Raw genomic sequence first — 55,315 nt, 5'->3', positions numbered from 1 at the left:
GAACGTATTCATCCCATGATCACTGCGCACAAACACATCGCCGCCATGCATCAACGCAATCGCTTTCACAATCGCCAAGCCGAGGCCATGGTTATTCCCGCTGTTGCTGCGTGACGCATCCACCCGATAAAACCGCTCGAACAACCGTGGCAAATGCTCACTGGCAATCGGTGACCCAGGATTGGCCACGCCGATGCTCACCTGATGCTCCTCAACCTCAATCCGCACCTCGATCACCTGCCCAGGCTCGGTGTGCTGCACTGCGTTGCTGAGCAAATTGATCAACGCCCGACGCAGATGCGCAATCTCGATCCGCACCTGCGCATCACCGCTGACCTGCACCCGGACCTGGGCATCTTCCAGAATGAAATCGAGATATTCGAGCGTCGTGGCCACTTCATCGGCCAGGGACGTGGAGGTCAGTTTGGTCGCTTTGCTGCCCTGGTCGGCGCTGGCCAGGAACAACATGTCATTGATGATCGAACGCAGTCGTTCCAGCTCTTCAAGGTTCGATTGCAGCACTTCGAAATAATGTTCCGCCGAACGGCCACGGGTCAGCGCCACTTGGGTCTGGCCAATCAGGTTGGTCAGCGGCGAGCGCAGTTCATGGGCGACGTCGGCGTTGAACGACTCCAGCCGCGAATAGGCTTGCTCGACCCGCTCCAGCGTCGAGTTAAAGGAGCTGACAAACTGATCCAGTTCCGGCGGCAACGGCGACAGGCGCAAACGTCCCGAACGCAGCGGCGGCGCCAGGCGCTGGGCTTCCTGGGACAACTTGATCAACGGCTTGAGGCCGATTCGCGCCACCCAGTAACCCAGGGCCGAGGCCAGCAGCACACCGATAATCGCCAGGCTGATCAGGGCGATCAATAAGGAATGCTGGGTCTGCAAAAATGTATCGGTATCGATACCGATCATGAAGCGCAGCGGCGGGCGCTGGTCCTTGGCCGGGAACTGGCTGACCAACACTTTCAGCGGGTAGTCATGATCTGGCAGCAGCAAATCCCGTCGGCCCAGCGGCCCTTCAGCGAAGGCGCGGATCTGCGGAGTCATGTTGCCGTACTCGTACTGCGGATTACCGCTGATGATCCAGAAGCTGATGCGCTTGTCTTCCTCGCCGAGCAATTTGAGCTTGTTGTTGATCTTCACCCAATGCTCGGGCGTGCCGTAACGGCCGACGGTGGATTCGAGCACGCTGTAACGCGCATCCAGTTCGGCTTCGGGCAACAGGCCCAGACCTTTGTCGACCTGCTGGTACAAGGCCCAGCCGATCAACAGAAACACCAGCAGCGCCACCAGCGTGAACATTCCGCTCAAGCGCAGGGCGATGGAATTACTGGACACCGCGGCTCTCCAGCACATAACCCATGCCACGAATGGTGTGCAGCAGTTTCTCGTCGAACGGCCCGTCGAGCTTGGCCCGCAAGCGTTTGATCGCGACTTCGACGACGTTGGCGTCGCTGTCGAAGTTTATGTCCCAGACCATCTCGGCAATCGCCGTTTTGGAGAGGATTTCACCCTGGCGCCGCGCCAATACGCTGAGCAGCGAAAATTCTTTGGCGGTCAGGTCCAGGCGCGTGCCAGCGCGGGTGGCCTTGCGGCTGATCAAATCGATCCACAGGTCGGCGATGCTGACTTGCACCGGTTCATGGCCGCCGCTGCGCCGGGTCAGCGCTTGCAGGCGTGCCACCAGCTCCAGGAAGGAAAACGGTTTGCCGAGGTAATCGTCGGCGCCATCGCGCAGGCCTTTGATCCGGTCTTCGACGCGCTCGCGGGCGGTGAGCATGATCACCGGGGTTTGCTTGCGTGCGCGCAACGCACGCAGTACGCCGAAGCCGTCGAGGCCCGGCAGCATGACATCGAGGATGATCACCGCGTAGTCGCTTTCCAGCGCCAGGTGCAGGCCTTCGACGCCGTCCCGCGCCAAGTCCACGGTGTAACCCTGTTCCGTCAGGCCGCGGTGCAGATAATCCGCGGTTTTTTCTTCATCTTCGATAATCAGAACGCGCATGACCCCGCCTCAGTCTGTAGTCGCCAGTGCCGGCAGTGGCTCTGGCGCTGGTTTGGGCCGATGGAAAAGCCGCTCAAGCCACAAGTATATGACCGGAGTGGTAAACAGCGTCAGCGCCTGGCTCACCAGCAAGCCGCCGACCACCGCAATACCCAATGGCTGGCGCAGTTCGGCGCCGGTGCCGTAGCCGAGCATCAGCGGCAAGGCGCCGAGCAGGGCGGCGAGGGTAGTCATGATGATCGGCCGGAACCGCGTGATACAGGCTTGGAAAATCGCCTCTTCCGGCGGCAAGCCACCCTTGCGCTGGGCTTCGAGGGCGAAGTCGATCATCAGGATGCCGTTTTTCTTCACGATGCCGATCAGCAGCACCAGGCCGATCAACGCCATGATCGAAAAGTCCTGGCCCCAGATCCACAGCATGATCACCGCACCGAGCCCCGCCGACGGCAGGGTCGAGATGATGGTCAGCGGATGCACGAAGCTCTCATAGAGCACGCCGAGAATGATGTACACCGCCACCAGCGCCGCGAGGATCAGCCACGGCTGACTGGCCAGCGAACTCTGGAACGCCTGGGCCGCGCCCTGGAAGTTGCCGCTGATCGCCGCCGGCATGCCGATTTCGGCCTTGGCCTGGTTGAGCAGAATCACCGCATCACCCAACGCGACGCCGGGCGCCAGGTTGAACGACAGGTTGGCCGCCGGGAACATCCCGTCGTGGGCGATGGACAGTGGGCCAATGGTCGGCGCGTCGAACTTCGCCAAGGCCGACAGCGGCACCATCTCACCGCTCAACGGCGAGCGCAGGTAGAAATAATTCAGGCTTTCAGCCTTGCCGCGCTGCTTGGTGTCGAGTTCCAGGATCACGTTGTACTGGTTGATCTGGGTCTGGAATTCGTTGATCTGCCGCTGGCCGAAGGCGTCGTACAGCGCTTCGTCGACATCGCTGGCGGTCAGGCCGAAACGCGCGGCGGCACTGCGGTCGATGCTGATGTGGGTAATGCTGCCGCCCAGTTGCAAGTCGTTGGAAATGTCGCGGAACGCCGGGTTGGTCCGCAGCTTTTCCGTCAGGCGCTGGGTCCAGGTGCTGAGCGTCGGGCCGTCGTTGCTCTTGAGTACGTATTGATACTGCGCACGGCTTGGGCCGGAACTGAGGTTGATGTCCTGACCGGCGCGCAGGTACAGCACGATGCCAGGGACTTTCATCAGTTGCGGGCGAATCCGGTCGATGAATTGGCTGGCCGTGACATCACGGTCGCCGCGTTTTTTCAGGGCGATCCAGAACCGGCCGTTGGCGATGGTCTGGTTGCTGCCGGACACGCCGACCGAGTGGGAAAACGCCTGAACCGCCGGGTCTGCCGCGACAATTTCCGCCATCGCCAGGTGTTTTTTCACCATGTCGCCGTAGGAAATATCCGCAGCCGCTTCGGTGGTGCCAAGGACGAAACCGGTGTCCTGAACCGGGAAGAAGCCTTTGGGGATGAAGATGTAACCGGCGATGGCCAGGCACAACGACAGGCAGAACACGCCGATCATGGTTTTCTGATGGGCGAGGGCGCGACGCAGGTATTTTTCATAACCGGCCAGCAAGCGATCACCAAAGGTCTTTTTGCTGTGGGCGTGATGCACTGGCGCACGCATGAACAGCGCGGCCAGGGTTGGTGCGAGGGTCAGGGACACCACCACCGAAATCATGATGGTCGAGGTGGCAGTCAGGGCGAATTCTTTAAACAGCCGCCCAACCACACCGCCCATGAACAGCAGCGGGATAAACGCGGCGACCAGCGAGAAACTGATCGAGACCACGGTGAAACCGATCTCGCCGGCGCCTTTGATCGCCGCCTCGCGCATGCCGTCGCCGGCCTCCAAATGGCGGTGAATGTTCTCCACCACCACGATCGCATCGTCCACCACAAACCCCACGGCCACCACGATGGCCACCAGGGTCAGGTTATTCAGGCTGAAGCCCATGATGTACATCAGGGCGAAACTGGCGGTCAGCGATACACCGAGCACCGCGGACACAATCATGGTCGCCGACCACTGGCGCAGGAACAGCGCCATCACCGCCACCACCAACATGATCGCGATCAGCAGGGTGATTTCCACTTCGTGCAAGGAGGCGCGAATGGTCTGGGTGCGGTCAATCAACACCTTGACCTGGACCGAGGCCGGCAACATCGCTTCAAGGCCCGGCAGGGCGGCCTGGATGCGGTCCACCGTCTCGACGATGTTCGCCCCCGGTTGCCGGGAGATCACCAGGTTCACACCGGGTTGATCGCCGGCCCACGCCTGGACGTAGGCATCTTCCGAACCGTTGACGACTTTCGCCACATCTTTCAGGTGAACTGGTGCACCGTCCTTGTAGGAAACAATGAGTTGGCTGTATTCGTCGGGGTGGAACAACTGGTCGTTGGTGGACAGAGTGGAAATGCTCGACTCGCCATACAACGCACCTTTGGCCAGGTTGAGGCTGGTCTGCTGGATCGCCAGGCGAATGTCCGCCAGGGTCAGGCCGATGGCGGCGAGTTTGTCGGCCGAGGCCTGGACGCGGATCGCCGGACGTTGCTGACCGGTAATGTTGATTTGGCCTACACCGTCGATCTGACTGATCTGACGGGAAAGAAGGGTTTCCACCAGGTCGCTGAGTTCGGTGCCGGGCATTTGCGTCGAGCTGACGCTGAGGATCAGCACCGGGCTGTCGGCCGGGTTGACCTTCTTCCAGGTCGGCAGGGTCGGCATGTCCTTCGGCAACTTGCCGGCGGCGGTGTTGATCGCGGCCTGGACTTCCTGGGCAGCGGTGTCGATGCTTTTATCGAGGGTGAATTGCAGGGTCAGCAGGCTTGAGCCCAAGGCACTGCTTGAGGTCATCTGCGTCATGCCGGGAATGGCGCTGAATTGCACTTCCAGCGGCGTGGCCACCGACGAGGCCATGGTGTCGGGGCTGGCGCCGGGCAGTTGCGCGTTCACCTGAATGGTCGGGAATTCCGCTTCCGGCAACGGCGCGATGGGCAGTCGCGGGAAGGCGATCACACCCAGCAACACCAGAGCAAAGGTCAGCAGGATGGTGGCGACCGGGTGGTCGATGCACCACGCGGATGGGCCTCTCATTGTTTAGGCTCCGCTTGCACCACTTGCGGCGGCTCCGTCAGTACTTGCACCGTCGAACCGGGTTTGAGTCGCGACTGGCCATCGCTGACCAGCACGTCGCCGGGTTTGACCCCGGTGATGATGTCCTGGCCGCTGCCTTGGTAAACCATCTGCACTTGCACGGTTTCGACCTTGTCGCCGTTGATCCGGTACACGAAATGTTGATCGAGGCCCCGTTGTACGACAGTTGGCGGTACGACCAGCGCATCTTTATCCAGCGCTGTCTGAATCTTTACCGTCACCAGCAGGCCTGGCCAGAGCTTCTGGTTCGGGTTGTTGAATTCGGCCTTGGCGCGGATGGTCCCGGTGTTGGCGTTAATCTGGTTGTCGATCAGGGTCAGGTGACCTTCGCCCAGCAGGTTGCCGGTTTCGCCGTCGGTGTCGGCGCCGATGTAGGCCTTGACCTGGGCGCGCTGCGGGTCGCCGATCAGGCCTTGCAGGGTCGGCAGCATTTGCTGCGGCAGGGAAAATTCCACGGCGATCGGGTCGATCTGCGTCACCGTGAACAGGCCTTGGGCGTCGGTCATGCGCAGGAAGTTGCCTTCGTCCACCGTACGAATCCCGACGCGACCGGTAACCGGGGAGCGTATTTGGGTGTAGGAAAGCTGTACTTGGGCGGCGTCGATGGACGCCTGATTGCCTTGGGCGGTGGCCTTGAGTTGGTTGACCAGGGCTTGTTGCTGATCGTAGGTCTGCTTGGACACGCCATCATCGACGCTCAGCAGTTTGTAGCGCTTGAGGTTGACCAGCGCCACTTGCAACTGCGCCTGACTTTCGCCGAGTTGGGCGCGGGCCTGATCGAGGCTGGCGCGGATCGAGCGGTCGTCGATGGTGGCGAGCAAATCCCCGGCCTTGACCAGTTGCCCTTCCTTGACCAGCAACTTGGTGAGGATGCCGTCGATTTGCGGACGCACTACCACGCTGTGCAGGGACAACACCGAACCGATGCCGCTGACAAAGCGCGGAACATCTTTTGCGCTGACCGCGACCACCCGCACCGGAATGGCTGTCGGGGCGGCGAGTTTTGCCGTGGCCGGTTTGGTGGCGTACCACAGACCCAGCGCTGCCAGGACAATCAGAGGGGCTGCGATCAACGCGGATTTTTTCTGAATTCGCATGCGAGTGGGGCGCCGGGCTAGAGGGACGGGAATAAGGTCAGATTTTATACCTCCCCTTATAGCCCTGTTACCCGGTCAGCAAGGTGACTGCTAACTGACGGGGCTGTCAGTTTGGGATCAGCAGTTGTGCAGATAAACCGCGTTATCGTTCTTCGCGGGCAAGCCCGCTCCCACAGGGACGGTGTAGTACCTGTGGGAGCGGGCTTACCCGCGAAGGCGTCAGTCCGGTCACCACAACACTTACAGACCGGCTACTTGTCGCTCGAATCTCGCCGCTTGCAGCTTGCCGCCCCCGACACGGGTATACTGCCGCCTTTCGCGGTCCACCCACCGGGCCCGACTCTTTGTGCACCACCCGGAGCTTTCATGACTTCCCCGACACAACCGCCGGTCGCCGACGCTTTGAGCGACGACCAGGCAGACCTGCCAGACAGCGTCGACTCCAGCGCAGACAGCGAAACCAAAGCCGCAATCCCGGCGTTCAAGTTTCCGTTCAAACCGGGCGAACTGGCCGCGGCCAAGAACGCCAGCCAGCCGTGGTACAAGAACGGCGCCAAGAACGGTCACACCAAGACTCCTGGCGCAGCGCCACCGGGGACTCGTCGTTCGATGGGCAAGCGCTGATCGTTAGCGCGTAGAAAAAAGCCTTTCTGATTTAGAGATTGTTCCCACAAGGATGAGCGATTCGTCCTCTGGGAACATCGGTGGGCCTTCGTCGAAGATTCATGTCCGTGAATTCTCGACGAAGGCCATCGAAATGCCCTTGCTAAAAATCCTCTCTTTTCTGTCGCTGGTGGCCCTGACCACCGGGGCGCCTTTGTCTTTGGCCGATCAACAGATCCGCTTCGGGGTCGAAGCCCTGGTTCCTCCGTTCGAGAGCCGTAACGAGAACGGAGAGCTGGTCGGGTTGAACATTGAGCTGGGCAATGCATTGTGTGCCGAACTCAAAGCCAGCTGTGTCTGGGTTGACCAGGACTACGCCACCCATATCGACGCCCTTGAAGCCGGGCGTTTCGACGTGATCATGCCGATGACCCCCACCCCGGCGCGGCGCGAGCGGATCGATTTCACCGAGAATCTGTATCCGCTGAACAGCCGCTTGGTGGCGCGTGAGGGTTCGGGCCTGCAACCGACGGCGGAGTCACTCAAGGGCAAGCACATCGGCGTGCTCGCGGGCACCAGTCGCGAGGCATTCGCGAAGGCCCGGTGGGCAGCGAAAGGTGTGACGGTGAGCAGTTTCAAACTCAACGATCAATTGATTGCCAGCCTGCAGGCGGGTGAAATTGACGCAACTTTGCAAGACTCCACTGAAATAACCCATGCGCTGCTGGGGCAGCCCTATGGTCGGGATTTCGCTTTCGCCGGCCCGATCATCGACGATCCAATGCTCGGCAGTGGTGTGGCCATGGGGGTGCGGCAAAGCGACACTGCGCTGCGCTACAAACTGAACGCGGCATTGGATCGACTCAAGCAGAACGGGCAGTACGCGTTGATTACCCAGCGCTATTTGCCAGCAGTTGCCGTCAACTCGCCTCACTATTTCCCTAACGACGAAGGCCTGCCTTTTTCTGATGCCGTGCAGTTTGGCGAGACCATTTATCTGTCCGGTGTGCTCGGTCTGGGGTCGGATGGCGAATTGGTGAAGGGCGGTATCGTCCCGCAGATGACCCAGACCATGGAGAACCTGCGCAGTGCCTTGCAACGCAGCGGCTCGTCCCTGGCCCATGTGGCCAAGTGCACGGTCATCCTGGCGGATATCAAGGATTTCAGTGCGATGAATACGGTGTATCAACGCTACTTCCCGGCAGGTCGATTACCGGCACGCACGTCGTTCGTCGCCAAGGCATTGGTGCTGGATGCACGGGTAGAAGTCGAATGCCTGGCGGTCGCCGCTCGCTGATTCGGAATCTGCGTTGTCTGTGCCGGCTTCTTCGCGAGCAAGCCCGCTCCCACAGGGGAACGCAATTTAATGTGGGAGCGGGCTTGTTCGCGAAGGGGTCATCACAGGCAACGCATCCCTTGGATCAAGCCGCCCGCAACGAAATAAACGCGTAGTTCAGCGCCGCCTCAGTCGCCACTTCAGCCCCAGCCGCCAGTACTTGCCCGGCAATGTCCTCGCCCGAGACATGAAACAGCCATTCACCGCCCGGCGCACCCAATGGCTGCGCCACAACCTGATCGATCACCGAGGCAAACGCGCTCATCTCCGGCAGATAAGCGGTAAAACCGTCGCCCTTCAGCGCGGTGGTGCGAATCCCCAGCAACCCGCAAATCGCATCCTTGGTCTGAACCTCATCACGATCCGCCTGGCGCGAGCGCTGGATCAGCGTGACCAGTTCCTGATCAACCAGCTCGCCCCCCACAATCAGGTCCGGCCCTTGTTCCCACGATTCGGGCGGGCATTCTTTTACCGCCGGGTTCAGGGGAATGTGCGGATTGATTTCCATCGGGTAGATGCGGCACACCAGCGGCCGACGTTCGTAGATGCGGCAGAGGTTGTCTTCGTCAAGATTCCGGCAGGGCCCGACGTTGTAGGCGGCGAAAGTGATAGCCACGTAGGCCTCGGTCGCGCCGCTACGAACCATCACCGACCGGCGCTCGGCGTGTTCCCGTTGCAAGAGCGGCAAGCCCAGGCCGTTGCCCAGGAAGCCTTCCACCAGCACGATCACCTGACCGCCATCGTTCGCCCACATGCGGGCTTCCGTCAGGGTCAGGGGTACGTGGTGGTCGTTGCAGCATTTGCCGCAACCTACGCAGGAAAACGTCGTGTTCATTGTTCGACCGGTCGCATGTGAGGGCATGGATGGGCGACAGAAAGCCACCGCACAGACCAGCGTCGAAGCAAGTTATGCGCCACTCACGGCTTTTTGGCGGTGGGCCGGATGGAGTCCCATTCAGTGACGTAGGCGGTTTTGCTCTTCTTGTTGTAGAGGCAAAGCTCGGTACCTTGCTGGCCCTTCATGTGTTTTTGCGGGTATTGACCTTGCAGCAGCAGGGCGGTGTAGCCGACCCGGTCGTCAAATTGCGCGGCGGTGCCGATGGGTTTGGCATCCTTCAGGCCGCTGGCCTTGGTGCAACTGGTGAGGACGGCTTTGTCGTAGGCGGCCCAGGCGTCGGGGCTGGAGGCGTGGGCCTGGGTGGCGAGGGCGGCGAGGCTGAGGACGAGCAGGGTGGTGGCTTTCATGGGGAAGGCATCCTTGGGCTAGTGTTGGCCAGGGAGCGAGTATGCCTGATGGTTGTGTGTTGTTTGCGCGGGCCTCTTCGCGAGCAAGCCCGCTTCCACATTGGAGTGCGGCCCCTGTGGGAGCGAGCTTGCTCGCGATGGCGATCTCAGGCCGGCACCGGCTCCCGGCGAACCACCCGCATTCCGGCACTTTCATACAATCGCTGTGCCCGAAGGTTGTTTTCCAGCACCTTCAAATCGACGAACCCTTCGCGTCTTTGCTGAAACGCTTTGAAAGCATTTAGCAGCAAGGCGCGGCCGAGTCCGAGGCCTTGGGCGCGGGGATGCACCACCAGGTTCTTGATGTAGGCGCTGGTCCAGCATTGGCATACGCCGACAATGCCTTCGGCATCCAGGGCGATGAAACACAGGCTCGGATCGTATTCAGGGTCAGTTTCAAAGCGCCGCTGCCAGACATCCAGCGCCGGCACACGACCGCCGCCTTCGCGATAACCCAGCCCCATCAGCCGATGCACGTCTTCGGCAAGCTCAGGGCGGTACTGGCACAGTTTGATGCCGCTTGGCCAAGTGATGGCCGGCACCGCCTCAGCGAGGTTGCGCCGCATCAGAAAGCAAAAGTCCTCGGCCAAACTCAGTGACCTTGCTCGGCGACGGCCCTGGCGGCTTCGATCAGGCACTTGGTCAGTTCTGGCGAGGAGAACTTGGTCAGTACCCCGTTGGCCCCGGCCAAGCGGGCTTTTTCGCTGTTCATCGCGCTGTCCAGCGAGGTGTGCAGCAGCACGTAGAGGTGCGAGAAATCCGGGGTTTCGCGCAAGGTGCGGGTGAAGGCGTAGCCGTCCATCTCCGACATTTCGATGTCCGACACAATCAGGTTGATTTGCTGCGCGGTGCCTTGCAGGTCCAGCAGGCAGTCGATGGCTTCCTTGGCGCTGCGGGCGGTGTGGCATTGCAGGCCGAGGTTGCGCAGCGTGTGCACCGATTGTTGCAGCGCGGTCTGGCTGTCATCGACCACCAGGATCCGTGCGTTGCCCAAGACTTCGGCGTCTTCCATGCTCAGTTCGGTCGGGGCCATTTCGATCTGCGCCGGGGCGATGCCGTGGATGACCTTTTCGATGTCCAGCACTTGCACCAGCACGCCATCGACCGAGGTCACGCCAGTGATGTACGACCGCACGCCGCCGGAACCGAAGGGCGGCGGACGGATGTCGGTGGTCAGGCAGTGCACGATCTTGCTCACGGCCTGAACGTGCAGGCCCTGTTTGGAGCGGCTGACGTCGGTGACGATCAGGCAGCCACCGTTGGGATCTTCCAGCGGCCGCTCGCCGATGGCGCGGCTCAGGTCGATCACCGACAACGAGGCGCCGCGCAGGGTGGCGATGCCTTTGACGTGGGGATGCGACTCCGGCAGCTTGGTCAGCGGTGGGCAGGGGATGATTTCACTGACTTTCAGCAGGTTGATCGCCATCAGCTTGCCGCTGCGCAGGGTAAACAGAAGAAGCGAAAGTGAATCTGCGCGGGCTTTGGTGGAGGACATAAAAACCTTCTTTGGAGAAAGGTGATGGGCGAGTAAAAAGTCGCCAAAAGCAATTGATGCCGGGTTATCGACTTGTTGGGGGCAGGCTTTAGAAATTCGGGTGAATGGTATGACGACTTCGCGAGCAAGCCCGCTCCCACCATGGAATGCATTCCCAATGTGGGAGCGGGCTTGCTCGCGAAAGGGCCCTCACTTCATCCCCAATCTTTTGGCCATCCGCCCCAGATTCGCTCGATCCAAGCCTAGCTCACGGGCCGCGCTCGCCCAATTGTTGTGGTGGCGTTCCAGACAGGCGTTGATCAGTTGCCGCTGATAATCCTCGGTTGCGGCGCGCAAGTCACCCGAGACCAAAGCCACAGGGCTGACGGTTGGTTGCTCGGCTGGCACCTCGATACTGCCATGGGGCAGATCCAGATCCGCCGCGCTCAAGCTGAGAATCTTCGGCCGTTCCTTGCAGTTGCCCAGCGCCTTCAATGCGCTGCGGCCGATCAAGTGTTCCAGCTCCCGCACGTTCCCCGGCCATTGATAAGCCAGCAGCGCCGCTTGTGCATCGCTGTTCAGGCGCAAGCTGTTGAGGCCCATGCGCGAGCGGTTCTGCTCGAGGAAGAAGCCGCTGAGCAGCAACACATCCCGCCCGCGATCTCGCAGTGCTGGTACGAGCAGCGGATAAACGCTCAGCCGATGATAGAAATCGGCGCGGTAGCGGCCGCTGCGCACTTCTTCTGCCAGGTCGCGGTTGGTGGCCGCGATCAGCCGCACGTCGACTTGATGTTCTTTATCCGAACCCAGGCGCTGCAACTGGCCGCTTTGCAGCACCCGCAACAGCTTGGCCTGTACGGTCAGGGACAGTTCGCCGACTTCATCGAGAAACAGCGTGCCGCCGTTGGCCAGTTCGAATTTACCGCGACGGTCGCTGGTTGCCCCGGTGAACGCGCCGCGCACATGGCCGAACAGCTCGCTTTCGACCAGCGTGTCCGGCAGGGCAGCGCAATTGAGGCTGATGATCGGCTTGTCGGCCCGGGGCGAAGCGGCGTGAATCGCTTGCGCCACCAGTTCCTTGCCGACCCCGGTTTCCCCAGTGATCAGCACCGTCAGATCGCTGCCGCCCACCAGGCTGATTTCTTCCACCAGGCGTTTGTGCGACTTGCTCTGGCCGATCATTTCGCGGTTCTGCTGGCCGCTGGCCTGACGGTAAACCTCGGCGCGCTGGTGTTCGTCTTCGGCGCGATTGGCCAGTCGTTCGATGCGCTCGGCGGCATTCACGGTCGCGGCGGCGAGGCTGGCAAAGGCCTGCAAAGCGTCGAGTTCGATCGGTTCGAAGCGCTCTGGGTCCAGCGCATCGAGGGTCAACAGTCCCCACGGGCGCTCATCGATAAACAGCGGGCAACCCATGCAATCGTGAACTTCCAGGTGCTCGTCGAGGCCGTCGACCAAACCGTCGTAAGGGTCGGGCAACTCGCTGTCAGCGGCAAAGCGAGTCGGGCCGGGGCTGCTGAGCAACGCTTCGAAGCGCGGGTGTTCGCTGACTTTGAAGCGTCGCCCCAAGGTGTCGGTGCTCAAGCCGTCGACGGCCAGCGGCACCAGCCATTCGCCATCGAGGCGCAGCAGCGCGGCGGCATCGCAGGGCAGCAGGGCGCGCATGGCTTCGAGCAGGCGCCGATAGCGCTCGCCTTCGGGCAGTTCGCGGGACAGGTCCGAGACCAGGGGAAGAAGGGCGGTAAGCAGGGATTTTGCAGTCATAGTGACTCCATGTAGTCGAGGTGACTATAAATCACTCTGTGTCGATATGACTACGTCGCATTTAAGATATTGATTTTTAACAATTTAATTGTTGGCATGGAAACTGATAAGCCTAAGGCATTCACATCGAAGCTCAGGAGTTGCCCTAATGCTTAGCGTTCAAGACCGTGCCATCGTCAAATCCACCGTGCCGCTGCTGGAAAGCGGTGGCGAAGCGCTGATCACCCACTTCTACCGCATGATGCTCTCCGAATACCCGGAAGTCCGCCCGCTGTTCAACCAGGCCCACCAGGCCAGTGGTGATCAACCCCGCGCCCTGGCCAACGGCGTGTTGATGTATGCGCGGCACATCGATCAGCTCGACCAGTTGGGCGATCTGGTGGCCAAGATCATCAACAAACACGTGGCGCTGCAGATTCTCCCGGAACACTACCCGATTGTCGGCACCTGCTTATTGCGTGCGATTGCCGAAGTGCTGGGCGAAGAAATCGCCACACCTGAAGTCATCGGCGCCTGGGGCGCTGCCTATAACCAACTGGCTGACATCCTGATCGGCGCCGAAACCAGCATCTACGACCAGAAAGAACAGGCACCGGGCGGCTGGCGCGGGGCGCGGGAGTTCATCATCGTGGCCAAAGTCGAGGAAAGCGCGGAAATCATCTCGTTCTACTTCGAACCTGCCGACAAAGGCCCGATCCTCGCCGCTGAACCCGGCCAGTACATCGGCATGAAACTGATCCTCGACGGTGAAGAAATTCGTCGTAACTACTCACTGTCATCCCTGTCGGACAACGGCCAGTACCGCATCAGCGTCAAGCGCGAAACCGGTGGCCGCGCCTCCAACCACCTGCACGATCAACTGCATGTCGGCTCGAGTATTCAACTGTTCCCGCCATCGGGCGAGTTCACCCTGACCGCCAGCGACAAACCGCTGGTGCTGATCAGCGGCGGCGTCGGCATCACCCCGACGATCGCAATGCTCGAAGCGGCGTTGGCGACCGAGCGGCCGGTGCACTTTATCCACTGCGCGCGTAATGGCAGTGTTCATGCGTTCCGCGACTGGATCGACGGTTTGGCCGAGCGTCATCCGCAGCTCAAGCGCTTCTATTGCTACGCCGAAGATGACGGCGTGAGCCCGGCGGCGGACAAGGTTGGGTTGTTGAGCCAGGAGCAACTGGGCGCATGGTTGCCGCAGCAGCGGGACCTGGATGCGTACTTCCTGGGGCCGAAAGGCTTTATGGCGGCGATCAAGCGTCATTTGAAAGCGCTGGGTGTGCCGGAGAAGCAGAGTCGTTATGAGTTCTTTGGGCCGGCTTCGGCACTTGAGTAACTATTAAAGACCGAGCCGCCTGCTTCGCGAGCAAGCCCGCTCCCACAGAGGACCGGTATGAACACAAATCCTGTGTTCAACCGAGATCCCATGTGGGAGCGGGCTTGCTCGCGAATGGCCGCACCGCGATCCCGATTCTTGCAAATCACTCAAAAGTTAATCCCTTCTTAACCGGCCTGTCGTCTATTCCCCGACATCCAACGGCGCGCGCCAGGCTCTCCAAGGTCCGGGCCAGCGTGTAGACTTCCGGCAATCGATATTTAGAAGGGAAACGCGATGAGTGACGAAACGATGCGACTGGGCCGTGAGCGGCGTTATCTGGTGCTGCTGGGCATTATCTGCCTGGCACTGATCGGTGGCGCGCTGTACATGCAAGTGGTGCTGGAAGAGGCGCCGTGCCCGCTGTGCATCCTGCAGCGTTATGCATTGTTGCTGATCGCCATCTTCGCCTTCATCGGCGCGGCCATGCGCACCCGTCGCAGCCTTACGGTGTTCGAGGTGCTGGTGGTCATCGCCGCGCTCGGCGGCGTCGCGGCGGCCGGGCATCACGTCTATACGCAGTTCTATCCGGCGGTCAGTTGCGGCGTCGATGTGCTGCAACCGATTGTCGATGGTCTGCCGCTGGCGAAGATCTTCCCGCTGGGTTTCCAGGTCGATGGCTTCTGTGACACGCCATATCCGCCGATTCTCGGCCTGTCGCTGGCACAGTGGGCGCTGGTGTCGTTTGTGCTCGTGGTGATCCTGGTGCCGCTGCTGGTCTCGCGTAATCGCAAGGCATTGCGCTAACCCGTCGCGTCATACAAAAACGCCCCGGTCCTCGTCAGGAGGGCCAGGGCGTTTTGCATTTCAGAGCTCAGGTAAACAGACCGTGATGTACGACAGCCAAGGGTGCGCAACGTGTGCGACATGTTGTCACAGCTTGAGTGTCGCAGAGCATTTCAAAGAGCTGAATTGGTGCATAGCTACGCAACGAAATGACCCCGTTTGAACTGCTGCCCATTTGTTCATCTTCCTGGTGTAACAGGCAGTTTTAACAGGCTTCGGCGAATCGCCAGACCCCTTGCTTATCGGGGCTTTGGCGGGGGTAACGGAAGGCAAGGTGCCATGAAGGCTGTCTGAACTGCGGGTGTTAGCCCCACAAATTTTGGTGTTTTTGTTGAGAATTAATTTCGATACCATGCTGAACTTTTGCAAAATCCGTTAATGATTGTTGCCGGAATGGATAAAAATTATTTCGAGATGAGACATGGTTTATAGGCGGCGACGTATCTACAATCGCCCGCACTGAATTCCCGGCGCTGCTCTCATCTGAGCAGAATAGGGCGTCGAGAGGCTTAGCGGCTTCATGCGACTCCCAGGTGTCGGTGCCTTTCCGACTATCCGCACCAAATGGAATTGGTCTGTAACAAGGCCTTTGACCACGAATTCGAATAAGAACTCACCGCTAGCCCAGGATTTGTCGAACAGCGTCTGACGCGCGACGGGCAGCCCTTATTCAATCCAAGAAAAATGCCAACCCTTGGCAGGGTGAAGTGTTGGCGATCAAAACCCAACTGCATTGCGCAAGCTGCTTTAGAGGTCGTGAGATGAGTAAAAACAGGTACCCCAGACTACTAGGCTTATTGCCGCTGCTCGGCACGTTGCTGCTGTCAGGCTGCAACATGACCTTGCTCGACCCCAAGGGCCAGGTCGGCCTGGATGAGCGAAACCTGATCATCACCGCAACGCTGCTGATGCTGTTGGTCGTTGTGCCGGTCATCGTCATGACGTTCCTGTTCGCCTGGAAATATCGCGCTTCCAACCCGGACGCGGTGTACGCGCCTAAATGGTCGCACTCCACCAAGATCGAAATCGCGGTGTGGGCTGTTCCGGTCCTGATCATCATTGCCCTGGGTTACGTGACCTACATTTCGACCCACGCACTGGACCCGTACAAGCCGCTGGAATCCGACGTCAAGCCGATCACCGTTGAAGTGGTCTCCATGGACTGGAAGTGGCTGTTCATCTACCCGGAACAAGGCATCGCCACCGTTAACAAACTGGTGTTCCCGGCCAACACGCCAATCAATTTCAAAATCACCTCCGACACCGTGATGAACTCGTTCTTCATCCCGGGCCTGGGTGGCCAGATCTACGCGATGGCGGGCATGGAAACCAAGCTGCACCTGATTGCCAACCAGAACGCTGAATTCGACGGTATCTCCGCCAACTACAGCGGCGCGGGTTTCACCGGCATGAAGTTCAAAGCTATCGCCACTTCCCAGGCGGATTTCGATGCCTGGGTCAGTGATGTCAAGAAGGCACCTAAACAGCTGGAAAAAGCTGAATACGAAGCCCTTTCCAAACCAAGCCAGAACAACCCAGTCGAGCTCTACTCCTCGTTCACGCCAAACCTGTTCCAGATCATCGTCGACAAGTACGAAGGCATGAAACCGGGCAAGCCAATGCATCACGAGAAAAAAGAGCACGAAGTGGCCGCCATGGAAGGGATGGACATGAGTTCGCATTCAGCTGCCGGGGCAGAGGAGTAAACGATGTTTGGTAAATTAAGTTGGGAAGCGGTCCCGTTCCACGAACCGATCGTGATGATTACCATCGCCATGATCGCGCTCGGCGGTCTGGCGGTGTTCGCTGCAATCACCTACTTCAAGAAGTGGACCTACTTGTGGACCGAGTGGCTGACGTCGGTCGACCACAAGAAAATCGGCGTGATGTACATCATCGTCGCCATGGTCATGCTGCTGCGCGGCTTTGCCGACGCCATCATGATGCGTTCCCAGTTGGCCCTGGCCACCGAGGGTTCGCCTGGCTACCTGCCACCTGAACACTATGACCAGATCTTCACCGCCCACGGTGTGATCATGATCATCTTCATGGCGATGCCATTCTTCACCGGCCTGATGAACCTTGCAGTGCCGCTGCAGATCGGCGCCCGTGACGTTGCCTATCCGTTCCTGAACTCCTTGAGCTTCTGGCTGCTGGTGTCCGGCGTTGTGCTGGTGAACGTGTCCCTGGGTGTCGGCGAATTCGCCCGTACCGGTTGGGTTGCGTATCCGCCGCTGTCGGAACTGGGCTACAGCCCGGGCGTTGGCGTGGACTACTACATCTGGGCCCTGCAGCTATCGGGTCTGGGGACAACGCTAACCGGGGTTAACTTCCTGGCGACCGTGCTGAAGATGCGTACTCCAGGCATGAAGATGATGGACATGCCGATCTTCACCTGGACCTGCACCTGGGCCAACGTCCTGATCGTGGCTTCGTTCCCGATCCTGACCGCTACCCTGGCACTGCTGACCCTCGACCGTTACATGGATTTCCACATTTTCACCAATGAACTTGGTGGCAATCCAATGATGTACGTCAACTTGTTCTGGGCCTGGGGTCACCCCGAGGTTTACATCCTGATTCTGCCGGCGTTCGGGGTCTTCTCCGAAGTCATCTCGACCTTCTCCGGCAAGCGTCTGTTCGGCCACCACTCGATGATCTACGCCTCGGGCGCGATCTCGATCCTGGGCTTCATGGTCTGGCTGCACCACTTCTTCACCATGGGTTCGGGTGCCAGCGTCAACGCCTTCTTCGGCCTGGCGACGATGCTGATCTCGATTCCGACGGGGGTGAAGCTATTCAACTGGCTGTTCACCATCTATCGCGGTCGTCTGCAGTTCACCAGCCAGGTTCTCTGGACCCTGGGCTTCATGGTGACCTTCGCCATCGGCGGCATGACCGGCGTACTACTGGCCATCCCGGGTGCTGACTTCGTACTGCACAACAGCCTGTTCGTGATCGCTCACTTCCACAACGTGATCATCGGCGGCGCAGTATTTGGCTACATCGCTGGTTTCGCTTTCTTCTTCCCTAAAGCGTTCGGCTTCAAGCTGCACGAAGGTTGGGGCAAGGCAGCGTTCTGGTTCTGGATCTCGGGCTTCTTCGTCGCGTTCATGCCGCTCTATGCACTGGGCTTCATGGGCATGACCCGTCGTCTGAATGCCACTACCAACCCTGAGTGGGTGCCTTACCTGCACGTTGCAATGTTCGGCGCGGTCATGATCGCCGTCGGTATTGCCTGCCAGTTGATCCAGCTGTACGTCAGTGTGCGTGACCGCAACAAGCCAGAGAACATGTGCGAACACGGCGATCCGTGGAATGCCCATACCCTGGAATGGTCGACCTCGTCGCCACCGCCGTTCTACAACTTCGCCGTACTGCCGAAAGCGCCAGGCATCGACCCGTTCACTGAAGCCAAGGAAAACGGTACTGCGTACCAGACTCCGGCCAAGTACGAGCCGATCCACATGCCAAACAACACCGCGACCGGCCTGGTCATGGGTGCTCTGTTGACCGTGTTCGGTTTCGCGATGATCTGGCACATCTGGTGGATGGCCATCTTCGGCCTCGCCGGTACCGTGATCTACTTCGTTATCCATGCTGCCCGTGATGACCAGGGCTATATGGTGCCGGTCGACGTGATCGAGCGCATCGAAGCCGAGCAGCACAAGCGTCTGGTAGCGGCAGGGAAAATCCCGGCTGGCGCCACCCGTGTTGAAACCTCGTTGGAACAGGCTTAAACCATGTCGAACTTAGTGACCAATGCTGGACACACCCATGTCGATGAACATGGGCACGATGACCATCACCACGACTCGGGCGAGATGACCGTATTCGGTTTCTGGCTCTACCTGATGACCGACTGCATTTTGTTTGCGTCGATCTTCGCGGTGTACGCGGTACTGGTTAACAACGTAGCGGGTGGCCCATCGGGCCACGACATCTTCGAGCTGCCATACGTGCTGGGCGAAACCGCCTGCCTGTTGCTCAGCTCGATCACCTACGGCTTCGCCATGCTGGCGTTGTTCAAGGGCAACAAGAAAGCAGTGTTGGGCTGGCTGGCCATCACCTTCCTGTTCGGCCTGGGCTTCATCGGCATGGAGATCAACGAGTTCCACATGCTGATCTCCGAAGGCTACGGTCCTAACCGCAGCGGCTTCCTGTCCGGGTTCTTCACCCTGGTCGGCACCCACGGTCTGCACGTGACCAGCGGTCTGATCTGGATGGCGATCATGATGTATCAGGTCAACAAACATGGCCTGACGTCGACCAACAAGACCCGCCTGAGCTGCCTGAGCCTGTTCTGGCACTTCCTGGACGTGGTCTGGATCTGCGTATTCACCGTTGTTTACCTGATGGGGACTCTGTAATGGCTAACGCTCATTCCCACGACAGCCACGACGCCGGTCACGGCAGCGTAAAGTCCTACGCCATCGGCTTCATCCTGTCGGTGATCCTGACGATCATTCCGTTCGGCCTGGTGATGTACCCATCGCTGCCGAAAGTCTGGACGCTGTGGATCGTACTGGCCTTCGCAGTGATCCAGGTGCTCGTTCACCTGGTGTACTTCCTCCACTTGGACCGCTCCGCCGCCCAGCGTAACAACGTGATCGCGTTTGTGTTCGCTGCGATGGTGATCGTCCTGCTGGTTGGCTTGTCGCTGTGGATCATGTTCAGCATCCACACCGTCATGATGGCGCACTGAGGAAAGTCCGGATGTCCTTTAAGCACTTTATCCAAATCACCAAACCGGGGATCATTTTCGGTAACGTGCTTTCTGTGGCGGGCGGATTTTTCCTGGCCTCGAAAGGGCATGTCGATCTGGCCATCTTCCTGGCCGCCATGATCGGCACGTCCCTGGTGGTGGCTTCCGGTTGCGTGTTCAACAACTGCATCGACCGCGACATCGACCTGAAGATGGAACGCACCAAGAACCGAGTGCTGGTCCAGGGCTTGATCTCCCTGAAACTGGCCCTGGTCTACGCGACCGTCCTAGGCATCGCCGGCGTTGCACTGTTGTACAAGGTGGCTAATCCACTGGCCGCGCTGTTTGCGGTCATCGGTTTCGTCATCTACGTCGGCTTCTATAGCCTGTACCTCAAGCGCAAGTCGGTTCACGGCACGCTGGTGGGCAGTCTGTCGGGCGCCATGCCGCCGGTGATCGGTTACGTCGCCGTGACCAACAGCTTCGACATGGCCGCGCTGACGTTGCTGGTGATGTTCAGCCTGTGGCAGATGCCGCATTCCTACGCCATCGCGATCTTCCGCTTCAACGATTACCTGGCCGCATCGATTCCGGTGCTGCCAGTGAAGCGCGGGATCCAGGTTGCCAAGAAGCACATCCTGCTCTACATCCTGGCGTTCCTGGTCGCGACCCTGATGCTGACTTTCAGCGGCTACGCCGGCATGAGCTACCTCGCCGTCGCCGCGGCCATGGGCATGTACTGGTTGTACATGGCCTGGACCGGCTACAAGGCAGTGGATGACACGGTCTGGGCACGCAAGCTGTTCGTGTTCTCGATCTTCACCATTACCGCGCTGAGCGTGATGATGTCGCTGGACTTCAAAGTGCCGAGTGAGCTGTTGCTGACTTATGCGCCTTAAGGTTTAGTTGCTGAATTGAAAAACCCCGCCTTCGAAAGAAGAGCGGGGTTTTTTATTGGGTTTTCCCCGGGGGACCGGGTGGCCCCATTCGCGAGCAAGCCCGCTCCCACAGGGGATCGGGATTGCCGCTACTCTTGTGATCGGCGCTGGGCCCCTGTGGGAGCGGGCTTGCTCGCGAAGGCCGCGCCGCGGTGTATCAGCAAAACTCAGCGATCAAGCAACCGGAAAAACCGCTCGCGAACCTGGGCGTTATCACTGTGCGCCACGTTGAATCGCATGAATTGGCTGGCCTCAGGGGTTTTGCTGAGCAATGTTCCAGGCGCCAGCACGAGGTCGTTTTCCAGGCCTTTGCGGGCCAGGGTTTCGGCGTGCAGGCCTTCCGGTAATCGCGTCCAGATAAACAGCCCTTCACCGGGCAGGGAGGACACGGAACAACCAGCCTCCACCAACCAGCGCGCCACCCGGCTACTCGATTCGTACAACCGATCTACCGTCCGCCGCGTGTGTTTGGCGTAGCTGCCGTTGCTGAGCATCGTGCAGGTAATCTGCTCGGCGAATTCAGAGGTCACGCCGCCGCAGGCCATTTTCAGGGTGATCAGGCGTGCCGCCAGTTGCGGTGACAGCACGGCATAGCTGACCCGACTGTTGGCCGTCAGGGTCTTGGAGAATCCGGATACGTAACTCACATTGTCCACCCCACTTGCTGCCAGACGCGGTGTGCGGCGTTGTTGAAGGTCGCCATACAAATCGTCTTCGACAATGTGGAAACCATAGCGGTGGCTCAGCTCCATCAGCCGATACACCTGGGCCGGGGAGAACGAGTGCCCGGTCGGGTTATGCAGCGTGCTGTTGGTCATGTACAGCACGGGTTTGTGGGCGATCAGCGCTTGCTCGAAGGCTTCCAGGTCCAGGCCTTCGCAGGTACGCGGAACGGTGATGACCTTGGCGCCATGCAGCGCGAGGTTGGTGTGCATGTTGAAGTAGCACGGGTCGTCGAGCAGCACGGTGTCGCCGGGTTTGATCAGCAGGCGCATCAGCAGGTCGACGGCCTGCATGGTGTTGGCTGTGGTGATGATCTGTTCCACCGGCACGTCGATGCCGAACGTCGACAGCTTGACCCGCAATGCCTGGCGCAATGGCAGGTAGCCGCCGGTGACGCCGTATTCGCCCATGCGCAGAGCGGTGGCGCGCAGGGTGCCGCGCACGGCTTTGAGCAGTTCTTCGGCAGGCAGCCAGGAGGACGGCAGGAATCCGCAGCCGGGGCGCAGGGCGCCGTTATCCAACAGTACGGCGCGGCGGACGATGCTGAGGGTGTCCTGGGGTTGCAGGTCCGGGCCGGGTTCTGCCGGGATCGTAGTGCTGGAGCGATGCACGTAATGCCCCGAGCCCTGGCGAGAAACCACCAGCCCCTTGGCCCGTAAGTGATCAAGGGCATCGACCACCGTGGACTTGCCCACGTTCAACAGTTCGGCGAGTTCACGAATCGGTGGCAGCTTGGCGCCGTGGGGCAGCCCTCCCTGGCTGATCGCGATTGACAGTTGTTCGACGATCTGTTGCACCAGCGGCACGCCTGGCTGGAACTCGATGGCGGCGATGACCGCACGTTGAGCCTGCATTTTACTGGTCTCCCTGGCAGTAAAGTTCGCTGGATTCTATACGAACTTGCTCTGCTCAAGGCAAGCGTCTGTGCCTACCCTCGATGGCGTGTTTCGCAAGATTGATCTAGAAGGTGCAGTCAATGAACAAGCCAACCACCCGTGACGAACGCTTTATCGAGCTGGCCAAGGAGCACGGCTTCGACATCTACGACGAGAACACCGCCGGCGGGCATTACTCCCTGCTGGTCTGGCATGGCAATGAACTGTATGTCAGCGGCCTGGTGCCACGCATGAACGGCAAAATCCAGTATCCCGGCCGGGTGGGCCTGGAACTCAACCTGGCGGATGCCCAAGCCGCCGCCAGCATCAGTGCTATTCGCGCACTGGCGCTGATCATGGATGCCGTGGGTTCACTGGATAAAATCAAGTCACTGATTCGTATCACCGTGCATGTCAAATCCACCTTTGATTTCGTTGATCTCAGTGAAGTGGCCAATGGCGCGTCGGACGTCTTTACCCATGTGCTGGGCGACGCCGGCAGGCATACGCGAACCACCGTCGGTGTTTATCAGTTACCGAAAAATGCCCCGGTAGAAGTGGATATGATCGTGGCCCTGGAACCCTAGGCGTTGTAGACAATCACGTATAAAAAGCCCCGCCTTCGAAAGAAGTGCGGGGCTTTTTCATTCAATGTCGTGGCGAAGAGCTACCTTGGGCTAATCTGTCAAAAGTTAGGGTTGTTAATGGACAGTTACAGAGGTGGGGTGGGGGGAAATGACGGGCCACATGACTTGCGATGAACGCTTCATCGCCTTGGCAACAGAACTTGATTACGACATTTACGGTGAGAGCACTATCGGTTGGCATTTCGAGCCCCTGGTCCGACACAACAATGAACTGTATGTCAGTGGTCTGGTACCGCGTAAGCATGGCAAGGTCCAGTATCCGGGCAGGGTAGGCCTTGAACTGACCCTGGCGGATGCTCAAGTCGCCGCCAGCATCAGTGCGATGCGTGGCCTGGCATTGATTGTCGACACCATTGGGTCTCTGGACAAAATCAAGTCGCTGTTACGCGTCACCGTTTATGTAAAGTCCACGGCGGACTTTGCTGACCTGAGCGAAGTGGCCAATGGTGCTTCCGATGTGTTCAGGCATGTACTGGGGGACGCCGGCAAACATGCGCGAACGACAATCGGGGTTTACCAGCTACCGAAAAATGCGGCCGTGGAGATGGACATGATCGTGGCGTTACGTCCTCCAGCGCCGTGACGTTTTATGGCAGACAACAAAAAGCCCCGCGCTGAACCTCAGAACGGGGCTTTTGGTTTTGCAGTACCGCCAAGTCGTTACTGCGCGGCGATGCTGTAACCGTCAAACGCGGTTTGCTGCTGCAGCGCGGTGATGATGTTCTTGCGGTTGACCGCTTGTTCCGTCCCGGCATTGTCCAGGAAGGTTTCGCTTTCCAGCTCCGCTTCTTCACCTTCGCCGACAAAGGTGAAACCGAGGAATTCCAGCGCTTCGCGGTCAACGTTCAGGCGCGAACGTGGCGTGCGCAGCGGCAGGGTGACGTTCACGCCATCCTTGCTGATGGTGAACACTTCGACTTCTTTCTTCGCGCGAGCAACCTTGCTCTTGCCGCTGCTCGGGTTGCTGATGGCTTGATGCGTCTGGTTGAGCACCTTCAGCGCCAGGCCGTAGACGATTTCCTGAAATGCCGGGTCGTCCTTGAAGCTGGACAGGATGCGGCTGATCGGGAATTTGCTGCTCAGGTCTTCCAGGGCGGCAATGTCGGAGGCTTCGGCATCCTTGAGTTGCTTGAGTTCACCCATCAGTTCATAGGCTTTATCGTCGTCGAAGCTGTCGTGAGCGTGGCGAATCGCGGCGCGCAGCTCGCGAATCTGGTCGCTTTCCCGGGTGGACTGGAAAGCGTCCAGGACCATCTCGCTGATGGTCTTGGCCTGGGGCACGTGCTGTGAAAGATTGATGGAGTTTTCGTATTCCGCTTTGGACGACAAGGTGACTACGGATTCAGCGGTATTGGAATCGGACATTGAAATTTCACTACTTCTTTTAACTTGAGTTGAGGCGAGAAAGCGCTGGGCCTTTTCAGGCCGCCTAATCTATTGGACCAGCGCTGTGTTGTCACGACCCAAGAGGCGAGCGGGCCTATTTGGATGCCTACGCGGTTGTCATTGGCTTCAGAGATTGGAAAATCCGGTACAACTTAAGCGTACGACCGCAGAACAACCCGCTGGCAAAACCTGACGCGCAGGCCTTGAGCAACACCATCTGCAACGTTGCCGACCATTCGGGCTGCACGGCTGCCTGATAGCCGAAGTAATAGTTCACGGCAAAAAACAGCAGGTAGAGCGCCAGTGTCTTGATTGAGCCCGGCAGGATCAGCCCGGTTCGCGAATCATCCAGTTCGATGCCCTTACGTGAAAAAATCACCAGCGCGGCCAGGCTACCCATCAGGACGGCGATCACCCAACAGGTCAACGACAACGGCGGGTTGAGCGAAAGATTCAGTGAGTACAGCGACCACGCCAACAAAATCGGGGGTGTGACCAGCAATGAGGTTTTGCTTTCCCGAGTCGGGGACAGGGCTTTGAAGCCGTAGTAGCACAGCAGCAGAAGTACTCCGTAAACCCACCACGGGGTGTTTTGCAGGGTGTTTAACATTGCGCAGCATCCTTGCCGAAATAGGTGCCGGAATCATAGCGGTAGCGCTCGACTATTTCCCCGGCGAATTCAGATTCATCGAGCGAACCACCCCTTGCTCGGCCGTTTGTTCGTCTATGGGCAATGTGAAGCGAAAAGTCGCGCCACGTCCCGGCAGATCGATCAACTGGATGTCACGGCCATGCAGTTGCAGGATCCGGTGCACGATCCGCAACCCCAGCCCGCCATCACGCCGTGCACCACCAATGTTGAATGGGCGCAGGAACAGGCCTTCGCGCAGTTCGGCGGCGATGCCGGGGCCTGTGTCGCTGATAGTCACTTCGACGAACGAACCTTGAGGTCGCAGGCTGAGTTCTATTTCACCGCCCTGGGGCGTATGGCGCAGGGCATTGTCGAACAGGTTGGTCAGCACCCGTTCGATCAGCCCCAGGTCGGCGCAGGCGGCTGAAACGTTGGGGGCGAAGGTGGCCTTTAGTTCTACCTGGCGTGCTTCGGCGGTGAGTTCGAATTTCTGGAAGATGTCTTGCACCAGATCGGTCATGGAGAAGCGTTCCAGCACCGGTTGCACAAAACCGTGTTCCAGCCGCACCAGTTCCAGCAGCGATTGCGCCAGGCCACCGACCTTGCGGCTTTGGTCCAGGGCGATGCCCAGGTAGCGGCGGCGGTCGGCGGGGGAGAGCGTGGCATCCTTGAGCGACAGGGTTTCCAGATAACCGTGCAGTGAGGCCAGGGGCGTGCGCAGGTCATGGGAGATGTTCGCCACCAGTTCGCGGCGTTCCTGGTCCTGGCGAGTCAGCGAGCGCCACTGTTCACTGAGGCGGGTTTGCATCTGCCGGAACGCGGCATCGAGGACGGCAATCTCATCGTGGCTGGCGGCTTTTTCCACCGGGGCCGAGGTCGGCGGCGTGACCGGCACGCCATCGATGTCGAACTGGCTGACGGTTTCGGTCAGGCGCCGCAACGGCCGGGTGATCAAGGCAAAGGCTGTGAGGCCAGCAATCAGGCACAACAACGCCACCAGACCGATGGACAGCAGGGCCGTATTGAGCGCAGCGCTGGTGGCGCCGCGTTCGGCGTAGCGGTCATGTTCTTCGCTGAGCAGCACCACATACAGATAGCCGGCCGGTTTGCCGTCGACTTGCAGCGGCGCGGCGCTGAACACCTTGCGGCCCTCGACGCTGCGCGGGTCATCGCCCAGGATCGGCAAGACGTCGCCCTTGAGCAGACGCTGGATCGGCTGCAGATCGACTTGCTGCCGATGTATCCGTCCTTCCGGTGCTGCGCTGCCGACGATGCGGCCCTGGCTGTCGAGCAGATAGACCTCGACACTCGGGTTGACCAGCATCAGTTGGCTGAACAGATCGCGCACGGCATTCGGCATCAGGCCCTTGGCATCCATCAGCACGGTGTCGTGGGCGATGTGCTGGGCCAGGTCCCGGGACAACCCTTGCACCACTTCCAGCTCATGCATCTGGTTGGAGCGCACCTGCATCCATGCCGAGGTGCCGCAGCACACCAGCAGCAACACGGCGAACACCAGGGACAGGCGCTGAGTCAGGGTCATTCTCATGGCTGGTCCTCGAGTGCCGCGAATTTATAACCGCGTCCCCACACCGTGAGGATGCGCACCGGTTGGGCCGGATCGGTTTCGATCTTGGCCCGCAGGCGATTGATGTGGGTGTTGACCGTGTGCTCGTAGCCTTCGTGGCTGTAGCCCCACACGGCGTTGAGCAGGTCCATGCGCGAAAACACCTTGCCCGGTTGGCGGGCGAAGAAATACAGCAGGTCGAACTCCCGTGGCGTGAGGTCCAGGCGCCGACCGTCGAGGGACACTTCGCGGGTGATCGGGTCGATGGACAGGCCGTCGAGCATCAAACTGCCGGCGTCCATCTTCAGGTTGCGGGCCATGGCATCGACCCGTCGCAGCAGCGCCTTGACCCGCGCCACCAGTTCCAGCATGGAAAACGGCTTGGCCAGGTAATCGTCGGCACCCAGCTCCAGGCCAAGGATGCGGTGCAGCTCGCTGGAGCGCGCGCTGGTGATGATGATCGGGGTGTAGCGCGCCATGGCCCGGGCGCGCTTGCAGATTTCCAGGCCATCGACGCCTGGCAACATCAGGTCGAGGATCAGCGCGTCCCAGCTTCCTTGCTGCAACAGGCGCATGCCTTCGTCCCCGTCGGCGCAATGCACCACCTCGAACTGCTCATCACGCAGATGCAGGCAGATAAGGTCGGCGATATGCAGGTCGTCCTCGACCACCAGGACGCGTTTGGTCTGTTCCATGAAGCTCAATCCTTTGTTGCGAATGGGCACATTGTGCGGGTTTTCCTCGGGTGGAGTTATCACGAATTGTTTAACTCCCCGTGAGGATTTGGCGATCAACCCAAGCCTAGGCTGTGTTCCATGACAGGCACCTGGAATTTTGGAGACGGCCATGTTTTCACGCAGACAATTTCTTCTAACGAGCGGCGGGCTGGGGGCTGCAGCCCTGGTGATCGGTGTATTGCCAAAATTTGCGGCGAGTTCTGCACTGATCAGCGAGGCCAGCGCGGCGGAGGTTTTCGAAGTGACCCACACCGACAGCGAATGGCACACCCTTCTCAGTGCCGAGCAGTACGAGATCCTGCGCGAAGAAGGTACCGAACGGGCCTACAGCAGCCCGTTGAACAACGAGCATCGGGCGGGCACGTTTGCCTGCGCCGGGTGTGATCTGCCGTTGTTTTCATCGGACACCAAGTTCGACAGCCGTACCGGTTGGCCGAGTTTCTGGGCACCGCTGGACAAGGCCGTGGCCTCGCGCCAGGACCGCTCATTTGGCGTGTTGCGCGAAGAGGTCCACTGTCGGCGTTGCGGCGGGCACCTGGGCCATGTCTTCGATGATGGGCCGAAACCGACAGGCCTGCGTTACTGCATGAATGGCCTGGCGATGACCTTCAAGCCACAGACGGCCTGATCCGCGGGCACTTACTTTATCTCTCTTGATGCAGGTCGACGCTATGTGGCTTCTGGTTCTCTCTTATCTCGGTGGCGTGCTGACGATTGTCAGCCCGTGCATCCTGCCGGTATTGCCCTTCGTCTTCGCGCGTACCGGGCAACCGTTTGTGAAAAGTGGCTTGCCGCTGTTGGTGGGGATGGCCATGACCTTCGCGCTCGTCGCCACGTTGGCGGCGGTGGGCGGCGGTTGGGTGGTGCAACTCAACCAGTACGGTCGCTGGCTCGCATTGGTATTCGTGGCGTTGTTCGGCCTGACACTGTTGCTGCCTAAACTGGCTGACCGCTTGACCCGTCCGTTGGTCGCGGCGGGCAGTCGGTTGTCAGAAGTGGCGGGCGCCGATGCCCGGCCGCGTCCCGGCGCTTCGTTCCTGATAGGCGTGGCCACGGGCCTGTTGTGGGCGCCGTGCGCCGGGCCGATTCTCGGATTGGTGCTGACCGGTGCGGCGTTGCAAGGGGCAAGCATCGGGACCACTTTGTTGCTGCTGGCGTACGCCGCTGGTGCGGCAACCTCCCTGGCCGTGGCGCTGTTGCTGGGCGGCAAGGTGTTCGCGGCGATGAAACGCTCGATCGGTGCTGGCGAGTGGGTGCGTCGCGGGCTTGGCGCCATGATGCTGGCCGGCGTGGCAGCGATTGCGCTGGGGCTGGACACCGGGATTCTGGCGCGGGTTTCGACGGCGTCCACCGGTGGCATCGAACAAGCCCTGGTTGGGCGACTGGCCGGCAAATCACCGAACAACAGCGCGGCACTTCCGGCCTCGGGCGGTGCAATGCAAGTGGCGGACAAAACTCCAGGCGCGCTGCCTGTTGAAGGCAATCTCCCGCCTCTGGACGGTGCCGTGCAATGGCTCAACTCACCGCCGCTTACCGCCGAAGCGCTGAAGGGCAAAGTCGTGTTGGTGGATTTCTGGACTTACTCCTGCATCAACTGCCTGCGCACCCTGCCGTATGTAAAAGCCTGGGCCGAGAAGTACCGCGATCAGGGGCTGGTTGTGATCGGCGTGCATGCGCCGGAGTTTGCCTTCGAGCGCAATGTCGGCAACGTCACCAAAGCCATGAAAGACCTGGGCATCAACTACCCGGTGGCCATCGATAACGATTACAAGATCTGGCGCGCGTTCAACAACGAATACTGGCCGGCACACTATTTTGCCGATGCCCAGGGCCGCATTCGTTATCACCACTTTGGCGAAGGCGAATACGCCGAGTCGGAGCGGGTGATCCAGGAACTGCTGAAAGAAGCAGGGGCAACAAAGGTTGCGGACGGCTTGATCAATGTCAGCGCCGAGGGTGTGCAACTCGCCCCGGACATGAGTGAAGTCCAGTCTCCGGAAACCTATGTCGGCTATCAGCGTGCGGAGAATTTTGTCCCTGAAAAAAGCTTCGTGGCGGACAAAGTCGCGACGTACACCCCACCGACCCAACTGGCCCTGAATAACTGGACCCTGGGCGGCCAATGGAATGTCGGGGCAGAGCGAGCTACGGCAAGCGCGCCGGCCAGCCGCATCGTCTACCGCTTCCATGCCCGTGATCTGCATTTGGTCCTGGGGCCAGGAACCGATGGCAAACCAGTGCGCTTCAAAGTGCTGATTGACGGCAAGGCACCGGCTGACGCCCACGGGACTGATGTCGCCCCCGATGGCAGCGGCAGCGTCACCGAACAACGCCTGTATCAGTTGGTGCGCCAGTCCGGCGATGTCACGGACCGCACCTTCAGCATCGAATTTCTCGACCCGGGCGTCTCGGCATACGCCTTTACGTTCGGTTGATAACGATCCCATTTTCCAAGGAGTCAGCCCAATGAAAACTCTATTCACCTGGCGCCGTACCTTACTGGGCCTGGCGGCGGCCAGCGTTATCGGCCAATGCTCGGCGCTCTCTTTAGGTGCCTCGGAAGACGCCGTGGTCATCCCGCCACCGACCCTTGATGAAACCACCCAGGCCAACAGTGAAACGGCAGTCTTCGCCGGCGGTTGTTTCTGGGGCGTCCAGGGTGTGTTTCAGCACGTCAAAGGCGTGAAAAAAGCCGTTTCCGGTTATGCCGGTGGCGCGGCCAATACGGCTGAATACGAGAAGGTCAGCGAGGGCGATACCGGGCATGCGGAATCTGTCGAAGTCACCTTCGACCCGACTCAAGTCACCTACGGCACCCTGCTGCAAATCTACTTCTCAGTGGCGCATAACCCCACGGAACTCAATCGCCAGGGTCCGGACAGCGGTACTCAATATCGCTCGGCGGTCTTCCCGGAGAATCCGGAACAGCAGCGTGTCGCCCAGGCCTACATCGCCCAACTCGACGCCGCGCATTTGTTCAACAAACCCATCGTCACCAAACTGGAAACCTACAACGGCTTCTACCCGGCCGAGGATTACCATCAGGACTTCCTGACCGAGCACCCGACGTATCCCTACATCGTGATCAACGATATGCCGAAAGTGGCGCAGTTGAAGCAGTTGTATCCGGACAAATATCAGGAGAAAGCGGTGTTGGTGAAGGCCGGGTCATAAGCCCCGGGCCAGTCACAAAACAATGTGGGAGCGGGCTTGCTCGCGAAGAGGCCGTGTCAGTCAACATCTACATCGACTGACACGCCGCCTTCGCGAGCAAGCCCGCTCCCACAGTGTCCGCGCTCATCCCGAAATCACATTCTTGCCCATCACTTTTGACCGATACAGCGCCTGATCGGCCCGGGCCAGCAGGCCGGTTTGCTGTTCTTCTTCAAAGCGCTGCACCACGCCAAAACTCATGGTCACTTGAAAATCCCCCACCGGCAGCAGGTTCGTCAGACCGAGGCGAATCTTTTCCGCGACTTCTCTGGCATCGGCCAGCGAGGTATTGGGCAGGATCAGGATAAATTCATCACCGCCCCAGCGAGACAGCAAGTCACCGTCGCGCACGCAACTTTTCAGGCACGCGACCACCCGCACCAACGCCGCATCGCCCAACGCGTGGCCGTAGTGATCGTTGATAATCTTGAAGTCGTCGATGTCCATCGCAATGAGCGACAGCGGTTGGCGGAAGCGCTGGGCGCGGTCGCATTCCTGGGGCAGGGCTTTTTCCAGGCGATAGCGATTGGCGACCGAAGTCAGGGCATCGGTTTCCGCGAGTTTGCGATTTTCTTCAAGTTGGATTTGCAGCTGCTGATTGACCCGGGACAGCTCCCGGGTGCGTTCTTCGACAAGGGCTTCGAGGGAATGATTGCGCCGCTCCAGTTCTTCGAGCAGGCGCTTCTTGTCTTCGATGCTGCGGTGCGCCCCGACCATCCGCGCCACCGAGCCATCGGCATTGCGCGCCAGGATGTAGCCGCGATCTTCGATCCAGGTGTAGGTGCCATCCTGCCGACGGCAGCGATACTCGGCCTGATAGCCGGGTGCACGCTGATTCAGGTAGTCATCGAACAACGCCATGACCCGCGAATAATCGTCGGGATGCATCACGGTTTCCCAGGTCAGCACGGTGTTGTCCAGAGAGTGCGGCGAATACCCGAGCATCTCGTACCACCCGGGGTTGCGGTAGACGAAGCCGGTGTTCGCATTCCAGTCCCAGATGCCGTCGCTGACCAGTTCCATAATGGTGTGCAGCATGTCTTGGTTGAAGTCCGACAGATTGAACTTCAACGGCTCGATATCCGTTGCGTCGCCCATCACCGCTCTCCTTGCCGCCCCTATATCGATGTGACTCGCCCGTGGAGCAGATTAGTCCATGGGGCATTGGCGCGGCTAGTGCTTGCCCCACATCTGCATGGCGAAGTCGACGAAGCTACGCAGTTTCGGCAAACGGTAGCGATCCTGGGTGTACACCAGGTTCATTGGTCGGCTCGGCAGTTGGTAATCCTGCATCAACGCCACCAGTTTTCCGTCCTTGAGGTCTTGTTCCACCAGCGCATCGGGCACCATCACGATGCCCATGCCGGTTCGCGCCGCTTGATGCAGACCGGCCGAACTGTTGATCAGCATCGGCCCGCTGACCGCGACCATCACTTCGCCTTCCGGGCCGGTCAGGCGCCACTGCTTTTCCACCGAGCGCCAGTCATCGCCTTCCGGGTAGGCGAAGGCCAGGCAGTCGTGGTGTTGCAGGTCTTCGGGTTTTTCCGGGGTGCCCCGGCGCGCTAGGTACGCCGTCGAGGCACACATGGTCAGGGTGTAATCGATGAGTGGGCGGGCAATCAGGTTGGACGGCTCGATAGCGCCCAGTCTGATTGCCGCATCGAAACCGTTTTCCAGCAGGTCCGGACGGCCATTGGTGAGCACGACGTCCAACTTCACCCGTGGACAGCGCAAAGAGAACTCACTGAGTGCCGGCGCCAGCCGTTCTGTGCCGAAGGTCAGCGGCGCGGTGATACGCAGCGTGCCACTCGGTTCATCGAGGGCTTGTTCCGCCAGTCGTCGGAGTCTTCCACCAACCCCAACACTTCGAGACAGCGCTGGTAATACGCGGTGCCAAATTCCGTCAGGCGCTGGCGCCGTGTCGTGCGGTTGAGTAAACGCACACCGAGGCGTTGCTCAAGGGCGCGCAGGTGATTGCCGACCATGGTCGTGGACATTTCGCACTGCAACGCGGCGGCGGTCATGCTGCCGGTTTCCACCACGCGGACGTAAACGGTCATTGCCTGAAATAAATCCATTATCAAGCCCAGCTTTTAAATGATTGAAGTGGCGCAGCGTTTATCCAGCTCAGGTGGTTAACCATACTGCAAAAACACCGACCCTTGCTGGAGCTTGATGTCATGACCGCCGCCTGCCTGATGAGCACTTACCAACCCTTGGCCCTGAGTTTCAGCAAAGGCCTGGGCACGCGCCTGTGGGACCAGGCCGGTCGCGAATATCTGGATGCAGTGGCGGGCGTGGCGGTGACCAATGTGGGCCACTCTCACCCGAAGATTGTCGCGGCCATTAGCGAGCAGGCCGGGTTGTTACTGCATACGTCGAATCTCTACAGCATCGACTGGCAACAACAACTGGCGCAAAAGCTGACCCGGCTCTCGGGCATGGACCGGGCGTTTTTCAACAACTCGGGCGCCGAGGCCAATGAGACGGCACTGAAACTTGCACGGCTTTATGGCTGGCACAAAGGCATCGAGCAACCGCTGGTGGTGGTCATGGAAAATGCCTTTCACGGCCGCACCCTCGGCACCTTGTCCGCCAGCGACGGCCCGGCGGTACGCCTGGGTTTCAATGAGTTGCCGGGGGATTTCGTCAAAGTGCCGTTCGGTGACCTCAAGGCGTTGGACAAAGTACAGCTAGCCCACGGCCCGAGAATCGTGGCGATCCTGATGGAACCCATCCAGGGCGAGAGTGGCGTACAACTGGCGCCGCCCGGTTACCTCAAGGCCCTGCGCGAACTGTGCAATCGGCGTTCGTGGCTGCTGATGCTCGACGAAATCCAGACCGGCATCGGCCGCACCGGCCAGTGGTTCGCGTTCCAGCACGAAGGCATCGTCCCGGACGTCATGACCCTGGCCAAAGGCCTGGGCAACGGCGTCCCCATCGGCGCCTGTCTGGCCCGGGGCCGCGCCGCCGAACTGTTCACCCCCGGCAGCCACGGCAGCACCTTCGGCGGCAATCCACTGGCCTGCCGGGTCGGCTGCACCGTGCTGGACATCATCGAAGAACAGGGCCTGCTGGAAAACGCCCGGCTGCAAGGCGAACGCCTGCTCGCCAGATTGCGCGTCGAACTGGCCGATGATCCGAATGTCCTGGCGATTCGCGGTCAAGGCTTGATGATCGGCATCGAACTCGCCCAACCAATCCGCGACCTGACCCTGATCGCCGCCCGGGATCACGGCCTGCTGATCAACGTGACGCGGGGCAAAACCGTCCGCCTGCTGCCACCGCTGACGATTGATGAGCGGGAAGTGGAGATGATTGTCAGAGGGGTTTGCATGGCAGTTAGGCCGGTCTGAAAATATGCTCAGTAATGATATCTGCACATAACGATCTGTATCGCGCCATCTTCGATCGCATAGACCAAGCGATGCTCCGCTGTAATCCGACGAGACCAGAAGCCGCTCAGATTGTGTTTGAGGGGCTCAGGTTTTCCGGGGCCGCTGAAAGGCTCACGCTGAATCGCTTTGATCAACAGATTGATTCGTTTGAGCCCGGCTTTATCGTTTTTCTGGAACCATAAATAGTCGTCCCAGCCTTCAGGAGTGAACTCGATATTCATTCTTCGATAAGGTGCCTGGCCTTGGTTTTCCCTGCTCGCAGGTTGCCGATCGATTTGATCAAGCGTTCAGCATTGGCTGGGGAGCGGAGTAAATACGCGGTCTCTTCGAGCGCGTTGTACTCTGCTAGTGACATCATCACCACCGGTTCGCCCTTCTGGCGAGTTACCAACAATGGCGCACGATCTTCATTGACCCGATCCATGGTTTCAGACAAGTGTGCACGCGCAGTGGTGTAGTTAATGGTTTGCATGGTGTAGTCCTCGCTCAATGCAAAGAACGTACAGAAATGAGTACATGATGACAAGGCGATACCTACGAGTGGTCATTACGCAGATGACGTATCTGCGCCTGCATTGAGTATCGCCCAAGCTTCGTCGAGACGTTTCTGTGCCTCCTGTAATCCCCTTCCTATAATCCCGCCATCCACCCGCACCCAAGTTTTTCTATCCCGCCCCCACAGATCTTGTGCGTTGTGACCCCAACGGCCGATCGCGATAGTGAATGCACGGCCCAGGCATCTGCCTCGGCGGCCTCACTCAATCGATGACCCTTGGGAGAACGACCATGAAACTGCAAAACAAAGTAGCGCTGATCACCGGCGGCACCTCTGGAATCGGCCTGGAAACCGCCAAGCAATTCCGTGACGAGGGCGCTCATGTAATTGTCACCGGGGTTAATCCTGAACGGCTTGAAGCGGCCACTCAGGAATTGGGCCCTGACGCTTTGGTAATCGCGGCGGACCTGCGCAACACCGCCGATCTGGACAAGGTAATCGCCGCCATCCGCGCTCGCTACGACCACATCGACGTACTGTTTGCCAATGCCGGTGCCGGGACTGCCGCGCCTTTGGAAGCGGTGACTGACGAGCAGATCGACGAGCAGTTTTCCCTCAACTTCAAAGGCATTTTCTTCACCGTTCAGAAAGCTTCACCGCTGTTGGTCAACGGCAGTAGCGTGATCCTGACCACTTCGTTCCTGAACCGTGTCGGCGCGCCGGGCTTGTCGATTTTGTCCGCCAGCAAGGCCGCCGTGCGTTCCCTGGCCTTGACCCTGGGGGCCGAGTTGGCGCCTCGCGGGATTCGCGTCAACGCCATCAGCCCCGGCCCGATCAGCACGCCGTTTCACAGCAAACTGGGGTTGTCGGATGCGGACCTCACCGCCGTCGCGGCGAGCATCGAGTCGCAAGTGCCGCTGGGGCGTTTCGGCGAAGCCAGTGAAATTGCGCGCACCGTGGTGTTCCTCGCCAGTGATGATTCTTCCTTCATGACCGGTTCGGAAATCATCGTCGACGGTGGCATCTCGCACTTCTGATTTGCGTTGTTTCGAATGACCCGAACGGCTCACGCCCGACGGGTCATTTTGCGTGGGCCTGGGCCAGCAACCAGTGCTTGAAAGCTTCGCTGGCGGCCGTAGGCTCAATCCCTTCGCGCTGTACGATGTAATACGCCAATTCGCAGGGCTGAGCCTCACCGAACGGTCGGACCAGTCGCCCGGCTGCCAGATCCGCCGCCACCAGACTGCTTCTGCCCAGCGCTACGCCATTGCCCAAAATCGCCGTTTGCAGCACCGCCGCCGAATCGTTGATCTGCAAACCGCGCCCGGCCTCGATGGCCGCATGCCCGGCATGCTTGAGCCAAATGTCCCAAGTCGGAAACGTCGGGGTGCCACGCATCGAAACATCGTGCAGCAACGGGTGATGCTTGAGAGCTTCGATGCTGGTCAGCGGATGTTGGCCGGTCAGCAGGGAAGGGCTGCACACCGGGAAGAATTCATCGCCCATCAGGAACGTGGTCAGCAAACCGGGCCAATGACCCTGGCCGAAACGAATGCCCAGATCGATGCGCTCGGTGGTGAAATCCACCAGTTTGCCGTTGGTGTCCAGGCGCAATTCGTATTGCGGATACAACGCTTGAAAACCCTCGACCCGCGCGAGCAACCACTTGTCGGCAAACGCCGGCGGCACGGTCACGCTGATGGATGTAGTGGCGTTTCTTGCCTTGAGCTTTTCCACGGCCGAAGCGAGATAGTCGAAACCGGTCTGCAAGTCCGACAACACCGCTCGCGCTTCATCAGTCAGCTCCAGTCGCGCCGGACCACTGCGCGAGCGATGGAACAGCACCACGTTGTGGGTATCCTCCAGGCCTCGCACCAATTGGCCGATGGCGGCGGGGCTAACATTGAGTTCTTCGGCGGCTCGCACATAACTCAGATGTCGGGCCGCTGATTCGAAAGCCCGCAGGGCGTTGAGGTGATTGGGCGCTCTCATGGTTCAAGTTCGCAGACGGGAAAAGTGAGCAATATAGTGCTCCCAAACATTAAGGAGGTGTGATCACTTGGGATGGCGAGCCTTTTGTTTCACCCGCCAATGCCGCACCAGCGCAGTCACCACGGCCAGTACCAAAACCCCCAGCGCAATCGGCAGGCGATAAGGTTTCAAATTCCCCAACATCGTTTCCAGCGCCTCGCCAGCCCAGTATCCGGCGCTGGCAAACACCGTGGCCCAGACCACCGCGCCCAAGGCATTCAGCAGCGAGAACCGCAGCGGCGACAAACCGCTGGCCCCAATCACCATCGGCCCCACCAAACGCATGCCGTACAGAAACCGCACGGCAAACACCGAGGTCGATGGATAACGCGCAATCAACCCCGTCACGCGATCGATCGCCGCTTGTTGTCGATGCAGACGCGGCAGCAGCCGTGCGCCGAAATAGCGTCCGCTCCAGAACAGCAACTGATCCCCCAACATTCCGCCCAGGCTGGCCCAGCCAATAACTGGCCACAGGTGCAACAAGTGTTGATGCGCGGCCATCCCGCCCAGAATCAGAATGGTTTCGCCCTCCAGCAAACAGCCGAAGAACACCGCCCAATAGCCATAAGTGCCGAGCAGGTAGTTGAGATCTATGTGTTCAAACACGGCCGCTCCCCCAGACTTTCCACCAACCGGACCAAATAACCGTCCGGATCCTGTACCAGAAATTCCCGTTGGCCGACTTCTACCGCGTCCGCGCGATACCAGACATCGACGCAGGGGCGAAACAGCGGCCATTGAACTTCGGCCAATCGCTGGAGGAGGGGTTCAACTGAATTGACGGTGATCTGAAAGTTGATGCCGCGACCCAGCGGTGCTTGCAATGGACCGGTCAGCCATTGGCCTTCGTTCGGGTCGTATTGCTCAAGCATCAGTTGAACGCCATTTTGATCGAGGTAGGCAAAACCAACTTCGGGGCGTTCATAGGCGATGTTGAAACCGATCAGCGACGTCCAGAAGTGCAGGCTTTTCTGAATATCGGTGACCATTAATTCGGGGACTAACTTGCTCCGTGCAAACATGACGCATCCTTGTTTAGCGGGGTGGTAACGCATTTATAAATGCCGTGATTTCAGCCCGGCTCGTCAGTTGCAATTTCGAACCGCTGTAACCTTGGAACAAACGCTGATGAGCCTTGAATCCGCTGGACCCATCACGACGACGATAGCTTCCGGCCCATTCCAGTAATGCAATCAGCAACTCATCGTTGGCGCCGCGCCGGGCTTCTCGCTGACGGATTTGGGCGACGCAATCGTCGTCGTCCAGACTCAACCAGATCAGCGCTGTCGCTCGGGGCAACAGTTCGCTGATGATCCAGCCGTAAACCCCTTCGATCACCCAATGTTCTTCACTGGCGGCCACCCGTGCTATTTCCAGGGCTTCATTTCGAGGTCGGGCGATGCTGTGTTCATCCGAAATCCAGTGAATCCGGTCAAGATCAATCCACGGCACATGCCGCCGTTTGGCCAGGTGCCTGGCCAGCCAACTCTTGCCCGCGCCGGAATTACCGATGATCAAGGTTCGGGTGAGGTTCATGCCGGGTTGGCTATTCAATTCAGTGCAGATCCAATGTGGGAGCGGTTACTCCGGCGCAACCATCCGTGTACGCGGCGAGCCATCGGCATTGTGCTGATAGATCTCCCGCGGCTGGCCCTTGTCATTAAACAGCACCTGCCCGATCCCCGCCGAATTCCACAGCCGCTCGCCCGCTTCAGCATGTTCGGGAATGTGCGGGACGATGCGCATGCGTCGGCGTTTGGTCAGCCAGTTCAGCGGAGAACGGGGCGAGTAGAGCCAGCGATTGAGCCGATCAAACCATTCAAGCAGGGCCCGGGGGAATTCATTCTTGATGCCGCTGCTGGTGATCTGCCAGATGCGTGGACCAGCCTTGCGGTGTCGGATCAATACTTCGTAGACGAAGGAATAATGCACATCCCCGGACAGCACCACGTAGTTACCGGGTGTGCGTGAGTGTCGGAAAATATTCAGGATGACTTGCGCCGCGCCGCGATGGGCCATCCAGTTTTCGGTGTCCACCAGCAGCGGAAAACCGCACCAACTGAAAACCCGCTGCACCGTTTCGATCAACTTGACGCCGAAGATCGGCGCCGGTGACACGATGATCGCCGACGGGTGATCCAGCAGTTCCTGTTGCAGCTCGCTGAGGGCTTCCCAGTCCAGCAAACCCGAGGGTTGCTTGAGGTTCATCTCGCTGCGCCAGCGCCGGGTGCGGGTGTCGAGCACCACCAGGGCGGGGGTGGTCGGCAACACGTAATGCCAGTTCTGGAAACGCAGCAATTCATCGATCAAATCGTCCTGAATCGTGCTGTCGAGGTAGCGCTCGGTGGTGCTCAGCGCGCGGGTTTTCTCCAGCACACCGCCGAACGCATCCGGGTTATTGCCCCAGCCCTGGCACAACAGATAAGCGAGCAGGGCGTTGCCGATGATGCGCTTGGAGAACGGATGCCCGTAGGCCGTTTCCTCCCATTGCGCGGAAAGATTCCAGTCGTCCGTAATATCGTGGTCGTCGAAAATCATCAGGCACGGCAAGTGCGCCATCGCCCGGCCCACACCGCCGAGGCCAGCCTTGAAGGCATCGATGCGGGTCTGCTCAAGGGTATAGCGCTTGAGTCTTTCGGGCGTCAGCGCCGGTGGCTTCGGCTCGATCAGCGTCCAGGCGGTGGGCGACCAGACCAGCAGGTACATGGCGATGACTTCGGCGAACGTCACCAGATGATTGTCGGCGCTGCTGCTGGTGAAAATCGGCTTACGGGCACCGCCGAAAAATCGCTCGCGCAAGGTTTCATTGCTCTCAAGCGCCGGTAACAAATCCGCACGATGGTAGTAACTGGCCGGGTGTTCGTAGAGCTTGGCGCTGTCGCTGACCACCGCGCCTTCGAGGTGCTCGTCGAACAAACCGAGGCGCTGGATCAAGGCATGGATCGCCCTCAACATCGGCCCGGCGACATCATCGGCATAGACCTGATCGCCGCTCATCATCAACAGGGCCGGACGCTCGATGGCCGTATGTTCCGCCGCCAATAAGCGATCGACACATAGCAAACCGTCAGCCGCCGGGTGATGCGGTTTACGGCAGGAGCCGTGTAGCAGTTGATCGATTGTTGAGCGCAGGACGAAATTCGGGGATTGGGCATCGCCGTAGAGCAAGTGCGGCGCCCAGTCGGCGATGCCCGAGCCATCAACCAGTAAGTCGTACTCGATCAACGTGTCCCAGGGCAGGGCGATGTCCAGCGGCACGTCGATCAAGTGAATAAAGGCGTGGGTCCCGACGGGGATGACCGTGCATTGGCCGTCATCCAGACTAATATCGCCGATACCTTGCAGACGAATCGTCAGCGACAACGCCCGGGATCCTACAAGCCACATCACCAGCCGCGTAGGCTCCAGACGCCGCAACAACGGCCCGACCAGCACCGGGGGCAGGGATTGGTGATCGTCGGGCAGTGGCAAAGGCATGGACATCCGGTTTCTGGCTACAAAGATGCGCGGGATGATAGCGCAGCGGATGTCAATGAATTGCAATCAGGCATCCGACCTGATGACCCCCCGCTCACCATTCGCCACCAACCACCGAAACAAATCACTCACCGACACCGTATGACTGCGCTCCATCCACCGCACCAGCGCCGGGCCATAGTGTTCGGTGTAGCGGCTCAGCACCAACTCGCGACAGTCCTCCGACAAGCGCAGGGTAATCTCCCGACAGTGCAGATTGGCCTGGTCGTTCTGAGTCACCCGTTGCTGCAGAATCAAACTTTTGCTTTCAGAACCCATCAGCCGGCGCTCCTGTGCATTCAGATTTAGTGGTCTGCGGCGAGCCTTGTTTGCCATCGGCCACGTAAGCCGCACGGTGCTCGGCGACCACGTTGCGTAATGCGCTGTAATAGTCCGGCAGTTTTTGCAGGCTGTCGGTCAGCGGCAAGACTTCCGCGCGGCCATCGACGATGCCGCCGACGGTGTTGAGGGTGGAGAGCGTGTCCACGGTGTCGCTGTTGTCGCCGAACGGATCGACCACAAAACTCAGGACCCGCCCGGCGGCATCGCGGCTGTTGGAGGTGCCGAACAATGGCAGTTCGACGGTTGGGCCGTTGCCGATGCCCCACACGCCGAAGGTCTGGCCGAAGTCCGCGTCGTGACGCGGGATGCCGACCTTGCCGGAGACGTCGATCAAACCGACCACGCCAACCGTGGTGTTGAGCACAAAACGTCCCACGGTATTGACCGAACGCCGCGGGTTGCCTTGCAGCAGGTCATTGATAAACACCTTGGGCTCGCCGAAGTTGGCCACGAAGTTATGCACACCCGCCTGGAAAAAATTCGGCAGGTAGCGATAGCCCCGCGCGACCGGCGCCAGGGCGTATTCGTCGAGCACCCGGTTGAAGGCGAATACCCCGCGATTGAGCGGTTCCGCCGGGTCGTACACCGAGTAGTTGATTTCGGCGCAGGTCACGCTGGCGGTGGACGGCGGCTGGCTGCTGCAACCCGCCAACCCGGCGGCCAGCACGGCAATCGAGGTGTTGCGGGCCAGCCAGGGAGCACACTTGAAAGGCAACATGGATGCAAGTCTCGGGAGGAATTCGCCGAGATGCTGGGCCCCAAGCCTTGCGCAAAGATGTCTGGTTTATTGCGCCGCTGACGCTTTATTGCACGATTGAAATATATGACGGGCCGGCGTGAATGGTTTTAGATGGCGGTTCCATTCGGCCCTTAAGTGACCATCGGTGAACAGCCTGTTAATTGTGGACGATGACCTTGAGGTCCTCGATCTACTGAAAAAATTCTTCGTGCAACACGGTTACAGCGTCGCGGTCGCCACCGACGGCGCGTCGCTGTGGTCGGCCATCGAACGCCAGGCGCCGGACCTGATCATTCTCGACGTGATGTTGCCCGGCGACAGCGGGTTGATCCTGTGTCAGCAACTGCGGATTCGCTACGCCACGCCGGTGATCATGCTGACCGCCATGGGTGAACTCAGTGATCGGGTGGTCGGCCTCGAGCTGGGCGCCGATGATTACCTGACCAAACCCTTCGACGCCCGCGAATTGCTGGCCCGGGTACGCGCGGTGTTGCGCCGCGTAGACGAACGCCAACCGGTATTGCAGGACCGTCCACGGCCGTTGATCGACTTCGCCGACTGGCACCTCGACGTCACGCGCCGTGAACTGCGCTCGCCGGACAACGTGATGATTCCTCTGTCGGCCGGCGAGTTTGACTTGCTGCTGGTTTTCGTCGAACACCCGCAACGCATTCTGACCCGCGAGCAACTGTTGGACCTGGCGCGGGGGCACAGCCATGAGGCGTTCGATCGCAGCATCGACGTCCAGGTCAGCCGCTTGCGGCGCAAACTCGAATCCGACACCAAGCGCCCGGCGATGATTCGCACCGTGCGCAATGGCGGTTATCTGTTCACCCCCAGCGTGACGCGGCGATGAACTGGCTGAAGCGGATTCGTCGGGATACGGTGGCGCGCTGGATCGCGTTGACGATCATCCTGGCCATGCTTATTTCATTGGCGCTCAACGGCTTGTTTATCCAATTGGCCGGTGTGTGGGCGCGGCCGCCGCTGACCGAGATCGGCTTGCTGGAAAAAGCCGCGGCCATCACCCGCGTGATCGAGACCGCCCCGGCGTCACTGCGCAGCCAATTGGCCCGGGCCGTCAGTGATCAAGGTTTCACCGTCAGTTGGCATCTGGATCGGCAGGAAATGAATCTGCCGGCGGTGGAAGATCCCATTTCCCATGACAGCATGAGCATCCTGCAACCGCTGTTTAAATCTGCGGACCGGCGCATCGAAGCCTATGAGCCGTCCGACTGGACGGAGCACCCGGCGGACGCGCATTACGCCTTGGTGATCGAGTTGCCGGACGCGTCGTGGCTGATGTTCTCCGCGCCCTCGCGCAGTTGGGGGCTCGACGAAACACCGCGTTATTTGATCGTTACCCTGCTGGCGCTGATCTCCACCGCCCTGGTCGCACTGATCGCCACCCGCCGCCTCGCCACGCCTTTGCAGCGCTTTTCCGAAGGCGCCCGACGCTTTGGCACGGACTTCCGCGCACCCCCCATCGAACCCCTCGGACCCCAGGAAATCCGCCAGGCCATCCTCGCGTTCAATGCGATGCAGGCCCAGTTGCAACACTTCATTCGCGACCGCACACAAATGCTCGCCGCCATCTCCCACGACCTGCGCGCGCCACTGACGCGGATGCGCTTGCGCGGTGAATTCATCGAAGACACCGAGCAACAGCAACGGCTGTTTCGCGACGTCGATGAAATGCAGGCGATGATCAATTCGGCGCTGGAGTTCTTTCGCGACGATGCGCGACTTGAACCGGCAACTCAGTTTGACCTCGCGGAGCTGCTGCAAACGTTGCTGGATGATTATCGGGATCAGCGGATCGATATTGCGTTTAACGGGCCGCAGCGGCTGGTGTATTTCGGACGGCCGTTGGGGCTGAAGCGCGTGATGACCAATTTGCTGGATAACGCGATCAAGTACGGGAGTGAGCCGGCGGTTGAGTTGATCCCCGGTGACGGGCAGGTGCGGATCAAGGTGTTGGATCGTGGGCCGGGGATTCCGGAGTCCAGTCTTGAACAGGTCTTCGTGCCGTTCTTTCGCATGGAAGGATCGCGTAATAAAAGCACCGGCGGCGTTGGTTTGGGGTTATCGGCGGCGCGGGCGATTGTGTTGGAACATGGCGGGGAGTTAACGCTGCGCAATCGGGTGAAGGGCGGGGTGGCGGCGTTGGTGGTGTTGCCAGTGCAGGTGGGGTAGGGCGCCGGTCAGGCCGGCAGGTTCGGCATGACCACTCAAGATTGCGCTGCATGCAGGAAAGGCGAAAGCAGTAATGCGCCACAGAAAGCCGCAACCAGCCCGGCCAAACCGCCGCCGAGATGCAGCAGGAAGTGTTTCTGCGGCGAGTGGTGCCCTCTGCTGATCAGCTTCCACGTACCGTATCCGGCACCGACCACCGCCAGAAATACAGGAAGCGAGCGGCCAGCGTTTGGATGCACCGTCGAGAGGCCTGCGGCCGTGCCATAGAGAACCAGAAGCAACGAGCCAACCATGAGCCCCGCGAACGCGCCGGCGATGTTGGCAAAGAACAGGTTCCACTCGCCTCTCTGTTTCACCGTCCAGACCCACATCCCTGCCCAGGACCCGAACAGCAACAAAAATATGATTAATGCGTTCATTCCGCTCATTTCTGTGCCTTCCCTTTTTGACGTGTTTCCACTGCGAGTGGACGGCAAGATATCAAACTACCCGCCTCGCGCCACTGGTCCTGTCTAGAAAAGGATTTGCCTTGAACTGAAAAAAAGAAAGCCCCGAATCACTCGGGGCTTATTTTTAAAGACTGTGGGAACCTAGGCCTCCCAACCCGCCCCACTGACTGCCGCTTGCGCCAGCGGGTGCATGTCCGCGCCCTTATGCTCCGTCTGCCAGGCCAGCAATTCCTTGCGCATGCCCGGCGTCCAATACATCTGCAGGTGATTGCGCACACCGAGCACGGCCAGTTGCTGATCCGGTTCGGTGGCGAAGTACTGGGCGATCTGGTTGGCCATTTTGATCAGGTTATCCGTGCTCATCGGCGCACCTCGGCTTTGGCGCCCCGCGCATGCCGGCGGTCTTTCAGCAGACGGTCCTGTTCGTCGCTGAAGGCCTGATAGCGTTTTTGCCATTCAGAAGGGTGGTAGACGCGGCTGACTTCCACGGCGGTGACCTTGTACTCCGGACAGTTGGTGGCCCAGTCGGAGTTGTCGGTGGTGATCACGTTGGCCCCGGATTCCGGGAAGTGGAACGTGGTGTACACCACGCCCGGCGCGACCCGTTCGGTGACCCGCGCACGCAGCACGGTCTGGCCGGCGCGACTGCCGATACCGACCCAATCGCCTTCGTTGATGCCACGGCTTTCGGCGTCGGTTGGGTGGATTTCCAGGCGGTCTTCATCGTGCCAGGCGACGTTCTCGGTACGCCGGGTCTGGGCGCCGACGTTGTACTGGCTGAGGATGCGCCCGGTGGTCAGCAGCAGCGGATAGCGGTTGTTGACCTTCTCTTCGGTGGGCACGTAACCGGTGAGCATGAATCGCCCCTTGCCGCGCACGAATTGCTCGATGTGCATGGTCGGCGTGCCGTCCGGCGCGGCGGCGTTGCACGGCCATTGCAGGCTCCCGTGGCTGTCCAGTGCGGCGTAGCTGACGTTGGTGAAGGTCGGCGTCAGGCTGGCGATTTCATCCATGATTTCTGACGGATGTTGGTAGTTCATTGGATAGCCCAGCGCGTTGGCCAAAGCCACCGTGCCTTCCCAGTCGGCCTTGCCGCCAAGTGGCTCCATGACCTTGCGCACCCGCGAGATCCGGCGCTCGGCGTTGGTGAAAGTGCCGTCCTTTTCCAGGAACGAACTGCCCGGCAGGAACACGTGGGCAAACTTCGCGGTTTCGTTGAGGAAAATATCCTGCACCACCACGCATTCCATGGCCGACAGGGCGGCGGTGACGTGCTGGGTATTCGGGTCGCTCTGGGCGATGTCTTCGCCCTGGCAGTACAAGCCTTTGAAACTGCCGGCCAGCGCCGCTTCGAACATGTTCGGAATACGCAGGCCCGGATCGGGTTGCAAGGTGACATTCCACGCCTGCTCGAACTGCGTGCGTACGACTTCGTTGGAGATGTGGCGGTAGCCGGGCAACTCATGAGGGAAGGAACCCATGTCGCACGAGCCCTGGACGTTGTTCTGTCCACGCAACGGGTTCACGCCGACGCCTTCGCGACCGATGTTGCCGGTGGCCATGGCCAGGTTCGCGATGCCCATGACCGCCGTGCTGCCCTGGCTGTGTTCGGTGATGCCCAGGCCGTAGTAAATCGCGGCATTGCCGGCGTTCGCATACAGACGGGCGGCGGCACGGATGTCGGCCGCGTCTACGCCGCAAATGGCGGCAAGCACTTCCGGCGAGTTCTCCGGACGGCTGACAAATTCGCTCCAGCGCGCGAAGTCGTTACCCTCGCAACGTTCGTCGATAAACGCCTGGTTGAGCAGGCCTTCGGTGACGATGGTGTGGGCCAGGGCGTTGAGCATGGCGACGTTGGTGCCCGGACGCAGGGCCAGGTGCAGTTCGGCGCGGGCATGCACCGAGTCCACCAGATCAATGCGCCGTGGGTCGATGACAATCAGTCGCGCGCCTTCCCGCAAGCGGCGTTTGAGTTGGGAGGCGAACACCGGGTGGGCGTCGCTCGGGTTGGCGCCCATCACCAGGATCACGTCGGCCTGCATCACCGAATCGAAACTCTGGGTGCCGGCGGACTCTCCCAACGTTTGTTTCAAGCCATAACCGGTCGGCGAGTGGCAAACCCGCGCACAGGTATCGACGTTGTTGTTGCCGAACGCGGCGCGCACCAGTTTTTGGACGAGGTAGGTTTCTTCGTTGGTGCAGCGGCTGGAGGTGATGCCGCCAATGGAATCGCGACCGTACTTTTGCTGCAACCGGCGGAATTCGCTGGCGGCGTAGGTCACCGCTTCATCCCAGCTGACTTCCTGCCACGGATCGTTGATGTGATTGCGGATCATCGGTTTGGTGATGCGATCCGGGTGGGTGGCGTAGCCCCAGGCAAAGCGTCCTTTGACGCAGGAGTGGCCGTGGTTGGCCTGGCCGTTTTTGTCCGGAACCATGCGCACCAGTTTGTCGCCTTTCATCTCGGCGCGGAACGAGCAACCCACGCCGCAATAGGCGCACGTCGTGATCACGCTGCGCTCAGGCTGACCCAGTTCGACCACGCTTTTTTCCATCAGCGTTGCGGTGGGGCAGGCTTGCACACAGGCGCCGCAGGACACGCATTCCGAGTCGAGGAAGTTATCGCCACCGGCCGCCGCGACCCGGGATTCGAAACCGCGTCCGGTGATGGTCAGGGCAAATGTGCCCTGGGTTTCTTCGCAGGCGCGCACGCAGCGGTTGCAGACGATGCACTTGCTCGGGTCGTAGTCGAAGTAGGGGTTGGAAACGTCCTTCTTGTCGGCGAGATGGTTGTCGCCTTCATAGCCGTAGCGCACTTCCCGCAGGCCAACCTGACCGGCCACGGTTTGCAGCTCGCAGTTGCCGTTCGCCGAGCACGTCAGGCAATCCAGCGGGTGATCGGAGATGTACAACTCCATGACGTTGCGCCGCAGCGTGGCGAGTTTCGGCGTCTGGGTGTGCACGCTCATGCCTTCAGTGACCGGCGTGGTGCAGGACGCGGGGTAACCGCGCATCCCGTCGATTTCCACCAGACACATGCGGCACGAGCCGAAGGCTTCGAGGCTGTCGGTGGCGCACAGTTTGGGAATCGTGGTGCCGAGCAGCGCGGCGGCGCGCATCACCGACGTACCTTCGGGCACGCTGATGCTGCGACCGTCGATGTTCAGGGTGACTTGCACCTGGCTTTCGCGGGCCGGGGTGCCGAGATCGATATCGGTTTTCGGGTCGAAGAGGGTGATCATTGGTCGGCCTCCGAGGGCTGCAGACCGAAGTCGGCGGGGAAGTACTTGAGGGCGCTGGCCACCGGGAATGGGGCCATGCCGCCCAACGCGCACAGCGAACCGTATTGCATCGTGTCGCACAGGTCCTTGAGGATGATCGCCTGCTCATCGCGACCGCTTTGGTCCGGCGCGGCGAGCAGGCGATCGATCACCTCCACACCGCGGGTCGAGCCGATGCGGCAAGGCGTGCATTTGCCACAGGATTCCTCGGCGCAAAACTGCATCGCGAAGCGCGCCATGTGCGCCATGTCCAGCGTGTCGTCTGCCACCACCACACCACCGTGACCGAGCATCGCGCCCATGGCAGCAAACGCTTCGTAATCCAGCGGCGTGTCGAATTGCGACGGCGGTACCCACGTGCCGAGCGGGCCGCCCACTTGCGCGGCTTTCAGCGGTCGGCCAGTCGCGGTGCCGCCGCCGTAGTCGTCCACCAGTTCGCGTAAGGTCAGGCCGAACGCCCGTTCCACCAGTCCACCGCGACGAATATTGCCCGCCAACTGGAAGGGCATGGTGCCCAGGGAACGGCCCATGCCGTAGTCGCGATAAAACTGCGCACCCTTGGCCAGAATCAGTGGCACCGAGGCCAGGGTCAGCACGTTGTGCACCAGAGTCGGCTGGCCGAACAGGCCCTGCAACGCCGGGATCGGTGGCTTGGCGCGAACGATCCCGCGCTTGCCTTCGAGGGAATCCAGCAGCGCGGTTTCTTCACCGCAGATGTACGCGCCGGCACCGACTCGCACTTCCATATCGAACGCCTGACCGCTGCCGCCGACATTGGCGCCGAGGTAGCCGTTCGACCGGGCAATCTCCAGTGCTTCGCGCAAGGTCGCCACCGCTTGTGGATATTCCGAACGCACATAGATGTAGCCGTAACTGGCGCCGACGGTGATGCCGGCAATGGCCATGCCTTCGATCAGCAGGAACGGGTCGCCCTCCATCAGCATGCGATCGGCGAACGTGCCGGAGTCGCCTTCGTCGGCGTTGCACACAATGTATTTCTGCTCAGCTTGGGTGGCGCGCACCGTGCGCCATTTGATCCCCGCCGGGAACGCTGCGCCGCCACGGCCACGCAGGCCGGAATCGAACACTTCCGTCACGCTCTGCTCGCCGCCAATGTTGACGGCCCTCTGCAAACCTTCGAAACCGCCGTGCGCCCGGTAATCGTCCAGGGACAGCGGCCGGGTGATGCCGGCGCGGGCAAACAGCAGGCGTTGCTGGGTCTTCAGATACGGCAATTCTTCCACCAGGCCCAAGGCCAGTGGGTGCGCGGACGGCTCGCCTTGCAGCGCATCGAGCACAGAAGGCACATCGGCAGCGGTCAGCGGGCCGAAGCCGATCCGACCTTGCGCGGTGTCGACTTCTAATAGCGGTTCCAACCAGTAGAGGCCACGGGAACTGGTGCGTTGCAGGTTCTGACCGGCAAGGGCCAACGCCACCTCATCGGCACCCACGGCGCGGGCCAGGGAATCACTCGGCAAATAGAGGCTCATACGTCCTCCCGGCAAGCATCGAGCAAGGCATCCAGCCGCTCGGCACTCAGCCGCGCATGCACCTTGCCATCCAGCTCCAGAGCCGGCGAACAGGCGCAGGCGCCGAGGCAATACACCGGACGCAAACTGATGCTGCCATCGGCGCTGCTGCCGTGGTCGTCCAATTGCAGGCGGTCGCGCAATTGCGCGGCGAGCTGCTCGGCGCCGCGACTTTTGCACGACTCTGCACGGCACAGTCGCAGGATATGCCGGGCTGGCGGCGCGGTGCGGAAGTCATGGTAAAAGCTGATCACCCCACGAATCTCGGCCTGACTCTGGTTGAGGGCGTGGGCAATCTCGGGAATGGCATCATCGGGGATGTAACCGATGCCCTCCTGAATTTCATGGAGGATCGGCAACAGAGCGCCAGGGGAGCGTTTATGGCGCTCCAGCAAGCTGTTGACCATCGGCAGGTGCAACAACATCTCATCAGGCATACAGCATTCCTCACGGTCACGGACAAACCAGAAGGTCGTCGGTTGTCCGAAAGTGTCGGCTGCGGCGTTCACACCACGTCACGGTATCGTGGCATTTTTGGCCGTTGGCCAGGCACCCTGAGCGGGCATCTTGTTAGGCCCGGTACGGTCTTCGCCGCACCTCTTCAGGGCATAAATTGCAGCTTGCCACGCTGGCATCGGTTCAACTGCACAAAAGCGACGTGCTCGGTTCTTTCCGCGACCACCCGTTAAGTCTAGAAGAGCACTGACGAAGGCGCGCACTGTCTGAAATGTTTTGTGGCAGAAGCACTGCACACACGCCGACTAGAGTGAACGTACGATGCCGTTTGGCGTGACCTGATCGCAAAGGAGTCAACATGAAGAGAGCTATCCTGCCGGCGCTGGTCATCCTGATCGCCGCCCAATCCCCGGCCTACGCCATCAACGACAAATACCGCAAACAACTCGAGCAATCCGGCTGCACCCAAGTCAGCGAAACCCAAGGCTGCGACATCCACAAAACCAAAGCCGAAAACGCCAAGGCCGGCTTCACCAACCCAGCCACCGACAACCCCGGCACCCAAACCCCTTATGCCGGGCAGTGGGTGGCCAAGAGTGAAGCGGGCGCGACGGTGGCCACCATTCGCATCGATGCCAAAGAACAGGTGTGGGTCAACGGCAAGCGGGTCAACGCCAAGCGCACTGACGGCACGCTGCAGTTTCGCCAGGGCAAGATTGTTTTCACTATTCAGGGTGATCGGCGATTGCAAAATCAGGACTATTGGACCGACAGCGATGCAGGGACCAAAGGACCGATCCAAATTGCATAACAGGAGCGACACATGATTGATTTCAACAACAAAGGCTTCTTCAAACTCAAGCAAAACGAAGAATATGCCGAACGCGTTGCCGACCTTTTGCTCAACGGGGAACAGGTCATTGACTCCTACAAATCCATGCGCGACGGCGTGGTCTTCACCAACAAACGCATCATCGCCGTCAACGTGCAGGGCATCACCGGCAGCAAGAAGGACTTCACCTCACTGCCGTACAAAAACATCGTCGCGTACTCGGTGGAAACGTCCGGCACGTTCGACCTGGATTCCGAACTGGAGATCTACTTCTCGTCGCTGGGCAAAGTGAAATTCGAATTCACCGGCAGGACATCGATGGTCGAAATCTCAAAACTCATCTCCCAACACGTCCTCTGACCCCAACACGAAAAAGCCCCGAAAACTCGGGGCTCCAACTAACTAAACACAATCCAAAATGTGGGAGCGAGCCTGCTCGCGAAGGTGCCAGCCCAGCCAACACCAATGCTGAACCTACTACGACCCTCCCAGACAACCCGCTCCCCCGTTTCTACTTCTCCGCCGCCCGCTTAGGCGGCACCGTAGAATCCCGCCCTCGCGTCAAAACCTTCACCGCATCATCAACCAACGCCTTACTCATCGACGTCAAATAATGCGCAGCCCAAGCATGACGGTCAGTGTCCCTATCGAAGGCAGCCTCTTCAGTAAGCGACTTAGCCAAACACAGAAAGTCAGAAGCCATGGACAACGCATCACCCAGCGGCACATCGCGAGTGACGTGGAACAGCGGTTGGTCTGCACAGTAAATGGCCGGGGTCAGGCCGATGGTTTTGAGTTCGGTTGGATCGATCATTGGGCTTCTCCGGTGATGGAGAGGCGATGGGGTAGGGCGGGTGAGGCGTTACGCGAATGGGGATTGCGTAGAGGGGAAAGGCAAAATTTGTACGGATTGCTGGTGGTAGTCATGGTTAACGTCCTTGATATGAGGAGCTGCCACGTTCGTTTCCACACGAATGGGTGACAGCTGTGCGCGGGGTGGAAAACCGGTAATCAAGGAAACCGGCACGCCCGAAGACGTCCCACGCACAGCCGCCATAACTCACGCCGCAGGCATAAAAAAAGCGCCGGCAAACGTGATGGGGGCGCTGTTGCGCCTTGATTTACGCGGGTTTCCACACCCGGCCGCTGAATTGGCAGCGACGGTGGAAAGGGTAGCGCGCGGACCTCTTTCCTGCAACCTCGCCTAGCAACGATAAGAGAAGTGGGATGTGATCCCTCCTTGTTGGGGAATCATTCAATCAGCTCCTTTTTTGGCTTAATCCTGCTGCAAGTAGACGGCAAGATATGAAGATAGTAGCTTCGTGCCACTGCCTCCTTCACGTATAGAACCACGCCATATTTGCTACCGTCGCTGCTATGCGTCTGTCTGTTGCCCTCACCGTCAAGCTTAGGGGCTTTTATTTTCGGGGTTCGAGTGACGAGTACGAGGAGTAAAAGCGAGTCGCTGTGTTGGAGGGGGCGAATGCATCAGACCTTTGCAACGGAGATTTAGTAAAAACGTGTTTCTGGCGATTTAAGGTTGTTCGAAGAAGACAGGAAATTAAATAAAAAGGAGTGCGTAGTTGAGAGTTGAATTGCTAGTTTTGATACCGGGGGCAGAGTCTTTTTGTATGAGTAAAAAGGCGTTGGTAGAGTTTTTGAAAGTAGATGCTCTAATTGAAATTTCAGGCCAGAAAATATCGTATAAGCGTACTCTGAAATCTAAAGAGATAGTCAGTGCTAAATTTCGGATTGATACTGACTTGGTGAAGTCAAAGCAAGAACGATATTTTACGCTTACTCTTGAGATTTCAGAAGACGCTAATTTGGACGAGTTTAACGAGTTGTGCGATCGGTTGCGTTCCATAATTGAGAGGATCGTTCCGGGAAAAACAACCATAAATACATTATGGGATGATATTGGAAGAGCGTATGCTGAAAAGTCTTACCCCCTAATAAATGAGGTTGAAAATCTCATGAGGCGGTTAATTGCTAAATTCATGTTGATTAATGTGGGTGTGAACTGGTCGAAGGATACAATTAATCAAGATTTGGTTAAGAAAATTAACAGTTTTGGTGAGGATGAGCCGCATACTAATGATTTGTTTAAGCTCGATTTTATTCACTTGAAAGAGGTTTTGTTTGAGAAAAAGCGAGATATTTCGTTAGATGAGCTGGATAGGATTTTAAGTAAAACAGTTTTTTCTGCTAGCGATCAAGAATTAATTCGAAGATATATGCCAAGATCGAATTGGGAGAAATATTTTTCAACGCTTATCGATGAGCCTGAACACAGTATTGATACGAAATGGGAGTTGCTCTATAAATTGCGTAATAAGGTTGCACATAATCGCAACGTTAAGAAAGAAGACTTCGAGAAAATAAAAGGTTTGTGTGGAGGGCTTAAGTCGATACTGGCCAGTGCTTCTGCTAAATTAGGCGAAATTGATATTGACGAAGCTGACCGAGATCTATTGATTTTTTCATATGGTACGGAATCCCATCAGATACTGGCGTTACTATCTGAAAGAGCAGTGGCAGACTACTATTCGAAACTTGGTTATATGATTGATTTTCCTAGATTGAATGATTTTGATGTTGATTTTGTTGCATCTGTACATGGTGAAAGTATTGGTGTTGAAGTTAAGTTTTTCCGTGCTGAGCTTCCACTCTCTGCAATGCGATCAATTATTAGAAAGCAATCTCAGCAAGTTCAGTATGCATTAGCGAAAAATGGATTTGATAGATGTCATGCAGTAATTGTTTTTAAGGGAGGGGGAGATGCTCGTAGTGAAGCTATTGTTGAGTTGCTGTCTTCCATTACAGAAGAGCTGGATCCTCGTATAGAATTCAAGATTTGTCGCCTCGATGAATACGAATCATTGGGTTTGTATCAGGAAGTTATATTGGCTCATAATTTATAGCAGGTATATGAGTCGAATAGGTCGGCCGGGGAGAGGTTGTTTCAAGTGGCACGAGGTGCGTATCTTGATTGAGGGCTGTTTATATGTGGTTTAAAGGGCGACTTTATGTCATGTAAGGGGCTTAATAATAGAGGTTTACATGTTCTGTTGGGTATGTAGTGAGCGACATTTTTAAAGTAGGAATGCTAGCGGTAGCCTTCGAGAAGGTTAGTAATACCGTTTTTGGTAAAGAAATTAGCTTTTTCGAATGGCTTTAATATTGGCCAGTCCGTGTGCAGTTTTGCGATACATATTATATATAGCACGGGGAGTGGTGTTAGTTTTGTGGCGAGGCTTACATACTGTTCTTGCTTCCCTTCTGGTGCGCTCTCATTTATAAATCCAAATGCGGTAGAGAAAGATTTTATCGTGCTATATATAATGTCTCCATATAGATCTTCAAGATTTTCGATTATATCATTTGGGCTTTCACCTTTTTTCTTTCGGGAAATGAAAGATTCTTCTATGAGGGAAATAGCTCTGGAGCCGTAAAAACTTTGTTTGTGTTTGGTTATTTTTGAGTTTTTACAGTCTTCTAGGCAAAGGTTTATTAGGTTAAAGAAAGAGCTTTCGAATATCTGTGTTTTAATTAGTAATCCTTGTTCTCTTACTGTTCGTTTCGCGTCTTCGGCACTTTCCTCTGCTGCGGTTGTAGCTTTTCGTTGTAGGGATAGGGTTTCGATAAGTAATATTGTTGATATGAATGTCAGGATCGGATTTATATTGCCTCCAATAAAGTCGCCTAGTGTGCCAAGCGAGCCCGCATTTATCTCTTCTTTCGCGAAATAGAAATAGATAAAATAAAGAATGCATAGCAGCGTGGAAATTAATATTGCTATATCTCGTTTCATTTTGCAGCTAGAACTTTGTGTAAAATAAAGAATTTTGTGCTACCGTCATTAATAGTCACGCGAGTGACTTCGACGATTACAGGCTTGAATTCATCCGCAGCTACACCCTGTAGGCTGTCAATTAGTGAGCGCTTCACTACTTTTGATAGTTTCATGTCTGGTATGAAGCTGTAGGATTCTTCATCTATATCAGTAATCAGTCTTCCTGTGCCTGTTCGGGCATTAAACCGGCTGATACCAACTACTAGCTGTTCTCGTGCGGGGCTGATTATTTCTTCTTCAAGATATTCAAGAGATTTTTTATTGAACGTAGCTATAGGTGTTTGTGCGACGAATAATGTTGCTTTGTAACCTTGTTGTTTTACAGGTCCATGAACCTCCTTTAGAGAAGGGAATAATCGATGTGTTATATCCTCGCTAAAATACATTCGCTCAAACGTATTTTTAGAGCCTCGGCGAGTTAGTTCAATTGGTGTGCCAATGGCTTCATGGATGGCGTGTTTTAAAAGTTCTATGTAGCTTTTCGGTGAAATGGTATTGATTTTGCTTATCGTTTTTGGGTCGGTAAAAGTTATCTTGAATCTTTGTTTGAAAGATCCTTCGAAGCTAGACTTGAATGTGCTTTTAAAACCTTTTGCTGCGTTGGTTTTAGAGATGTATTTCTCATTAACTATGCCGTGTGTAGCAATTACTATAGTCTCGGCAACACCTTGCAACGAGCGTGAACCATAGTACATATCCAGGCCTGTGAACTTTTTCTCGTCCGAATCATAAAGTATAGAAAAATCGAACTCCATTTCAGATGCATCCTTATATTTTTTGATTTTGTATCATGGCCAAAAGCTACCTATCTTCTATCAACGTGTCTAGGCCAAAGAGGTATTATTTTTACTCTGGATGTATTGGTCATTGTTGGTAGGGAGATAATCAGCGAGCATCCTCCAGACCAAAGAGCGCTAGGTGATCATGTGATGAGGAGTGTTTGAGAGAAAAGAGTTACAGGCAAGACCTAGCGACCAAAGTCGATGCATGGATGCGATGTGCCAGGCTTGTAGCGGGGTTATCTTCCTCACTGAATTGCTTTCAAATAATCCCGAAGGGCAACAACAGGTGTGTTGAGCTGCTCCATCGTCCGCGCATCACCGAAATCAGCAGCCAACCGATGCAACTCCCGCCCAAGCGGCTTATCAACACCACCGATAGCCTCCAACGCCAACCCAACACAATGCATCACCCGAAACCGAATCCCCTCAACATCCCCCCGCCGCACCAACAACCCAAAAACCTCCCGCTCATAATCACTCATGATTGGATCATCTCGCAGAATCGGGCTTTCCCCCTCCCGCTCATAAGCCAGCTTGAGGGCGAACAGGGCAACGGTTTCCAGGTGCAATTCCATTGTGTGAATCCTTGATTCGTTGGCCGAGCGGTTTGGTTTTTGGCGCCTCAAGGGCAAGATCAAAAGATCGCAGCCTTCGGCAGCTCCTACGGGGTGGTGGGGTGTCAGGCACTTTATCGTGGGCGAAAAAAAAGGCCTTGCTAAGCAAGACCTTTCTTAATTTTGGTGCCCGAGGGAGACCGAAGGGCACCATATAAATCAAGGCTTGCAGCTGGATTATATGATCAGGGATACAAGTAGGGATACAAATCGTAAGCCGCTAGAAACCATGGTATCCCAAGCGTTTCCCATCACACTCAGTTTCCGTAGGCGCCATAGTGCTGTCCAGCGGATTTCAATCGTTTGATATCAAGGAGCGGATGACCGTACAGAAAGCTCGGAGAAACTTCGTCCTTCGGTTTATCGGGACGTGAATGTTCGTGCATAGGTGTTGCCGCTGACCGAAAACTGACCCAGTAGAGGCTGTTCTGCCGACTGAAAACTGACCCAGGTGTTCAACTGCTTCTGCTCACTTTTCGAGCAG

Annotated in this window: 54 protein-coding genes and 1 pseudogene (1 of these 55 cut by a window edge); 21 read left to right on the top strand and 34 right to left on the bottom strand. The window is 58.5% G+C overall.

The features are described from left to right. The 4 genes in view from ACIQY3_RS32770 to ACIQY3_RS32755 are tightly spaced (at most 9 nt apart) and all read right to left on the bottom strand, a layout consistent with a single transcriptional unit that may run on beyond the window. A protein-coding gene (locus tag ACIQY3_RS32770; RefSeq protein ID WP_403028494.1) for a heavy metal sensor histidine kinase crosses the window boundary here: on the bottom strand, positions 1-1,344 show its 5' portion. The gene continues 21 nt to the left of window position 1, outside the view; the window shows 1,344 of its 1,365 coding nt (coding positions 1-1,344); the start codon lies at positions 1,342-1,344; its stop codon lies off the left edge, out of view. Further along, on the bottom strand, positions 1,334-2,011 hold the full coding sequence (locus ACIQY3_RS32765) for a heavy metal response regulator transcription factor (RefSeq protein WP_054045531.1): 678 nt from the start codon (positions 2,009-2,011) through the stop codon (positions 1,334-1,336). The genes ACIQY3_RS32770 and ACIQY3_RS32765 overlap by 11 nt, the downstream gene beginning before the upstream one ends. A gap of 9 nt (positions 2,012-2,020) precedes the next feature. Then, a complete protein-coding gene (locus ACIQY3_RS32760; RefSeq protein WP_403028491.1) occupies positions 2,021-5,119 on the bottom strand; it encodes a multidrug efflux RND transporter permease subunit in 3,099 nt (1,032 codons plus the stop codon). After that, on the bottom strand, positions 5,116-6,276 hold the full coding sequence (locus ACIQY3_RS32755; RefSeq protein WP_403028488.1) for an efflux RND transporter periplasmic adaptor subunit: 1,161 nt from the start codon (positions 6,274-6,276) through the stop codon (positions 5,116-5,118). The genes ACIQY3_RS32760 and ACIQY3_RS32755 overlap by 4 nt, the downstream gene beginning before the upstream one ends. Positions 6,277-6,642: 366 nt before the next feature. Between ACIQY3_RS32755 and ACIQY3_RS32750 the strand changes: the two genes are divergently transcribed. Both ACIQY3_RS32750 and ACIQY3_RS32745 read left to right on the top strand, forming a co-directional pair. Further along, positions 6,643-6,900, top strand: coding sequence for a hypothetical protein (locus tag ACIQY3_RS32750; protein WP_007905458.1), 258 nt, complete (start codon positions 6,643-6,645; stop codon positions 6,898-6,900). 133 nt (positions 6,901-7,033) lie between these two features. Further along, entirely contained in the window at positions 7,034-8,176 is a 1,143-nt protein-coding gene (locus ACIQY3_RS32745) for a transporter substrate-binding domain-containing protein (protein WP_403028484.1), read from the top strand. 124 nt (positions 8,177-8,300) lie between these two features. Here ACIQY3_RS32745 and ACIQY3_RS32740 read toward each other — a convergent pair whose 3' ends face one another. The 5 genes from ACIQY3_RS32740 to norR form a co-directional block, all read right to left on the bottom strand. Then, complete coding sequence (locus ACIQY3_RS32740; protein WP_403028481.1) at positions 8,301-9,050, bottom strand: YkgJ family cysteine cluster protein; 750 nt, start codon at positions 9,048-9,050, stop codon at positions 8,301-8,303. An 83-nt stretch (positions 9,051-9,133) separates the two neighbouring features. Next, a complete protein-coding gene (locus ACIQY3_RS32735; RefSeq protein ID WP_403028478.1) occupies positions 9,134-9,460 on the bottom strand; it encodes a hypothetical protein in 327 nt (108 codons plus the stop codon). 146 nt (positions 9,461-9,606) lie between these two features. Next, positions 9,607-10,065, bottom strand: coding sequence for a GNAT family N-acetyltransferase (locus tag ACIQY3_RS32730; RefSeq protein WP_403028476.1), 459 nt, complete (start codon positions 10,063-10,065; stop codon positions 9,607-9,609). A gap of 26 nt (positions 10,066-10,091) precedes the next feature. Further along, on the bottom strand, positions 10,092-10,994 hold the full coding sequence (locus tag ACIQY3_RS32725; protein ID WP_403028473.1) for a chemotaxis protein CheV: 903 nt from the start codon (positions 10,992-10,994) through the stop codon (positions 10,092-10,094). A 189-nt stretch (positions 10,995-11,183) separates the two neighbouring features. Next, complete coding sequence (gene norR, locus ACIQY3_RS32720) at positions 11,184-12,734, bottom strand: nitric oxide reductase transcriptional regulator NorR (protein WP_403028470.1); 1,551 nt, start codon at positions 12,732-12,734, stop codon at positions 11,184-11,186. 148 nt (positions 12,735-12,882) lie between these two features. On the opposite strand from norR, the gene hmpA reads away from it, so the two are divergent. From hmpA to cyoE, 7 genes are all read left to right on the top strand, one after another. After that, positions 12,883-14,064, top strand: a complete 1,182-nt coding sequence (gene hmpA / locus ACIQY3_RS32715) for an NO-inducible flavohemoprotein (protein ID WP_403028467.1) — start codon at positions 12,883-12,885, stop codon at positions 14,062-14,064. Positions 14,065-14,340: 276 nt separating this feature from the next. After that, positions 14,341-14,850, top strand: coding sequence for a disulfide bond formation protein B (locus ACIQY3_RS32710; protein ID WP_403028465.1), 510 nt, complete (start codon positions 14,341-14,343; stop codon positions 14,848-14,850). Between the two features lie 800 nt (positions 14,851-15,650). Next, a complete protein-coding gene (gene cyoA / locus ACIQY3_RS32705; protein ID WP_403028462.1) occupies positions 15,651-16,595 on the top strand; it encodes a ubiquinol oxidase subunit II in 945 nt (314 codons plus the stop codon). Between the two features lie 3 nt (positions 16,596-16,598). Then, positions 16,599-18,629: a cytochrome o ubiquinol oxidase subunit I gene (cyoB, locus tag ACIQY3_RS32700; RefSeq protein WP_403028459.1), complete on the top strand. Its 2,031-nt coding sequence runs from the start codon at positions 16,599-16,601 to the stop codon at positions 18,627-18,629. A gap of 3 nt (positions 18,630-18,632) precedes the next feature. Then, on the top strand, positions 18,633-19,259 hold the full coding sequence (locus ACIQY3_RS32695) for a cytochrome o ubiquinol oxidase subunit III (protein ID WP_054045508.1): 627 nt from the start codon (positions 18,633-18,635) through the stop codon (positions 19,257-19,259). Beyond that, positions 19,259-19,594, top strand: a complete 336-nt coding sequence (gene cyoD, locus ACIQY3_RS32690; RefSeq protein WP_054045505.1) for a cytochrome o ubiquinol oxidase subunit IV — start codon at positions 19,259-19,261, stop codon at positions 19,592-19,594. Before ACIQY3_RS32695 ends, cyoD begins: the two co-directional genes overlap by 1 nt. A gap of 11 nt (positions 19,595-19,605) precedes the next feature. Further along, positions 19,606-20,493 (top strand): heme o synthase, encoded by an 888-nt coding sequence (cyoE, locus tag ACIQY3_RS32685; RefSeq protein WP_054045503.1) that lies wholly within the window; start codon positions 19,606-19,608, stop codon positions 20,491-20,493. A 206-nt stretch (positions 20,494-20,699) separates the two neighbouring features. On the opposite strand, the gene ACIQY3_RS32680 is transcribed toward cyoE, so the two are convergent. After that, the gene (locus tag ACIQY3_RS32680; protein WP_403028455.1) at positions 20,700-22,109 is read right to left on the bottom strand and encodes a PLP-dependent aminotransferase family protein; all 1,410 of its coding nucleotides are present in this window, start codon (positions 22,107-22,109) and stop codon (positions 20,700-20,702) included. Positions 22,110-22,231: 122 nt separating this feature from the next. On the opposite strand from ACIQY3_RS32680, the gene ACIQY3_RS32675 reads away from it, so the two are divergent. After that, positions 22,232-22,717, top strand: a complete 486-nt coding sequence (locus ACIQY3_RS32675; RefSeq protein WP_403028452.1) for a RidA family protein — start codon at positions 22,232-22,234, stop codon at positions 22,715-22,717. A gap of 148 nt (positions 22,718-22,865) precedes the next feature. Next, a complete protein-coding gene (locus tag ACIQY3_RS32670) occupies positions 22,866-23,360 on the top strand; it encodes a RidA family protein (RefSeq protein WP_403028450.1) in 495 nt (164 codons plus the stop codon). A gap of 77 nt (positions 23,361-23,437) precedes the next feature. Here ACIQY3_RS32670 and ACIQY3_RS32665 read toward each other — a convergent pair whose 3' ends face one another. From ACIQY3_RS32665 to ACIQY3_RS32650, 4 genes are all read right to left on the bottom strand, one after another. After that, positions 23,438-24,142: a hypothetical protein gene (locus tag ACIQY3_RS32665; protein ID WP_403028447.1), complete on the bottom strand. Its 705-nt coding sequence runs from the start codon at positions 24,140-24,142 to the stop codon at positions 23,438-23,440. A gap of 127 nt (positions 24,143-24,269) precedes the next feature. Next, entirely contained in the window at positions 24,270-24,773 is a 504-nt protein-coding gene (locus tag ACIQY3_RS32660; RefSeq protein WP_403028445.1) for a hypothetical protein, read from the bottom strand. Between the two features lie 52 nt (positions 24,774-24,825). Next, the gene (locus ACIQY3_RS32655; protein WP_403028442.1) at positions 24,826-26,343 is read right to left on the bottom strand and encodes an ATP-binding protein; all 1,518 of its coding nucleotides are present in this window, start codon (positions 26,341-26,343) and stop codon (positions 24,826-24,828) included. Continuing rightward, a complete protein-coding gene (locus tag ACIQY3_RS32650; RefSeq protein WP_403028439.1) occupies positions 26,340-27,056 on the bottom strand; it encodes a response regulator transcription factor in 717 nt (238 codons plus the stop codon). The genes ACIQY3_RS32655 and ACIQY3_RS32650 overlap by 4 nt, the downstream gene beginning before the upstream one ends. Positions 27,057-27,207: 151 nt before the next feature. Here ACIQY3_RS32650 and msrB point away from each other — a divergent pair, with 151 nt between their 5' ends. The 3 genes from msrB to msrA are packed head-to-tail and all read left to right on the top strand — an operon-like array spanning position 27,208 to position 30,272. Next, complete coding sequence (msrB, locus tag ACIQY3_RS32645; protein WP_403028436.1) at positions 27,208-27,726, top strand: peptide-methionine (R)-S-oxide reductase MsrB; 519 nt, start codon at positions 27,208-27,210, stop codon at positions 27,724-27,726. Between the two features lie 43 nt (positions 27,727-27,769). After that, complete coding sequence (locus ACIQY3_RS32640; RefSeq protein ID WP_403028433.1) at positions 27,770-29,533, top strand: cytochrome c biogenesis protein DipZ; 1,764 nt, start codon at positions 27,770-27,772, stop codon at positions 29,531-29,533. Between the two features lie 31 nt (positions 29,534-29,564). After that, positions 29,565-30,272, top strand: a complete 708-nt coding sequence (msrA, locus tag ACIQY3_RS32635; protein ID WP_403028430.1) for a peptide-methionine (S)-S-oxide reductase MsrA — start codon at positions 29,565-29,567, stop codon at positions 30,270-30,272. A 123-nt stretch (positions 30,273-30,395) separates the two neighbouring features. Here msrA and ACIQY3_RS32630 read toward each other — a convergent pair whose 3' ends face one another. Together ACIQY3_RS32630 and ACIQY3_RS32625 are read right to left on the bottom strand one after the other, a co-directional pair. Beyond that, the gene (locus tag ACIQY3_RS32630; RefSeq protein WP_403028427.1) at positions 30,396-31,409 is read right to left on the bottom strand and encodes a diguanylate cyclase domain-containing protein; all 1,014 of its coding nucleotides are present in this window, start codon (positions 31,407-31,409) and stop codon (positions 30,396-30,398) included. A 75-nt stretch (positions 31,410-31,484) separates the two neighbouring features. Then, positions 31,485-32,389: pseudogene (locus ACIQY3_RS32625) on the bottom strand (LysR family transcriptional regulator). Between the two features lie 102 nt (positions 32,390-32,491). On the opposite strand from ACIQY3_RS32625, the gene ACIQY3_RS32620 reads away from it, so the two are divergent. Further along, positions 32,492-33,667 (top strand): aspartate aminotransferase family protein, encoded by a 1,176-nt coding sequence (locus tag ACIQY3_RS32620; RefSeq protein WP_403028424.1) that lies wholly within the window; start codon positions 32,492-32,494, stop codon positions 33,665-33,667. An 8-nt stretch (positions 33,668-33,675) separates the two neighbouring features. Here ACIQY3_RS32620 and ACIQY3_RS32615 read toward each other — a convergent pair whose 3' ends face one another. Continuing rightward, positions 33,676-33,930 (bottom strand): Txe/YoeB family addiction module toxin, encoded by a 255-nt coding sequence (locus ACIQY3_RS32615; protein WP_403028421.1) that lies wholly within the window; start codon positions 33,928-33,930, stop codon positions 33,676-33,678. Beyond that, a complete protein-coding gene (locus tag ACIQY3_RS32610; RefSeq protein ID WP_403028417.1) occupies positions 33,927-34,181 on the bottom strand; it encodes a type II toxin-antitoxin system prevent-host-death family antitoxin in 255 nt (84 codons plus the stop codon). Before ACIQY3_RS32610 ends, ACIQY3_RS32615 begins: the two co-directional genes overlap by 4 nt. A gap of 314 nt (positions 34,182-34,495) precedes the next feature. Here ACIQY3_RS32610 and ACIQY3_RS32605 point away from each other — a divergent pair, with 314 nt between their 5' ends. Next, the gene (locus ACIQY3_RS32605; protein ID WP_403028415.1) at positions 34,496-35,242 is read left to right on the top strand and encodes an SDR family oxidoreductase; all 747 of its coding nucleotides are present in this window, start codon (positions 34,496-34,498) and stop codon (positions 35,240-35,242) included. 43 nt (positions 35,243-35,285) lie between these two features. Here ACIQY3_RS32605 and ACIQY3_RS32600 read toward each other — a convergent pair whose 3' ends face one another. The 7 genes from ACIQY3_RS32600 to ACIQY3_RS32570 all read right to left on the bottom strand — a co-directional run bounded on the left by ACIQY3_RS32600 (position 35,286) and on the right by ACIQY3_RS32570 (position 40,815). Then, positions 35,286-36,197, bottom strand: a complete 912-nt coding sequence (locus ACIQY3_RS32600; RefSeq protein WP_403028413.1) for a LysR substrate-binding domain-containing protein — start codon at positions 36,195-36,197, stop codon at positions 35,286-35,288. A 63-nt stretch (positions 36,198-36,260) separates the two neighbouring features. Beyond that, the gene (locus ACIQY3_RS32595) at positions 36,261-36,845 is read right to left on the bottom strand and encodes a DedA family protein (RefSeq protein WP_403028410.1); all 585 of its coding nucleotides are present in this window, start codon (positions 36,843-36,845) and stop codon (positions 36,261-36,263) included. Next, complete coding sequence (locus ACIQY3_RS32590) at positions 36,830-37,261, bottom strand: bleomycin resistance protein (RefSeq protein WP_403028408.1); 432 nt, start codon at positions 37,259-37,261, stop codon at positions 36,830-36,832. The genes ACIQY3_RS32595 and ACIQY3_RS32590 overlap by 16 nt, the downstream gene beginning before the upstream one ends. Positions 37,262-37,274: 13 nt before the next feature. Further along, positions 37,275-37,775 (bottom strand): adenylate kinase, encoded by a 501-nt coding sequence (locus ACIQY3_RS32585; RefSeq protein ID WP_403028504.1) that lies wholly within the window; start codon positions 37,773-37,775, stop codon positions 37,275-37,277. Between the two features lie 45 nt (positions 37,776-37,820). Beyond that, positions 37,821-39,722, bottom strand: a complete 1,902-nt coding sequence (locus tag ACIQY3_RS32580) for an alkaline phosphatase D family protein (protein ID WP_403028405.1) — start codon at positions 39,720-39,722, stop codon at positions 37,821-37,823. Positions 39,723-39,782: 60 nt separating this feature from the next. After that, positions 39,783-40,034, bottom strand: coding sequence for a hypothetical protein (locus tag ACIQY3_RS32575; protein WP_403028403.1), 252 nt, complete (start codon positions 40,032-40,034; stop codon positions 39,783-39,785). Beyond that, complete coding sequence (locus ACIQY3_RS32570) at positions 40,024-40,815, bottom strand: VacJ family lipoprotein (RefSeq protein WP_403028400.1); 792 nt, start codon at positions 40,813-40,815, stop codon at positions 40,024-40,026. Before ACIQY3_RS32570 ends, ACIQY3_RS32575 begins: the two co-directional genes overlap by 11 nt. Before the next feature lie 166 nt (positions 40,816-40,981). On the opposite strand from ACIQY3_RS32570, the gene ACIQY3_RS32565 reads away from it, so the two are divergent. Continuing rightward, on the top strand, positions 40,982-41,692 hold the full coding sequence (locus ACIQY3_RS32565; protein ID WP_403028398.1) for a response regulator: 711 nt from the start codon (positions 40,982-40,984) through the stop codon (positions 41,690-41,692). Then, complete coding sequence (locus ACIQY3_RS32560; RefSeq protein ID WP_403028396.1) at positions 41,689-43,032, top strand: ATP-binding protein; 1,344 nt, start codon at positions 41,689-41,691, stop codon at positions 43,030-43,032. The genes ACIQY3_RS32565 and ACIQY3_RS32560 overlap by 4 nt, the downstream gene beginning before the upstream one ends. A 35-nt stretch (positions 43,033-43,067) precedes the next feature. On the opposite strand, the gene ACIQY3_RS32555 is transcribed toward ACIQY3_RS32560, so the two are convergent. The 5 genes from ACIQY3_RS32555 to ACIQY3_RS32535 all read right to left on the bottom strand — a co-directional run bounded on the left by ACIQY3_RS32555 (position 43,068) and on the right by ACIQY3_RS32535 (position 48,728). Continuing rightward, positions 43,068-43,460, bottom strand: a complete 393-nt coding sequence (locus ACIQY3_RS32555; RefSeq protein WP_403028371.1) for a hypothetical protein — start codon at positions 43,458-43,460, stop codon at positions 43,068-43,070. A gap of 162 nt (positions 43,461-43,622) precedes the next feature. Next, positions 43,623-43,844 (bottom strand): formate dehydrogenase subunit delta, encoded by a 222-nt coding sequence (locus tag ACIQY3_RS32550; protein ID WP_403028368.1) that lies wholly within the window; start codon positions 43,842-43,844, stop codon positions 43,623-43,625. Next, positions 43,841-46,723 carry a formate dehydrogenase subunit alpha gene (gene fdhF / locus ACIQY3_RS32545; protein ID WP_403028365.1) on the bottom strand — a complete coding sequence of 961 codons (2,883 nt, stop codon included), beginning with the start codon at positions 46,721-46,723 and terminating at the stop codon, positions 43,841-43,843. Before fdhF ends, ACIQY3_RS32550 begins: the two co-directional genes overlap by 4 nt. Continuing rightward, positions 46,720-48,252 (bottom strand): formate dehydrogenase beta subunit, encoded by a 1,533-nt coding sequence (locus ACIQY3_RS32540; RefSeq protein ID WP_403028359.1) that lies wholly within the window; start codon positions 48,250-48,252, stop codon positions 46,720-46,722. The genes fdhF and ACIQY3_RS32540 overlap by 4 nt, the downstream gene beginning before the upstream one ends. Next, positions 48,249-48,728, bottom strand: coding sequence for a formate dehydrogenase subunit gamma (locus ACIQY3_RS32535; protein WP_403028356.1), 480 nt, complete (start codon positions 48,726-48,728; stop codon positions 48,249-48,251). The genes ACIQY3_RS32540 and ACIQY3_RS32535 overlap by 4 nt, the downstream gene beginning before the upstream one ends. A gap of 377 nt (positions 48,729-49,105) precedes the next feature. Between ACIQY3_RS32535 and ACIQY3_RS32530 the strand changes: the two genes are divergently transcribed. Together ACIQY3_RS32530 and ACIQY3_RS32525 are read left to right on the top strand one after the other, a co-directional pair. Further along, the gene (locus ACIQY3_RS32530; protein WP_403028354.1) at positions 49,106-49,558 is read left to right on the top strand and encodes a hypothetical protein; all 453 of its coding nucleotides are present in this window, start codon (positions 49,106-49,108) and stop codon (positions 49,556-49,558) included. A 12-nt stretch (positions 49,559-49,570) separates the two neighbouring features. Then, positions 49,571-49,939: a PH domain-containing protein gene (locus ACIQY3_RS32525; RefSeq protein ID WP_163912214.1), complete on the top strand. Its 369-nt coding sequence runs from the start codon at positions 49,571-49,573 to the stop codon at positions 49,937-49,939. 151 nt (positions 49,940-50,090) lie between these two features. Here ACIQY3_RS32525 and ACIQY3_RS32520 read toward each other — a convergent pair whose 3' ends face one another. After that, positions 50,091-50,393: a DUF3077 domain-containing protein gene (locus ACIQY3_RS32520; RefSeq protein ID WP_403028351.1), complete on the bottom strand. Its 303-nt coding sequence runs from the start codon at positions 50,391-50,393 to the stop codon at positions 50,091-50,093. Between the two features lie 769 nt (positions 50,394-51,162). Between ACIQY3_RS32520 and ACIQY3_RS32515 the strand changes: the two genes are divergently transcribed. After that, entirely contained in the window at positions 51,163-52,503 is a 1,341-nt protein-coding gene (locus ACIQY3_RS32515) for a hypothetical protein (protein WP_403028348.1), read from the top strand. Between the two features lie 185 nt (positions 52,504-52,688). On the opposite strand, the gene ACIQY3_RS32510 is transcribed toward ACIQY3_RS32515, so the two are convergent. The 3 genes from ACIQY3_RS32510 to ACIQY3_RS32500 form a co-directional block, all read right to left on the bottom strand. Further along, positions 52,689-53,393 carry a hypothetical protein gene (locus ACIQY3_RS32510; protein WP_403028326.1) on the bottom strand — a complete coding sequence of 235 codons (705 nt, stop codon included), beginning with the start codon at positions 53,391-53,393 and terminating at the stop codon, positions 52,689-52,691. Next, the gene (locus tag ACIQY3_RS32505; protein WP_403028324.1) at positions 53,390-54,190 is read right to left on the bottom strand and encodes a hypothetical protein; all 801 of its coding nucleotides are present in this window, start codon (positions 54,188-54,190) and stop codon (positions 53,390-53,392) included. The genes ACIQY3_RS32510 and ACIQY3_RS32505 overlap by 4 nt, the downstream gene beginning before the upstream one ends. A 272-nt stretch (positions 54,191-54,462) precedes the next feature. Next, on the bottom strand, positions 54,463-54,792 hold the full coding sequence (locus ACIQY3_RS32500) for a hypothetical protein (protein ID WP_403028323.1): 330 nt from the start codon (positions 54,790-54,792) through the stop codon (positions 54,463-54,465). Positions 54,793-55,315: the final 523 nt, after the last annotated feature.

The sequence above is a fragment of the Pseudomonas sp. NPDC096950 genome, from assembly GCF_044762525.1.
Classification (GTDB): Bacteria; Pseudomonadota; Gammaproteobacteria; order Pseudomonadales; family Pseudomonadaceae; genus Aquipseudomonas.
Note: the sequence above shows the minus strand (reverse complement) of the source record. Positions and strands in the feature narration are given on the sequence as shown.

What these genes read in the sequence shown, in the direction of transcription:
- norR (WP_403028470.1), bottom strand. Translation starts at nt 12,734, where the DNA reads ATGACTGCAAAATCCCTGCTTACCGCCCTTCTTCCCCTGGTCTCGGAC.
- ACIQY3_RS32600 (WP_403028413.1), bottom strand. Translation starts at nt 36,197, where the DNA reads ATGAGAGCGCCCAATCACCTCAACGCCCTGCGGGCTTTCGAATCAGCG.
- ACIQY3_RS32745 (WP_403028484.1), top strand. Translation starts at nt 7,034, where the DNA reads ATGCCCTTGCTAAAAATCCTCTCTTTTCTGTCGCTGGTGGCCCTGACC.
- ACIQY3_RS32530 (WP_403028354.1), top strand. Translation starts at nt 49,106, where the DNA reads ATGAAGAGAGCTATCCTGCCGGCGCTGGTCATCCTGATCGCCGCCCAA.
- ACIQY3_RS32570 (WP_403028400.1), bottom strand. Translation starts at nt 40,815, where the DNA reads ATGTTGCCTTTCAAGTGTGCTCCCTGGCTGGCCCGCAACACCTCGATT.
- ACIQY3_RS32560 (WP_403028396.1), top strand. Translation starts at nt 41,689, where the DNA reads ATGAACTGGCTGAAGCGGATTCGTCGGGATACGGTGGCGCGCTGGATC.
- ACIQY3_RS32500 (WP_403028323.1), bottom strand. Translation starts at nt 54,792, where the DNA reads ATGGAATTGCACCTGGAAACCGTTGCCCTGTTCGCCCTCAAGCTGGCT.
- ACIQY3_RS32660 (WP_403028445.1), bottom strand. Translation starts at nt 24,773, where the DNA reads ATGTTAAACACCCTGCAAAACACCCCGTGGTGGGTTTACGGAGTACTT.
- ACIQY3_RS32665 (WP_403028447.1), bottom strand. Translation starts at nt 24,142, where the DNA reads ATGTCCGATTCCAATACCGCTGAATCCGTAGTCACCTTGTCGTCCAAA.
- ACIQY3_RS32620 (WP_403028424.1), top strand. Translation starts at nt 32,492, where the DNA reads ATGACCGCCGCCTGCCTGATGAGCACTTACCAACCCTTGGCCCTGAGT.
- ACIQY3_RS32735 (WP_403028478.1), bottom strand. Translation starts at nt 9,460, where the DNA reads ATGAAAGCCACCACCCTGCTCGTCCTCAGCCTCGCCGCCCTCGCCACC.
- ACIQY3_RS32605 (WP_403028415.1), top strand. Translation starts at nt 34,496, where the DNA reads ATGAAACTGCAAAACAAAGTAGCGCTGATCACCGGCGGCACCTCTGGA.
- ACIQY3_RS32535 (WP_403028356.1), bottom strand. Translation starts at nt 48,728, where the DNA reads ATGCCTGATGAGATGTTGTTGCACCTGCCGATGGTCAACAGCTTGCTG.
- ACIQY3_RS32585 (WP_403028504.1), bottom strand. Translation starts at nt 37,775, where the DNA reads ATGAACCTCACCCGAACCTTGATCATCGGTAATTCCGGCGCGGGCAAG.
- ACIQY3_RS32760 (WP_403028491.1), bottom strand. Translation starts at nt 5,119, where the DNA reads ATGAGAGGCCCATCCGCGTGGTGCATCGACCACCCGGTCGCCACCATC.
- ACIQY3_RS32755 (WP_403028488.1), bottom strand. Translation starts at nt 6,276, where the DNA reads ATGCGAATTCAGAAAAAATCCGCGTTGATCGCAGCCCCTCTGATTGTC.
- ACIQY3_RS32540 (WP_403028359.1), bottom strand. Translation starts at nt 48,252, where the DNA reads ATGAGCCTCTATTTGCCGAGTGATTCCCTGGCCCGCGCCGTGGGTGCC.
- cyoE (WP_054045503.1), top strand. Translation starts at nt 19,606, where the DNA reads ATGTCCTTTAAGCACTTTATCCAAATCACCAAACCGGGGATCATTTTC.
- ACIQY3_RS32650 (WP_403028439.1), bottom strand. Translation starts at nt 27,056, where the DNA reads ATGGAACAGACCAAACGCGTCCTGGTGGTCGAGGACGACCTGCATATC.
- ACIQY3_RS32615 (WP_403028421.1), bottom strand. Translation starts at nt 33,930, where the DNA reads ATGAATATCGAGTTCACTCCTGAAGGCTGGGACGACTATTTATGGTTC.
- msrB (WP_403028436.1), top strand. Translation starts at nt 27,208, where the DNA reads ATGTTTTCACGCAGACAATTTCTTCTAACGAGCGGCGGGCTGGGGGCT.
- hmpA (WP_403028467.1), top strand. Translation starts at nt 12,883, where the DNA reads ATGCTTAGCGTTCAAGACCGTGCCATCGTCAAATCCACCGTGCCGCTG.
- cyoB (WP_403028459.1), top strand. Translation starts at nt 16,599, where the DNA reads ATGTTTGGTAAATTAAGTTGGGAAGCGGTCCCGTTCCACGAACCGATC.
- cyoD (WP_054045505.1), top strand. Translation starts at nt 19,259, where the DNA reads ATGGCTAACGCTCATTCCCACGACAGCCACGACGCCGGTCACGGCAGC.
- ACIQY3_RS32630 (WP_403028427.1), bottom strand. Translation starts at nt 31,409, where the DNA reads ATGGGCGACGCAACGGATATCGAGCCGTTGAAGTTCAATCTGTCGGAC.
- ACIQY3_RS32725 (WP_403028473.1), bottom strand. Translation starts at nt 10,994, where the DNA reads ATGTCCTCCACCAAAGCCCGCGCAGATTCACTTTCGCTTCTTCTGTTT.
- ACIQY3_RS32750 (WP_007905458.1), top strand. Translation starts at nt 6,643, where the DNA reads ATGACTTCCCCGACACAACCGCCGGTCGCCGACGCTTTGAGCGACGAC.
- fdhF (WP_403028365.1), bottom strand. Translation starts at nt 46,723, where the DNA reads ATGATCACCCTCTTCGACCCGAAAACCGATATCGATCTCGGCACCCCG.
- ACIQY3_RS32610 (WP_403028417.1), bottom strand. Translation starts at nt 34,181, where the DNA reads ATGCAAACCATTAACTACACCACTGCGCGTGCACACTTGTCTGAAACC.
- ACIQY3_RS32655 (WP_403028442.1), bottom strand. Translation starts at nt 26,343, where the DNA reads ATGAGAATGACCCTGACTCAGCGCCTGTCCCTGGTGTTCGCCGTGTTG.
- ACIQY3_RS32670 (WP_403028450.1), top strand. Translation starts at nt 22,866, where the DNA reads ATGACGGGCCACATGACTTGCGATGAACGCTTCATCGCCTTGGCAACA.
- cyoA (WP_403028462.1), top strand. Translation starts at nt 15,651, where the DNA reads ATGAGTAAAAACAGGTACCCCAGACTACTAGGCTTATTGCCGCTGCTC.
- ACIQY3_RS32680 (WP_403028455.1), bottom strand. Translation starts at nt 22,109, where the DNA reads ATGCAGGCTCAACGTGCGGTCATCGCCGCCATCGAGTTCCAGCCAGGC.
- ACIQY3_RS32640 (WP_403028433.1), top strand. Translation starts at nt 27,770, where the DNA reads ATGTGGCTTCTGGTTCTCTCTTATCTCGGTGGCGTGCTGACGATTGTC.
- ACIQY3_RS32510 (WP_403028326.1), bottom strand. Translation starts at nt 53,393, where the DNA reads ATGAAACGAGATATAGCAATATTAATTTCCACGCTGCTATGCATTCTT.
- ACIQY3_RS32695 (WP_054045508.1), top strand. Translation starts at nt 18,633, where the DNA reads ATGTCGAACTTAGTGACCAATGCTGGACACACCCATGTCGATGAACAT.
- ACIQY3_RS32555 (WP_403028371.1), bottom strand. Translation starts at nt 43,460, where the DNA reads ATGAGCGGAATGAACGCATTAATCATATTTTTGTTGCTGTTCGGGTCC.
- msrA (WP_403028430.1), top strand. Translation starts at nt 29,565, where the DNA reads ATGAAAACTCTATTCACCTGGCGCCGTACCTTACTGGGCCTGGCGGCG.
- ACIQY3_RS32580 (WP_403028405.1), bottom strand. Translation starts at nt 39,722, where the DNA reads ATGTCCATGCCTTTGCCACTGCCCGACGATCACCAATCCCTGCCCCCG.
- ACIQY3_RS32740 (WP_403028481.1), bottom strand. Translation starts at nt 9,050, where the DNA reads ATGAACACGACGTTTTCCTGCGTAGGTTGCGGCAAATGCTGCAACGAC.
- ACIQY3_RS32675 (WP_403028452.1), top strand. Translation starts at nt 22,232, where the DNA reads ATGAACAAGCCAACCACCCGTGACGAACGCTTTATCGAGCTGGCCAAG.
- ACIQY3_RS32730 (WP_403028476.1), bottom strand. Translation starts at nt 10,065, where the DNA reads ATGCGGCGCAACCTCGCTGAGGCGGTGCCGGCCATCACTTGGCCAAGC.
- ACIQY3_RS32590 (WP_403028408.1), bottom strand. Translation starts at nt 37,261, where the DNA reads ATGTTTGCACGGAGCAAGTTAGTCCCCGAATTAATGGTCACCGATATT.
- ACIQY3_RS32575 (WP_403028403.1), bottom strand. Translation starts at nt 40,034, where the DNA reads ATGGGTTCTGAAAGCAAAAGTTTGATTCTGCAGCAACGGGTGACTCAG.
- ACIQY3_RS32550 (WP_403028368.1), bottom strand. Translation starts at nt 43,844, where the DNA reads ATGAGCACGGATAACCTGATCAAAATGGCCAACCAGATCGCCCAGTAC.
- ACIQY3_RS32710 (WP_403028465.1), top strand. Translation starts at nt 14,341, where the DNA reads ATGAGTGACGAAACGATGCGACTGGGCCGTGAGCGGCGTTATCTGGTG.
- ACIQY3_RS32525 (WP_163912214.1), top strand. Translation starts at nt 49,571, where the DNA reads ATGATTGATTTCAACAACAAAGGCTTCTTCAAACTCAAGCAAAACGAA.
- ACIQY3_RS32505 (WP_403028324.1), bottom strand. Translation starts at nt 54,190, where the DNA reads ATGGAGTTCGATTTTTCTATACTTTATGATTCGGACGAGAAAAAGTTC.
- ACIQY3_RS32765 (WP_054045531.1), bottom strand. Translation starts at nt 2,011, where the DNA reads ATGCGCGTTCTGATTATCGAAGATGAAGAAAAAACCGCGGATTATCTG.
- ACIQY3_RS32520 (WP_403028351.1), bottom strand. Translation starts at nt 50,393, where the DNA reads ATGATCGATCCAACCGAACTCAAAACCATCGGCCTGACCCCGGCCATT.